The sequence below is a fragment of the Actinoplanes lobatus genome (genome assembly GCF_014205215.1).
Classification (GTDB): domain Bacteria; phylum Actinomycetota; class Actinomycetes; order Mycobacteriales; family Micromonosporaceae; genus Actinoplanes; species Actinoplanes lobatus.
Window position 1 is genome coordinate 8,976,037 of sequence record NZ_JACHNC010000001.1, and the last position, 57,369, is coordinate 9,033,405.

Genomic DNA, 57,369 nt, shown 5'->3' on the forward strand with positions numbered 1-57,369 from the left:
GCGTCACCCTGCGCCGGCTGCCGCTGGCCGCGACCGCCGCGCTGGAGACGATCGCCGCCGACCGCAGCGTCGCCGCCGTGGTGCTCGCCGGCCACGACCGGGACCTGCTCGACCATCTGCCGGCCGGGTTGCGCGGCCGGACGGCGGCCATCGGCGCGGGCGGCGCGGACGTGGACAGCGCGGCCGGGATCGGCGCCCTGCTGCGCCACCTGCACGACACCGGGCGGCGGCGGATCGCCCTGGTCAGCGGTCCGCCGTGGCTGGCCGCGTCCGCGGCGCCGCTGCGCGCCTACACCGAACTGACCCGGGCCGCGGGGCTGCCGTCGCGGGTGGTGGCCGGGGACTTCACCGCCGAACGGGGCCGGGCCGCCGCCGCCACGGTGCTGCGCCGCTGGCCGGACACCGACGCGATCGCCACGGTCAGCGACGCCACCGCCCTCGGGGTGCTGCTGGGGCTGGCCGCGGCCGGGATCCGCGTGCCGCAGGACGTCGCGGTCACCGGGTTCGACGACATTCCGCTCGTTTCCGCGTACCCCGGCTTGTCGACCGCCACCCACCCGGTCGAGCCGATCGCTCAGGCCGCGGCCCGCGCGGCTCTCGGCGCTCCCGCGCCGGAACGTCTCTTCCCCAGCCGCCCGGTCCTGCGGGCCACCGCCTGAGACTTGCGGTGGAAGCGTTTGCACCGGTTAGCGTCGACGGCGTGCCAGAGATCCGCCCCTACCGGCCCGGCGACCGCCGCGCCCTCCACGACATCTGTGTCCGCACCGCCGACGCAGGCCTCGACGCCCGCGGCCACTACTCGACCGACGACCTGATGGGCGACCTGTTCGCCGCGCCCTACGCCCATCTGGAACCGCACCTGGCCTTCGTCGTCGACGACGGCGGGGAGGCGGTCGGCTACGTGGTCGGCACGTCGGACACCGCCCGGTTCGCGGAGCGTTACCGCGACGAGTGGATCCCGCTGACCGGCGACCGCTACCCGGTGCCGCCGCCCCCGCCGCGCAGCCCCGAGCAGGACATGCACTGGCTGCACCACCACCCGGAACGGATGCTGGTGGCCGGCCTCGACGGCTTTCCCGCCCACCTGCACATCGACCTGCTGCCGCCCTATCAAGGGCGCGGGCTCGGCCGCCGTCTGATCACCACCTTCATCGGTACGGTCGACGCGCCCGGTGTCCACGTCGGCATGGTGACCGCGAACGTGAAGGCGCGCGGCTTCTACGACCGGCTCGGATTCACCGTCCTCCCGGTCCCGGATCCCGGCCCGCTCACCTATCTCGGACTGTCCATCCGGCAACACGCGCGATAGCGTGGTCCGACCGTTCCAATGTGATCACTGCGTGTGAGGCTCGATGAGTAGACCCGTGCAGATTCAGTTGCCGACCGGTGAGGTCGTCTGGGCGCGGCTCGACACCGCGGGCTCCGGGCCGTCCGACGTGTCGTCGGTCAACAAGGTGCTCCAGGTCGATGTGGACGAATTCCGCAACACGATCCGCGGTGTCACGCACAGCCTGCGGGCCGCCATCGACGACCTGGTGCCGGACCAGGTGCAGATCGAATTCGGTCTGGAGCTGGCCGTGAAGACCGGCAAGATCACCAGCATGCTGGCCGAGGCGGGCGGCAAGGCCACCGTCAAGGTGGCTCTCACCTGGGCCGGGAAGTCCCCCGCCGAGGCCGTCGTCACTCCCCTGCCCACGGCGGACGGCGAGGACGGCTGAATCGTTGACCGACGCGCGGACCGAGCTGCGGAAACTCGCCGAGCGATGCCTGGTCCACATCACCGGTCCGGCGGTCGCCGGATCCGGGGTGTGGATCGCGCCCGGCGTGCTGCTCACCTGCGCCCACGTGGTCCCGGACGGTACCGGCAGCCCGGTCACGATGACCTGGGACGGGCAGTCGCTGTCCGGCACGGTTACCGAGCACACGCCGAACACGTCGTTCGACGACGTGTGGACCTTCCCCGACCTGGCGATCGTCACGGTCACGGACCCGCCGGCCCATCCGTGCGCCTGGCTCAGCGACGACGAACCGTCCGAAGGCGCCGACGTCGTGGCGCTCGGCCACTCCGACGAGCTGGACGGCGTGCTGCGGCCATCGGTCAAGGACGGGCAGGTCCGCGGCTACCACCAGGTCGAGACCGGACGGCTGTGGCTGTTCAAGGCCAACGAGGTGCGATCCGGCATGTCCGGCGGACCGGTGCTGGACCTGGCCACCGGCGCGATCTGCGCCATCGTGAAATCGACCATGCGAGAGGACGCCGACCGCGGCGGCTATCTGATCCCGTTGCGCGGGCTGCGCGACCTGGACCGGCTGTCCCGGCTGCGCCTGGTCGCCGCCACCGACCGGTTCCACCGGCAGGACCTGCGCTGGGCCGCGGTCCGGTCCCGCCTGACGGCCACCACACCGCACACGCTGTCGCCCCGCGAGACGGCGAAACTGTTCGGGCTGCTCGCCGAGTTCCCGGCCGGTGACGAACCGGAGCTGCGCCGCCTCTACGCCGACTGCGCCAGCACCGGGCGGCCACCGGAACACCCGCCGGGCACCCTGCGCGACGTGGCGCTCGCCCTGCTCGACAGCGGCGGCCCCGGAGCGACCGACGGTGTCGTACCGCTGCTGAAGCTCAGCCACCGCCTCGCCGGAACCGGCGCCGCACCGCACGAGGCCGGACTGCGCGAATGGGCCGACGACTTCGCCACCCGGCACGGCCGGGCCGCCGAGCTCATCGCCATCCGGGAGGCGGCCCCGGCGCACCCGGCGGCCGGGATCGTCACCGTCGAGATCGCGCCCGGGCTCAACGACCCGGACCGGTACCGGCTGCGGATCACCGTGACCGGCGGTGCCGGCGACCGGCGGGTCACCTACGCCGACGACGATCCGGCGCACACCCTCGACGAGATGCGGGCGCTGGTCCCGGTAAAGCTCGGCGTCGCCCTCAGCGGAGTGCCGGACGACAGCGTGATCGAGTTCGCCGTACCGTACGAGCTGTTCGACGAGCCGTTCGAGGACCTGCCGACCGACTCGTTCACCGATCTGGGGTGCACGTACCGGGTGGTGCTGCGCGACCTGGACCGGCAGATCGACCCAGCCGTCCGGGACCGGTGGAACCTGCGCTGGAAACACCTCGACAGCGGCGCTGGGCGGACCCGCTGGGCGGGCTGCGTGGAAGACCTGACCCAGAAACAGTTCGCGGCCGAGCTGCGGCTCGCCCCGGAGATCGCGGCCGTCCTGCTGACCCGGCGGCCCTCCGCCCACCCCACGCTCGCCGGGATGACCGAGGTCGCGCTGCGGCTCGGTGTGCCGGTCCTGGCCTGGACCCGCGACCCGTGCGCCGGCCACGAACGGGGCGACTGTTCCGGCCACCGCTTCCGGGAGGCGTTCAGCGGCCCGGCCGCGACCGCCCTCGCCGACGTGAGCCTGCCCGCCCTCGTACAGCGGCTGCGCCTCACCTCGGAGCTGCGCGACGCCGGGCCGGACGCCGACGCGTGCCGCGGTGTGGTGCTGCTCTGGGACCGGCCGCCCACACCGGCCGCGCCGCTGATGAGCCCCGCGATGACAGGACGGCAGTAGATGATACAGCAGATCTTCCGCGGTGACGGCGGCAGCCACGAGTGGGAGCTGCCCGAGCCCCCGCCGTGGCGACGTTTCGCCGGGGAGCCACTCGACACCGCGCCCTACGACGACGACTGGGCGGTGAGCCACCCGAACGAGGTGGAGCGGGCGCGGGCGTACCGGCCGGGTAGCCGCGAGGTGGAGATCGTCGACCTTGCGATCCTGCTTCGCCGCCCGATCCTGATCACCGGGCGGCCCGGAACCGGCAAGTCGACACTCGCCTACGCCATCGCCCACGAGCTGGGGCTCGGGCCGGTGCTGCGCTGGCCGATCACCAGCCGCACCACGTTGCAGGACGGCCTCTACCGGTACGACGCGATCGGCCGCCTCCAGGACGCCAACCTGCCGCCGGAGGAGCGCCCGGCCGCCGGAATCGGCCAGTACATCCAGCTCGGCCCGCTCGGCACCGCCCTGCTCCCGACCCGGCTGCCCCGGGTGCTGCTGATCGACGAGATCGACAAGAGCGACATCGACCTGCCCAACGACCTGCTCACCATTCTGGAGGAGGGCGAGTTCCCGATCCCCGAGCTCCAGAGGGTCGCCGACCGGGTCGCCTCGGTGCCGGTCGGCGTGGACCGCAGCACCCGCACCGCGCCGGTGCACGGTGGCACAGTCCGGTGCAGCACCTTCCCGATCGTGCTGATGACCAGCAACGGCGAACGCGACTTCCCGCCCGCCTTCCTGCGCCGGTGCCTCCAGCTGGACATCCCGGACCCGGCGCCGGAGCAGCTCGCCGCCATCGTCGAGGCCCACCTCGGCGCGGAGGTGCTGGCCGCCGCCCAGGGTCTCATCGACGACTTCCTGAAGCGCCGCTCGACCGGTGAGATGGCCACCGACCAGCTGCTCAACGCCATCTTCGCGGTGATGAGCAACGGCACGGCCGACCGCGACGAGCTGGCCGCCCTGGTCATGCGACACCTCGGAACGCCGGGCTGATGTCGGTCGCCGGGCTGATCGAGACCCTCCAGCGGGCGGGCCTGTCCCCGACCGGCCGGGAGGTTGCCGAGGCTCTGTGGCTGGCCCGTCATCTCCACGTCGCCCCGACCACCCCGTCGCCCGCGCCTTCGCGGCCCGCCGACGCGCCACCCACCGATCTCGCCGAGCCGTCGCCGGCGCTCTCACCATCTGCCGAGTCGGTGCCGATCGCGGTTCCGAGCCCGGCAGCGGGGGCCGAACCGGTGCCCGCCTTCCCGGTGCGCAGCCCGGCGCCGCCCGGACTGCCCGATCCGCGCGGGCTGCAACGTGCGCTGCGGCCGCTGCGCCGCCGGGTTCCGTCACCGCGACGGCGGGTGCTCGACGAGGCGGCCACGGCCCGGTTCATCGCCGGCAGCGGGGTGTGGGCGCCGATCCTCGCGCCCGCCGCGGAACGCCGGTTCGAGGCGGTCCTGGCGGTCGACACGTCACCGTCGATGGCGGTGTGGCGGCAACTCGAAGCGGATCTGGCCCGGCTGCTGAGCCGCTCGGGGGCGTTCCGGGATGTGCGGCTCTGCCGCCTGGACGGGTCCGCCGAAACCCTCACCGTGCGGACCGGGCGCTCCGGCGTGTTGCGGCCGGCCCAGCTGATCGACGGCGCCCGGCGGCGGATCTTCCTGCTGCTCACCGACGCGGTCGGGGCGCGGTGGCACGACGGGAGCGCGGCCCGGGAGATCGCCGGGTGGGCGCGGACCGGGCCGATGGCGGTGCTCCAGCCGCTGCCGGAGCAACTGTGGTCACGTACCGGGTTGCCCGGACGGGCCGCCCGGGTCACGGTCACCGGAACCGGCGTCGCCAACGAGGCCTGGTCCGTGCGTTATCGGCGGGCGGCTCCGGAGGCCGGGGTTGCGGTGCCGGTGCTCGGCCTGACGGCGGGCGCGTGGCGGTCCTGGATCCGGGTCGTCGCGGGTCGGGCGGACGGCGTCCCCCTCGCGATCGCGACGCTGGCGCCGGCTCAGCCGTCCGTTCCGGCCTGGGAGGACGAACCGTCCGGCGAGCCGGTCGAGGGCTTCCGGGCCTCCGCGTCTCCCGCCGCGTACCAACTGGCCGTCTGCCTGTCGGCGGTCCCGCTGACCCTGGACACGATGCGCCTGGTCCAGCACGCGGTGGTCGGCGCCCCACCGTCCGCCCTGGCCGAGGTCCTCCTCGGTGGCCTGCTGATCCGCACCGGCGACGAGTCCTTCGAGTTCATCGAGGACGCTCGCGAGCGCCTCCTCGACGAACTGCGCCGCTCCGAGGCCACCCGGATCGTCCGGGTGATGTCGTCCTACCTGGCCGAGCACGCCGGAACGGCCGGCCCGTCCTTTCCAGCGCTCCTCCCCGACGTCTCCGGCTACCTCCAAGTCCCAGCAGAGACCTTCGCCTGGCTCCCCACAAGCGTGGTTCAACGCCTCGGCCTGCGACCACGTCAGTCAATCCTCGAGCCGGAAGACGGGTCTTCACCAGGTGATCGGGCGACGTCACCCCACTCGCCTCACCAGGCTCAGGCCCCAGCCTCTCCGTCATTCCCGCGGCCGGGCCAGACGCCCGCAGAGGCGGAGTCGCCCGCATTCCTGCAGAATCTGTCTCTGGAGGCGTTGATCGAGCAGGCCGGGGCGGCGCATCGTGCGTTGTTGCGGGATCTGACCGTGTTCGAGCTGCCAGTGCCGGAGCCGGTGGCCGCCCTGCTGGCCGAACGTGTCGGGGGCTCGGCGACCCGGTTGTGGGGGTTGGGTCTACTCGACGTCTCCCCCGACGCTTACGACCCGCAACAGCCGGCGCTGGCGGTCAACGCGCTGGCCGCCGGGCGTATCGATCCGCTCAATGCCGCCGAGATCGCCGATCTGGCCCGGCTGGTGGCCGAGCCGCTGTATGCCTCCTGGGGCGGCGCCGAGAAAATCAGCCGGGATCCCGGATTGGATCTGCAGTTGACCCGGCTCGCCTTGCACGCCGACACCCCACGGATCGTCGCCGACTGCGCTACCGGTGCCATGGAGGCGCTGTGGTCCGGCCCCGCTGTCGATGCGTTTCGGCTGGGCCAGGAGGCCATCGCCCTGCTCGACCGGCATCAGGTGCCGCTGTCGTTGCTGCTTCTGCGGCGGGTCGCCGGCGCCGCGCAAACCAGTGGGGACGGTGACGCTGCCGGGCAGTTGTACGGTCGGGCGAGTCGGCAGGCGCAAACCGACGACCCCGACCAGATCGACCCCCTCGATCGGGCACATGTCAGCGCCGAGCACGCCACCTATTTGATCGGCCGTGGTGACCTGCCGCAGGCTGAACGACTGCTTCGGCAAGCCCACGACCTGTTCACCTCCGCCGGATCCGACGACGAAGCCGCCGCCTGCCAAGGGATCATCGCCGACATCTTCGTCCTGCGTGGTGACTACGACGAGGCCCTGCGCATACGCCGCGAAGTCGAGTTGCCGGTTTACCAACGGCTCGGCGACACCCGCTCGGCTGCCCTCACCTGGGGCAGCATCGCCGACATCCTCCACCAGCGCGGCGAATACGACGAGGCCCTGCGCATCCACAACGAGCAAACGCTGCCGGTGTACCAACGGCTCGGCGACACCCGCTCGGCTGCCCTCACCTGGGGCAACATCGCCGACATCCTCCACCAGCGCGGCGAATACGACGAGGCCCTGCGCATCCACAACGAGCAAACGCTGCCGGTGTACCAACGGCTCGGCGACACCCGCTCGGCTGCCCTCACCTGGGGCAGGATCGCCGACATCCTCCACCAGCGCGGCGAATACGACGAGGCCCTGCGCATACGCCGCGGAATGCAGCTGCCGGTGTACGAACGACTCGGCGACACCCGGTCAGCTGCGATCACCTGGGACAACATCGCCGACATCCTCTACCGGCGCGGCGAATACGACGAAGCTCTCCAGATACGCCAAGAGAAGGTGCTGCCGGTCAATGAGAGGCACAACGACCTGGACGGCATCGCCAACACCACCTTGGGTATCGCGCAGATACAACTACAACAACAGGACTTCTCCTCAGCGTTGCCCAACCTGCTCAAGGCATTCGAGATCCTCGAACGCCTGCAACGGCCCGATGGAATCGCTGTCGTTGGCGTCACCCTTGGCGAGCTTCTGGCTGCCATTGGGGAACCAGACAGCGCCCGGAAAGTGTGGGAGAAGAGCCTCGCGGCGGCAACCAAGATCGGGTTCACAGATCTCATCGAGCGGATCAGTGCACTGTTACGGAACATCGACTCCGAGCCCCGCCCGGTAGACGGCTGATCGCGGACATCAGACAGGCCACTGCGGCCTTGACCCGGAAGACGGCCGCTGGAACCAGCGGAGGCGGTCGTCGTGTGGTTGAGGGCGGCGTCGCGCGTACCGGAAGGAAAGATCACGGTGGGTGAGCGGCGGCACCCACCGTGACCAGGCGGGTCAGTCGCCGGAGAGGTCTCGGCGGATGGACCAGGCGGCGATCGGCAGGGAGCCGGCCGTCCAGATGGAGACCCAGAGCAGGCCGCGGGTGGAGCCGCTGGCGGCGGCCAGGAAGGCGCTGAAGATCATGTCGCCTTCGAGCTGGTAGAGGATGCCTTCGATGAAGAGCAACCAGCCCAGCCAGCCGGCGATGAGCCACAGCGGTTTGCGGACGACGGTCGCGTTGGCCACGCCGAAGATCGCGAGCAGTGGGGCGACGACGAGGGTGGCGAGGTAACGGTCCACTTTGCCGGTGGCGAGGACGCCGATGCCGCTGATCGCGACCAGCGCCACGCCGAGGAGCACCGCCACCGCGGCCTGTGCGGCGAGCACCTTGAGGCGGTTGGGCTGGCCGAGGAAGAGCAGCATGGCGGTGCGGTGCTGGTAGTGCTGGCAGGTGACCATGATGGCGATGCCGAAGGTGCCGATGCCGGCCATCAGGGCCCAGAACTCGTCGCTCAGGTAGCCGGAGCACGCGGCGATGAAGGCGAAGCCGAGCAGGGCGAGGACGGAGGCGCGGACGGTGGCGGTGCGGTAGAGCTCGCTGCGCAGTACGGCGATCATCGGGCCTCCGCCACGCTCAGGAAGACGTCTTCGAGGTGCTGGGTCTCGGCGACGAGTTCGTAGATCGGGATCCGCTGTTCGAGGGCGATGTCGCCGGCCTGTTCGGGGCTGAGGCCGGCCACGTAGAGGGCCTGGCGTTCGGTGGTGACCGTGGCGCCGGCCTGCTCGTACGCCGTGGCGAGCCGTTCGTGGTCGCCGCCGCGTACGCGCAGCTGGGTGCCGGCGCGCAGTTCGTCGAGGGGGCCGGCGCGCAGCACGCGGCCCTCGCCGATGATGACCACGTCGTCGACGAGGAGTTCCAGTTCGCTGAGCAGGTGGCTGGAGATGAGCACGGTGCCGCCGGCGTACGCGTGGTCGCGCAGCAGCCCGCGCAGCCAGGCCATGCCGGGCGGGTCGAGGCCGTTGGCCGGTTCGTCGAGGATCAGCACGGACGGTTCGCCGAGCAGGGCGGTCGCCACGGAGAGGCGCTGGCGCATGCCGAGTGAGTACTCGCCGGAGCGTTTGCCGCCCGCGTCCTCGAGGCCGACGTACTCGAGCAGGGCCGTCGCCCGTTCCCGGGAGGCGCCGCTGAGTTTGGCCTGGGTCATCATGTGGGCGTAGCCGGTCTGGCCGGGGTGGCTCAGTCCCTGTTCGAGGACGGCGCCGACCTGCCGCAGTGGGTTCTTCAGGTCCCGGTAGCGGCTGCCGTTGATCAGGGCCTGGCCGCGGGTGGGCCTGGTGAGGCCGAGCAGCATCCGCAGCGTGGTGCTCTTGCCGGAGCCGTTGAGCCCGAGCAGGCCGGTCACCCGGCCCGGGGCGGCGGTGAACGTCACGTCGCGGACGGCGTCCACCCGGCCGTAGGTCTTCGTCAACTCACGGGTTTCGATCATCGCGAAGATTATTAAGGACCGTGTCAAGTCACCTAGCGTCACGAATCGGTAACGACTGCTTTCAGGAAGGCGTCGACGATGTCGTCCAGGGTGGGCAGGGCGCTCTGCGTGCCGGGGATCCGCGCGATCGTCGTGGTGTCACGGATGGCGGCCAGCGCGAGCAGCAGCGCCTCCCGGAAGCCGGGGGTGCGAGCGTAGCCGGGCAGGGCCTGCTCCGCGACCCCGACGATCCGGCGGGTGACGGCGGTGAGCGTCGCGGCGGTCATGGCGGCCGTGCCGGGATGCGTCCGGGCGAGCACCAGCAGCTCGGCGACCACGGCCAGCACCGGTGACGAGTAGCTGTCCCACATCCGGCGCAGCAGCAGCTCGGCACGCTGCCGCTCGGTGGCGCCCTCGACCGGCCGGGACGCGTCATCGAGCAGCCGCGTGGCGAGCCGGTTGATGGCCCCGTCGATGAGTGCCGTCTTGGTCGGGAAGTAGTGCTGTTGCAGGCCCTGACTGACCCCGGCGCGCTGGGCGACGCCGCGCGTGGTGGTGGCCGCGAACCCGACCGTGGCCAGGCTCTCCAGGGTGGCGTCGAGGAGCGCCTCGACGGCCTGCTCGCGGCGCTCGGCCCGGGATGCCATACCGGGATCCTAGCTTTTCAAGTCACGTGACTTGGTTTAGCCTCCCGGGCAGACCCGTCGAGGAGGAACCCATGGGCGCCGGACTGTCCCGCCTGAGCACCATCTACCGCCAGGGCGCCCTCGGGCGGCGGCCGGCCGTACCGGCCGACTTCGCCGAACTGGAACGCCGCGCCGAGCGGGCCAGCAGCGCCAAAGCGTGGGCGTACGTGGCGGGCGGCGCCGGTGAGGGCCGGACCATGCGCCGCAACCGGGCCGCCTTCGAGCGCTGGGCCATCGTGCCGCGGATGCTGTCCGGCCATGTCGAGCGGGACCTGTCGGTGGAGCTGCCCGGCGGCCGCCACGACACGCCGGTGCTGCTCGCCCCGGTCGGCGCGGGCGCGCTGATGGGCGCCGACAGCGACCTCGCGATCGCCCGGGCGGCCGCCGCCACCGGCACCGCCTACGTCTTCTCCAACCAGGGCTGCAACCCGATGGAGGACTGCGCCGCCGCGATGGGTGACGCGTCCCGCTGGTTCCAGCTCTACTGGAGCAAGGACGAGCAGCTCGTCGACAGCCTGATCGCGCGGGCCGAGGCGGCCGGGGCGGCGGCGCTGGTCGTCACCCTGGACACCACCGTGCTCGGCTGGCGGCCGCAGGACCTGAACCTGGGCTCGCTGCCGTTCAGCCGCGGTCAGGGCATCGCGCAGTACACCTCGGACCCCCGGTTCCGGGAGATCGTCGCCGGGCGGCCCGCGCAACCGGCCGGCGAGGTGACCCTCGGCGCGATCCGCACCCTGCTCGCGATGACCCGCAACCACCCCGGCAAGTTCTGGGGCAACCTGCGGTCGCCGGCGCCGCGGGCGGCCGTCGAGACGTTCCTCGACATCTACTCCAACCCCGGCCTGAGCTGGGAACACCTGGCCACGCTGCGGGGCCGGACCCGGCTGCCGATCGTGCTCAAGGGCATCCTGCATCCGGACGACGCCCGGCGCGCCTTCGACGCCGGTGTCGACGCGATCGTCGTGTCCAACCACGGCGGCCGGCAGATCGACAACGCGGTCGCCTCGCTGGACGCGCTGGTCACCATCCGGGCGGCGGTCGGCCCGTCGCCGACGCTGCTACTGGACAGCGGCATCCGCACCGGCGCCGACGTCTTCACGGCGCTGGCGCTGGGCGCGAACGCCGTGCTGTTGGGCCGCCCCTACATGTACGGGCTGGCGCTCGCCGGCCAGAGCGGTGTCGAGGACGTGATCCGCAACGTGATCGCCGAACTCGACCTGACGATGGCGCTCGCCGGCGTCCCGGACATCGCGTCGATCAGCCGGGACTGCCTGGTCGAAGCGTGACCCTGGACCGTCGGATCGTCCCGGCGCTGGCCGCCACGAACGCGGCCAGCACCACCGGGATCCACAGCGCGGCGGTCAGGCCGACCACGGTGGCCGCCGCGCCGATGACGATCGGGCCGATCAGGAAACCGACGTAGCCGATGCTCACCACGGTCGACAGGGCGCGCCCGGCCCGCGCCGGATCGATCGCGGCGGCGGCCGAGAAGAACTGCGGCGCCACGCAGGACAGGCCCAGCCCGAGCAGGCCGAACCCGGCCACCCCGGCCACCGTGCTCCCGGCCAGCAGCCCGGCGCCCAGCCCGGCCGCGGCGACCACCCCGCTGGCCCGGACCAGGACGACCGGCCCGAACCGGGCGGCCAGCCGGTCACCGAAGACCCGGCCGACGGTCATCAGGATCGCGAAGGCGGCGTAGCCGTAGGCCGCGAACGCCTCCGAACTGCCCAGCTCGTCACGCAGGTAGACGGCGCTCCAGTCGGCCGCCGCGCCCTCGCCGACCAGGGTGCACAGCACCACCACCCCGAAGAACAGCAGCCACGGGTTGCGGCTTCTCTCCTCCGCCGGGGTCGCGGGCGCCGGGGTGGACGGCAGCACCCGGCGGGCCGACCATGCCGCCGCGGCCAGCACCACCAGGCCGACCGCCAGCAGGGTGGCGCCCACACCGATGCCGAGGTGGGCGAAGAGGCCGCCGAGCAGGGCGCCGGTGAACCCGCCGATGCTGTAGACGGCGTGGAACGACGTCATCACCGGCCGGCCCATGGCGCGCTCGACCTCGGCGGCATTCGCGTTCATCGCGATGTTGAGCGTGCCGTGCCCGGCGCCGAACGCGAACAGCGCGATCGACAGGGTCACCAGGCCGCCGGCGAACCCGGGTGGGATCAGCAGCAGGCCCTCCAGGAGCGCGGCCGGCACGAGCACCCGGGAACTGCCGAACCGGTCGGTGAGCCGGCCGATCAGCGCCATCCCGGCGATGCAGCCCGCCGCGAAGGCCAGCAGCGCGATGCTGAGCCGGCCGTCGGTCAGCCCGAGCTTCTCCTTGACCGCCGGGATCCGCGCGGTCCACACCCCGAGAGCCACCCCGAACAGCAGAAAGACGAGGGAGGTGGCGATCCGGCCACGGCGCACGAGATCCATGGTCAGCACAGTAGACGGACCCTCTGACAGAATCGCTCCATGTCGATCACTCGATCGCTGGCGCCGCTGCTGCTGTTGACCGGATGTGCCGCTCAGGCGCCGGAGCCCGCGCCCGCGTCGGCAGCTCCCTGCCCGGCGGTGGTCGACCACGTGGCCGAGCCGCCCGCGGGTTACCGCGTGGTCGGCGGCGACATCGCGCTGCCCGACGAGGAGACGGTTCACGAGCCCGGCGAGTCCGGGCAGGAGGGGCCGACCCGGTTGTTCGCCAAGTTCGGCCTGCTGGTGCGGGCCGGCACGACCGTCGAGTTGAGCCTTCCGCCGGAGTGGGGCGACCGGGCGCGGATCGCCTGGGGGCAGCGGGAACCCGCCATGTCGCAGACGGTCGCCGGCTGCCCGCCGGGCTGGGGTGACGGCGCGTGGTCGGTCCTCACCGGCGGCGTCTACGTGATCGAGCCGGACTGCGTGCCGATCCGGGTCGGACGGGATGCCACGGCCGAAGTGTCCATCGGGACCCCGTGCAGTCGGCCCGGCGGATAGAGGCCGTCCGTCCCTGACCGCCGGGGATACCGCCGAGAACGCTCGACGGCATGGTTCAGACACTCCTCAGCCTGGTCGGACTGACCCTCATCGGCGCGGCGGTGATCCTGGTCCTCCAGGGCTTCGCGGGCCGTCGCCAGGTGACCCGCGAGCTGGAGCACCAGCGCATCCGCTTTCCTGCCGACGGTCTGCCGGCCGCTCTCGCCGGGTACGCCGGACGGCCCGTGCGCACCGGTGCCGAGGCCCGCGCCTACTCGGAGATGATCGGCGGGCACGTCCTGTCGGCGACCGGCGGCCGCACCTACGCCGAGGTGTCCGCCGAGGCGCAGCGCAACACCGGCGACGAGAAGCTGGGCCGGCTGCGGCAAACGGCGTTCATGGGCGAGACCCTGCGCGGGGCGCTGCTCGGCGCCTATCAGGCCTGGCAGGTCACCCTGCTGGTGATCGGCCTGGGCGTACTGTGCGCCGCCATCGGGACCGGCTTTCTCGCTGTGGCACTGCAATGAGCCCTTCTTGTACGATCGTACTTGTACGTTCGTACAAGAGTGGATCGAGGGCTCACCGTGCACTACGTCCTCCTGGGCGGCGCCATCGCCGCTGAACTGATCGCCACCAGCCTCATGAAGGCGACCGACGGATTCACCCGGCTGTGGCCGACACTCGCCGTCCTCGCCGGGTACGTCATCTCCTTCGTCCTGCTCGCCCAAGCCGTCAAAGGCATCGAAGTGGGCGTCGCCTACGCCATCTGGTCCGCCGTCGGCACGGCCGCCATCGTCGCGATCGGCGCGGTCTTCCTGGGCGAACCGCTCACCACCGTTAAGGTGGCGGGCATCGCCCTCATCATCGCCGGAGTCGTCATGCTCAACCTCAACGCCAGCGGGGCCCATTGACCGCGCCGCGCCGCCCGCAGCGGGCCCGTGACCCCGAGGCCCGCCGGGCCGCCCTCGCCGCCGCCAGCATGGAGGTCATCGCGGAGAACGGCGTCGGCCGCACCACGCACCGGGCCGTCGCGGCCCGCGCCGGGCTCCCGCTCGGCGCGACCACCTACTACTACCCCACCCTGGACGACCTGATCGCGGCCGGGCTACGGCACGCCCTCGACGGCCTGCGCTCCGAACTGCTCGCCTGGGACGAGCGGCTGCGCGACGCGACCGACATCGCGCAGACCCTCACCGACCTGGTCCAGGAGTACCTCGCCGACCGCCGCCAGGTCCGCATCGAGTACGAACTGTGCGTCGCCGCCGCCCGGGACACCGCCCTGCGGCCACTCGCCGAGGCCTGGATGGAGGGCCTCCCGGAGATCGTGGCGGCCACCTTCGGCACGGAGGCGTCCCGCAACATCTGCGCCCTGCTCGACGGTTTCATCCTGGAGGCACTGGTCACCGGCCGCGAACTGGACGCACCCCGGCTCACCTCCGCGATCCGCAGACTGGCCGCTTGACTGTCACATTCCACCGGATCCACATCGTCCTTGCGACATGAGACTCTTCTCGATCGGCGACGGGCCACCGCTGGTTCTGCTGCACGGTCTGGGCTCCACCCGGGCCGCCTGGACACCGGTGCTGGACCGGCTCGCCGCCACCCACACCGTCCACACCGTCGACCTGCCGGGATGCGGCGACACGCCACCGCTGCCGCCCGGCGTCCCGCCGACCCCGCGGCGCCTGGCCGAGGCGGTGGCCCTCCTGCTCGACCGGCACGGCATCGACACACCGCACGTCGCCGGAAACTCACTCGGCGGCTGGGTCGCCCTGGAACTCGCGGCCCTGCGCCCGGTCGCCTCGATCACCCTGCTGTCCCCGGCCGGCCTGTGGCGGCGGCACACCCCGCTCTACTGCACGATCAGCCTGCTGCTCACCTGGGCCGGCTGCCGGTACGCCCGCCGCCCCCTGACCGCCCTGGTGGGATCGGCGTGGGGCCGCCGCCTGCTGCTGTGGCAGTTCCACGCCGACCCCCGGCGGATCAGCCCCGAGGTCGCCCGGCGGGGCATCGCCGACCTCGGCCGCGGCCCCGGCTTCCGGTCCACGCTGCGGGCCACCCGCCGGATCCGCTACCGGGCCACCGAGCCGCTGACCATGCCGGTCACGCTGGCCTTCGGCGCACAGGACCGGCTGCTACTGGCCGGACAGTCCCGGCACACCGGCCAGTTGCCGCCACAGACCCGCCGCGCCGACCTGCCCGGCGCCGGTCACGTGCCGATGGACGACGTTCCCGGCCTGGTCGTCGCGGCCATCCTGGACACCACGGGCGCCCGGCGATGACCGCCGACCCGGCCGCCGCCTGGAGCGCGGCCCGCCCACGGCTGATCCGGGTCGCCTACGCCATCCTGGGTTCGGTCGCCGAGGCCGAGGACGTGGTGTCCGAAGGCTGGCTCAAACTGGCCCGCGCCGGGCCGGTCCACGACGTCGAGGCGTGGGCCGTGGTGACCGTGGCCCGGGCCGCGACCGACGTGCTGCGCTCCGCCCGGATGCGCCGGGAGACCTACCCGGGACCGTGGCTGCCGGAACCCGTGGTGACCGCGGACCCGGCCGACCGGGTCACCCTCGACGAGCAGGTCGGCTACGCGCTGCTGGTGGTGCTGGAGTCGCTGACCCCGCCGGAGCGCACCGCGTGGGTGCTGCACGACCTGTTCGGGCTGACCTTCGGCGAGGTGGCCGCTGTGGTGGGGCGTACCCCGGCGGCGGTCCGTCAGCTCGCGGTCCGGGCGCGGCGGCATGTGCGTGCCCGTACCCCTCGTCATGGCACGGACCCGGAACGGCACCGCCTGGTGGTGGAACGCTTCCTCGCGGCCGCCGCCGGTGGCCGCCTCGGCGACCTGGTCGCCATGCTCGACCCGGACGCCGTGGTGACCAGCGACGGCGGCGGCCGCCCCGGGACGGCACGCCGGCCGGTACACGGCGCCGACCGGGCCGCACGTTTCCTGCTGGCACTGGCCGCGAAGGCCGAACCCCTCACCCCGGTCACCGTGAACGGCCTGCTCGGCATGGCCGCCCACCGCGACGGCCGGCTCGACACGGTCATCGCCTTCACGGTCGCCGGCGACCGGATCCGGCGGATCGACCTGATTCGCGCCCCGGGGAAGCTGGCCGGCCTTCGGGCATGAACCCCTTTCCGGTACGCCGATCTTGAACGCGCCACTCACTCAGGAGGTCTGGGAGCCGTCGAACAGGGTGCACGCACCGGTGGCGGTGCCGACGCGGATGCCGTACAGGTCGAAGACGCCGACCGTGACCTCCTCGGAGTAGCGATACGGGTTGCCGGAGATCGTATGCACGTATCCCGTGTCGCTCCAGGTGCCGTCGGCGGCGCTGACCACCCGATGCTCGATGTCCCACCCGCCGCCGAGGATCTCGTTGCGGTAGGTGGGCACGTTCGGCGTCTGCTGCTTGATCGTCGCGATGTGATAGGAGACCCGTGACGCCGATCCGCCGCCCGACGAATCGCCCACGGTGCCGCTGACGCCGTCGACGACGGCGGTCACCGTACCGGCCACCGGGTCGCAAGTGAGCGTGACGCTGGTCCGCTGGTCGTGGTCGCAGGTGGCCTCGCGGGTGGTCAGGGTGGCACCGGTCGCCGCGTCCTTGAACGTCACGGTCAACTGCTCGCGATAGAAGAGGGCGGTCACCGGATCGAAGGTGCCGGTGTAACCGGCCGCGCTGACGTCACCCGAAGTCGTGGACGTGGTGGTCACCCTGAAGGGCTGCGCCAGCGGTGCCAGGACCGTCCTGGCGGTGGCCGTCACCCGGACGCCGGTGCGGCGCTGGAATTCGACGGTCACCTGCTTGGCCGGGCCCGGCACGAACAGCGAGCCGGAAGCCGAGGTGGTGATCACGCCGGTCGCGGCATCACAGGTGATGGTCGCCCGCAGCGGCGTCGCGGCCGAGGCGGCCGTCGCCGGCACCAGCAGTCCGACGACCACCGCCGACACGGCGAGGCCGGACAACACTCGCATTCTCAACATCGATCCCCCGTAGATCCCCTATGGACGGATTGGGACGCCGACGGTATCAGACATCGATGATGTTCAAACGCGTGCGCGGAGGAGCCTTGCGAAAAACTCTACCTAGGTAGATATTTGGGCCATGGTTCGCGACAGACGTCCCTCACCGCAGACCGCGGCCGTGCTCACCGCGCTCGCCGCGTCCGGCGAGGATTGGAGCCACGGCTACGACCTGTGCCGCGACCTCGGCCTGAAAGCCGGCACCGTCTACCCGATCCTCATTCGCCTCACCGAGCGCGGGCTGGTGGAGACATCCTGGGAGACCGACCCGCCGCGCGGCCGGCCGGCCCGTCATCTCTACCGGCTCAGCACCGCCGGCGCTGAATTCGCCCGAACCGTCGCCGCGACGGCTCGCACCGGGCAGAGCGCACCCGCCCCAGGCGCGGCCCGGCTCGCGCCCAGGACCACCTGACGTTCGGAGGCCCCGGTGCTCGAAACCCTCTTCCTTGTGGTGGTGGCGCTGCCACTGCCGCTGCTTGCGCTCACGGTGCTCGTTGTCGAACTACGCGGCGCCGTGCGCGTGGATGGATTACGCGGGCTCGCCGCCCGCATCGGCGCCGCGCTGCGCGCCGGCATCCGGCGCCCCGTGTGGCGAGGGCTGCTCGCCGTCGTTGCCACGGCCGGCCTGCTGACCGCGGGTCTGGAGCAGTGCTATCTCGCCGCGGTGGCCAACGGATCGCGGTGGGGCTTCGACGTGGCGCTGCTGGCCGTCGTGCTCGGCCTGCTCCTCTCGGTCCTGACCGGAGGGCTCGTCATGCTGACAGCGGCCGCCGTGGGCAGGGCCCGCGGATTCGGGGCGGGCACCGTCGGCGGGCTGCTCACGCTGCTGGGCGTCGCGGTCGGCACCGCGGCCGCGCACCTCCCGCTGCGCGCGGCTTACCTGGCTGATCCGAGCGGGTTCCCCGTGGTGGACAACCTCGGCGCAGGCGACCTGCTGATCCCGGCCAACGCATTCCTCGTCGCGCTGCTCTGGGCTCTGCCCTGGCCCGTCCTCGGGGCCGCGCTCGGCGCCCACCGTGTCGCCACGGAGGCCCCGGCGCCGGTACGCGACGTCTGGCATCACCTGCTGAACCTGGCGACGACCGACCTGCCGGAAAACCGCGCCACGTGGGGTACCGCGCTGCGGGCCGAGCTCGCGTCGATCGACCCGCGGGCCGAGCGCCGCAGGTTCGCCCTCGGGGGTGCGTGGGCCGCGCTGCGCTCCGGCCCGCCGCAGGGCGCCTGGGTGCCGGCCGCCGGGGTAGCGGTGGCCATGGCAGCCGGATCGTTCGCCGCATCGCGCTGGTCACTGGCGCACGAGCGGGGCGGCATCCTCGGCTTCTGGATGTCCGTCCCGACGATCCTGCTGTTCGCTGTCGCGCTCCTCACGGCGTACCGCACCCGCTCCTTCGGCGCGGCGCTGCGCGCTTCGGCGCCGGCCGGAGCGGCCGCCATGGTTGCCGTGATCGCCGTCGGCATCCCCGAGGCCGTGATCTGGGCGAACCGGCGGGCCGGCTACCTCAGCACCGGCGACGCCGTGCCGCCGGACTGGCAGTCCGCGGTCGGTGACGTGCTGCGCCCGGAGTTCCTCGTCGCCATGGCCGTCTTCTGGATCATCGGCGCGACCGGTGGCGCGGCCGTGGGCACGGCGTTCGGACGGCTGCGCACCAGAACGTAGCCGCAGCTCAGAATTGGCGGGTTTCCGGTATCGAGCGATCAATCACCGGTGGCAGCACGCTGGCGGGGTACCGATAGTGGCTACATGGTTGAACCAGGGATGACTGACAAGAACGGCCGGATTCTGGTGTCCGGCGCGAGCGTCGCCGGATTGACCACCGCGTACTGGCTCGACCGCTTCGGCTTCGAGGTCACCGTGGTCGAGCGATCCGCCGGCCTGCGCCCCGGCGGGCAGGCGCTGGACATCCGTGGCCCGGCCCTCGAGGTGGCGCGACGGATGGGCGTGCTGGACGAGTTCCGCAAGCGGACCACCGAGCTGCGCGGCATGTCGATGGTCGACGACTCCGGGGCGGAGATCTACCGCACCACGGAACGCACCCTGACCGGCGGCCGGCTGGACTCCGAAGACCTGGAAGTCCTGCGAGATGACCTGATCGACGTTCTGCACGGGGCGTGCGGAGCAGGGGTCCGGTTCGTCTTCGGCAACCGGATCACCGGCCTGAATCAGGACGACCACGGGATCGACGTGGAGTTCGACAACGCCGTACCGGGGCGGTTCGACGTCGTGATCGGTGCTGACGGCGCGCACTCGGGTACCCGTCGGCTGGTGTTCGGCCCGGAGAAGCCGTTCCTGCGCTACATGGGCGGCTATGTGGCGATCATGACGATCCCCAACTTCCTCGGGCTGGACCGCTGGCAGACGTTCCTGATGGGCGGCGGCGACGCCGGCGCCGGGCTGATCGGCCTGGACGGCAGCGGCACGGCCCGCGCCTACCTCGGCTTCGAGAGCAAGGAACCGGTCGAGTACGACCACCGTGACGAGGACGCCCAGAAGCGGCTGCTGGCCGAGCGGGCCGCCGGGCTGGGCTGGGTGGTCCCGCAGATCCTGGAACACATGCGCGACGACGCGTCGGGCTTCCACTTCGACGCCCGCATCCAGGTGATCATGGAGCACTGGACGAAGGGGCGGGTCGCCCTGGTCGGCGATGCCGGCTACGCGGTCTCGCTCACCACCGGTCAGGGCGCGTCGATGGCGATGGTCGGCGCTTACGTCCTGGCCGGCGAGATCGCCGCCGCGGGTGCCGACCTGGCCGTGGGCATCGCCCGCTATGAGGACGAGGTCCGTGAATACGTGCTGCGCAACCAGGCGGCCGCGCGAGAACTCAACGACCGCGATCATGGCGACGACGACCAGTCCGGGCCCGGCGACTTCACGGACTTCGGGACGCTGGTCGAGGACCTGCCGTTGACGGACTACCGGGCCCGGCTCACCTGATCTCGTTGCGCAGACCTGCCTGATATCGGCCCGGAGTCTGGCCGACGACCTCGGTGAACGCCTCGATGAAGCTGGTCGGGTTCGACCACCCGCAGGCGGTGGCGGTCTCGGTGACCGAGCGGCCGCCGGTGAGATGGATCAGGCCGTGGTGGATACGCAGGATGGTGCGCCAGCGGTGGAAGCTCATGCCGAGTTCGGTGTGGAACAGGCGGCTGAGGGTGCGTTCGCTCGCTCCCACGGCCCGGCCCAGCTCGGCCAGGGTCGCGTTGTGGCCGGGGTCGGCGTGCAGGCGGTCGGTGACGGAGCGCAGCCGGTCGTCACGCGGTTCGGGCAGGTGCAGGGACTGCTCGCGGGCCTCGACGAGTTCGTCGATGGCTACGGCGCGCAGCCGGTCATACGCGCCGGGGCGGGTCTCGGGGCGGTCGGTCAGGGCCAGCAGGACTTCACGTAGCAACGGGCTGACCGCGAACACGCTGGGCTGCTCCGCCAGCTCGCCGCAAAGATCGACCGGGATCACGACGAGGCGGACGTCGGTCTCGCCGTAGAAGCGGTGAGCGTGCTGGAAACCCGGCGGCGTCCAGGTGACCCGGTTGGCGGGCGCTACCCAGGTCCCCCGCTCGGTCGTGGTCGCCAGGGCGCCGGCTGCCGCGTACACCAGCTGTCCCTCGCCGTGCGAGTGCGTGTCCATCCGGAAGCCGTGCGGCAGCCGGCCCGCTCCCCCGGGTGTGTCCTCCAGAGGTGTGGTGGGCGACGAAACGGGTTGGCGGGTTTCCGGCATAAATAGTCACGCTACCGGCCGTCGACCGCAATGAAGCCGTCGCGACCGGATCACAGACCCGCCTCAGCTGAAGGCTGGTTCTCGCCGTGGTCATCCGGCCGTTTTGACCGCCGTTTGAGCCAGCCGGGGAGGGCTTACCCGGACCAGGCCGGTCCGGTAGGCGGCGGCTACCGCCTGGGAGCGGTCGCGCAGGCCGAGCTTGGTGAGGATCCGGCCCAGGTGAGTCTTGACCGTGCACTCCGCGACGAAGAGCAGGGCTGCCACCTCGCTGTTGTCCAGGCCCTGGGCGATCAAGGCCAGTACCTCCTGCTCGCGCGGGGTCAACCGATCCATTTCGGCCAGGCCGGGGGCTGCCGCGGCAGGGCGGGTGACGTATTCGCGCAGCAGGTCGTGGGCCAGCTCCGGGTCCAGCCAGGCGCCGCCGCGGGCGATCGCGTGGACCGCGCTGACCAGCACATCCGGGTCGGACTCCTTGAGCAGGAAGCCGGCCGCCCCGGCCAGTAGCGCGCGGCGGGCCGGCGTCCGGTCCAGGTTCGCGGCGATCACCAGGACGCGAATGGGACCGATTCCGGTGAGCCGCTGGATGACGCCGGGGCAGACGCCGGCCCTGGACCGCGGTGTCGCCGGCTCCCGGGGTATCGGCTCGGGCGGCAGGTCCAGCACCACCAGGTCCGGGCGGTGCCGGTGAGACAGGGTGACGGCGTGGTCCGGGTCGCCGGTCTGGGCCACCACTCGGATGCCGGGCTGCCGGTCGAGCAGGAGCACGATCCCGTTCCGGATCAGTGGCTGCCCGTCCACAACCAGGACCCGAACCTGCGGCTGGCCCTCGATCACCGGACCCGCTCCAACGGTGCCACCAGGTGGTAATTGTCGTGGACGACCCGCAGCGCCCAGCGCATCCGATAGGCGGCGATCTCCGGTGCCTCCCCGTAACGCGTGGCCAGTTCTGCCGCGCATCCCGGGATCCCGCCGCGAGCACGGATCTCCTCGGTGATCAACCGGTCGGTCTCGGCGCGGGTCAGGTCGGCGCCGGTGGCCGCCGGTGAGGCGAACAGCGCTTCGGCACGGACGGTCTCGAATGAGATCATGGTGGCCCCCGTGGGCTCTTCCGGGGGCGGCCGGTCCGCCCCACGATCCCCAAAATCCTCAGCGTCCTTGCGGCTTCCTTGCAGACAGCTGTCAGCGCCAGACCCAGCGTGGCGACGCGCGAGGGCTAGAGGCGGGTGGCGAGGCGGCGGGCCAGGGTCAGGCCGGTCAGGACCGGACCCACCGAGCCGACCGTCGGGAAGATCGAACCGTCGCACGCGTAAGCATTGCGCAAGTGGTGGAAACGGCCGACAGAATCGGTCACCGAGGTAGCCGGATCCTCGCCCATCCACATCAGACCGGCCTCGTGATGGGTGTACCCGAGCCAGTTCCGCCACTCCAGCAGGCCACCCGCCCCCACCGGGAACGGCGTCCGCCGCCACCGACCGTCATACCAGTACCTGATCTTCTCCGGGTCCGGGACCAGCGCCCGCAGCAACCCCACCGCCGCCGTGTCCATCGCGTCCCACGTGCGCAGGTCCTCCGGGCGCAACCGCAGATTGACATACGCCGTCGGCACCCCGAACTCGTCCGGCCACGCCGGATCCACCGTGATCCAGTTTCCGCCGGGCGAACCGGCTGGGGCTTCCCGGTCACCATGGGTCTCGCCGACCGTGCGTACCACCACCGTCACCCAGTCGGGATCCACCTGCTCGCGAATCCGCTCCAGCTGATCCAGATCGGGCACCATCTGGAACAGCGGTTCGTCGATCCGGGAGCCGCTCCCGGTCGACGCGGTGATCTGCAGGTGGAACCGGCCGCTGTCAGCTCGCCCGCGCGCCAGGATCGTCGCCACGTCGATGTGCGGCTCGGCCAGTCCCGGCAGCGCCGAGCGGTGCACCCGGGTGATCAGGTCGCTGCGCACGTGGATCATCAGATTCCGGCCCATCAGCGGCGTCGGGAACGAGTTCAGCGCGAGCCGGGTGCTCTCCACCGCCCCGAGCGCGAGCACCACCCGGCAGCTCGGCGGGATGTGGAGCCGCTCGCGACGGCTGGGCAGCGCCACGTCGATCGCGCGCACCACGCCGCCGCCGTGCCACAACCTCAGCACGGTGGCGCGCGGAACAAAATTCAAGAGCATTTTCCCGTACGCACGGACCGCCGCGGCGAGCACCGGAACGGTCGAGAACTTGTCGAAGCTGAGCAGGCCGGACTCCGGTGGCGCGGCCTGGACGGCCAGCGGCGCGGTCTGCACGGTGTGCGCATCCAGGTTCGGCGTCTGCCCGGCCGCGGTCCGCACCATGGCCAGCAGCGTTTTGTGCAGTCGCCCGTCGACCAGGTCCCAGGCCGGTTCCACCCCGGTCGCCCGCTCCAACAGTGGGTACCCGGCCTCCAGGTCCGCGGCCACCTCCTTGGGCCACTCGCTCAGATCCTCCGCGGTGAGCCGGGCCAGCCAGCCCCCGAAGAAGATCGACCGGCCACCCGCGCAGTACGCCAGACCAGGAGACTTCTCGTTGCCACGCCAGGGGACCCGCCAGACGCCGCTCGGTTCCCGGTCCGGGCGCGGGATGTGCAGATCCAGGTCACCGATGTTCTGGATGTGTTCCGGCAGCACCACCGGCCCGGCGTCCAGCAGCAGCACCCGCCGGCCGGCCTTGACCAGCTCCGCCGCGCAGTACGCGCCGTAGGTGCCGGCGCCGAGCACGACCACGTCGAAGGGGTCGCCGCCGCCGATCGCCTCGTTCCAGGTGCGGCAGAGGAAGCGCCCGAAGACGTCGGTGCTGAATGCGGTCTCGTCGACCGGCCGGGTCATGACCGTCCCCTCACTCCGTACAGACGAATATCCGGGCCCAGTTACCCGGGACGGTGAAGGTCGCCCGCTGCCCGAGGACCTTGAGATCCGCGTCGTCCAGCAGCTCCTCCCAGGTGCCCTGGTGCGGGAAGGCCACCGTGGTCTCCCGGTCGGTTCCGGCGAAGTTGAGCGCTACGATCGCGTGCCGGTCGCCGGTCAGCGCGTACACCACCAGGCCGCGGGCGGTGTGCACGCCGAGTCCCTCCGGGTCGGGGACCTCGCTCCGGACGTACGGGAAGGGTTTGAATCTGCCGGTGCGAAGCACCGGATTCTCGCGCCGGATCTGGGCGAGCCGCCGGTGCAGGCCGATCAACCGGTGGCCGATCTCGTCGTCGGCGAGGGACCAGTCGACCGGCCGGGGCAGTTGGCGGTCGGGGTGGTCGAAGCCCGGGACGGCGAACTGCTGGCCGAACTCCTCGCCGTTGCGCAGCAGCACCGCCCCCGGCACGGTGAAGAGCGCCACCAGCGCGGGTTGCATCCGCCACCACTGTGCACGGCCGCCGGCGCCCGGCCAGTCCAGGAACGTGCGGTAGTCGTGGTTGGAGAGGTAGCCGACGTTGCGGCCACCCGCGGTGAACCCTTCGCCGGCGGCCAGGGCCGTGAGCAGATCCGGGGACGGCCGCCCGGTCAGGTTGGCGTTGCGCAGCTCGAACATCAGGCTCTCGAACCACATGCCGTCGGCCTGGAAGCGGTTGACGGTGGCGATCGCGGCGCTGCGATCCTCCGGCAGGTGCTCGATGACCAGCGGGACCCGCTCGCGGCCGGTCCAATCCAGGTGGTCGCGCAGGTCACGGATGAGCCGGCCGGCGCCGGTGGTGACGTCGTCCTCGCGCAGGTAGCCGCGGGCGTAGTCGAGCCGCAGGCCGTCACACTTGAAGCGGTCCAGCCAGTAGCGGCAGACGTCGGTGGCGAACTGCTGCGCGCAGCCGTGGCCGTACTGGATGTCGTTGAGGAACAGCCCGCCCTCGTACCGTCCCAGGTAGGGCGAGTCGGCCGGGTTGCGGTAGAGCCAGCGGTAGCCGAAGCCGGTGCCCGGGTCGCTACCCGCGTCCACGTGGTTGAGCACCGCGTCGACGAAGACCGCGAGGTCGCGCTCGTGGCAGGCGTCGATGAACCGGCCCAGCTCGTGCAGCCGGCTGGCCGGCCGGGCCGGGTCGGCGACCAACTGCTCCTCGACCGCGAAGAAGTGCCGGATGGTGTAGCCCCAGCCGCCGCCCCACCAACCGGTGAACGGCATCAGCTGGATCGCGTTGACACCCAGCGACCTTATGTGGTCGAGCCGGTCGATCAACGCACGAAAAGGCGATCGTGCGCCGCGATAGGAAGCCGAGGCATCCAGCGGATGGAGCTCGTAAAAGATCGCGCCCGACAATGGTCGCCGGACGGCCAGGTCGCGGATCTCGACGGGCGGCCCGCCGATCACGAATCCGGAATTCTCGTCATTGCGGGCGAGGTATTTGGTGCACGGGTCGGTGACCCATCGCTGGTGACCGTCCTGGAAGGTGACGAAGTATTTGTACTCGTACCACCCGTCGTCCAGGCCGGACACCGCACACTCGTAGAGGTCGCCGGATGGATGATCGCGTCGGTGCAGCTCCGGGGCGGTGGCGACGTCCCACGCCCAGCCGCCGGCCCGCTGGAACGTCCCGGCGACCCGGATCGTCCGGATGCCCGGAAAGGCGTCGCCGTTGTACTGGGACGGGTCTTTTCGCGCATCCGGCAGAAAGACCCGGAACGTGACGGTGGCGCCCTCCACGGTGGCACCGAAATTCTGATACATGCCGCACCGCCTCACTGGTCCGCCCGCCAGTCTGCGACACGCCTTTCATGATTTCCATATCCTATCGGCAATAATCACTTCGCCCCGTGGCAGGCCGCGGGCGACAATCGCCGGGTGGGTGGCGGCACACATCTGCACGTCCTCGGCCCGCTGGAGTTCCGGCGGGACGGCCAGTGGATCGCGCCCGCCCGCGGCCATCAGCAGCGGCTGTTCGCGGTCCTGGCCGCCGCGCCGGGCCGGGCCGTCTCGGTCGACGCGCTGGCCGGTGCGGTCTGGGGCGACCGGCTGCCCCGCGACCCGGCGACCGCGCTGCAACCGGAGGTCTCCCGGCTGCGGCGGGCGCTGGCCCCGGCCGGCGCGGTGATCCGTTTCGCGGCCGGCTGCTACACCCTGAACGTGCCGCCGGACCGGATCGACCTGTGCCGGTTCGAAGAGCTCGCCACCCGGGGCGGCGCGGCGCTGCGATCCGGGGATCACCCGCTCGCCGATGACCTGCTCAGCGAGGCGCTGGCGCTGTGGCGCGGACCGGCCTTCGCCGACCTGGCCGGCGAGCCGTTCGACAGCGCCCGCCGGCGGCTGCACGAGCAGCGGCTGGCCGCCCGGGTGCTGCGGGCCGAGGCCCGGCTGGCCACCGGGCACCACCGGGAGCTGGTCGCCGAGCTCACCGAGCTGGCCGACCGGCAGCCGCTGCACGAGGGGGTGGCCGGGCTCCTGGTGCTCGCGCTGCACCGGTCCGGGCGGCCGGGTGCGGCGATGGCCGCCTACCACCGGGCCCGGCGCTGCCTCGCCGAGGAGCTGGGCCAGTCCCCCGGTCCCGCGCTGACCTCGCTCTACGAGCGGATCCTCGGCCAGGACCCGGCGCTCGACTGGCCCGGCGCCCGGCAGCGTCCGGTGTGGAATCTGCCGCCGGTCAACCCGAAGTTCTCCGGGCGGGCCGCGCCGCTCAAGCAGCTGCGCGACCTGCTGGAGCCGAGCGGCGCGGTGGTGCTGCACGGGCTGCCGGGGATCGGGAAGACCCAGCTGGCCCTGCGCTACGCGCACGACCAGGACCTGCGGATCGTGTGGTGGTGCCCGGCCGAGACGCCTGATCTGCTGGACGCGTCACTGGTCGCGCTGGCCGGGGAGCTGGGCGTGACGGTGGCCGGGGACGTGGACCGGACCCGCATCGCGCTGCGACGGGCGCTGGCCGACCGTACGAAATGGTTGTTGATCTTTGATAACGCCGCCGACCTGAACCATCTGCGCAGCTGGTTGCCGGACACCCGGACCGGCCGGATCGTGATCACGTCGCGGAACGCGGACTGGGAGGGGTACGCGACCCCGTTCCGGGTCCCGGTCTTCGACGACGACGAGGCGCTGCGGTTCCTGTTGTCGCAGGTCGGCGGAGACGGGACGAACGCGGCCCGGCTCGCCGAGCGGCTCGGCAACCTGCCGCTCGCCCTGGAGCAGGCGGCCGCCTTCTGCCGGCGCACCGGCGACACCCTCGGCACCTACCTGGACCTGTTGGCCAGCCACGGCGAGGATCTGCTGTCGCGGGGCGGGACCGGTGACTACGACGGCACCGTCGCGACCACCCTGCGGCTGGCGTTCGCCCGGGTGGCACGGGACGATCCGCACGCGGTGGAGTTGCTGCGGACCTGCGCCTTCCTGGCCGCCGACGACATTCCGACCGACGTGCTGCGAGTCGTGGTGGACGGTCTCGGCGACGCTCTCGCGCTAGGTGAGGCGGTCGGCACGCTGCGGCGGTACTCGCTGGTGGAACGGCATGGCGGCGGCGTCTCGATGCACCGGCTGGTGCAACGGCTGGTGCGCTCCGAGACCACCGCCGCCCAGCGGCGCGCGCTGCTGGGCCGGTTGCTCGATGCGCCGTCGTCCTGGGAGGAACACACTCCGCACCTGGCCGTTCTGCTGGATCACCTCGACGCCGAGGGCCTGTGGCCGGAGTCCGCCGCCGCGGTGGTCTGCCGGGCCGCCCGGCACCTCGACGAGCACGGCGTGTACGCGTCCGCCGGCCGGCTCACCAACCACGCGCTGCGGATCCAGGAACGGGTGGCCGGGCCGCGCGGCGCGGCCGGGCGCGCCGACCTGCTCAGCGAGATGGGCCGGATCCTCGACCGCGCCGGCTGCGACCTGCACAGCGCCCGGCCGCTGCTGCGCGAGGCACTGGACATCCTGGAGTCGATGCCCGGCGACACCACCGTGGCGATGGGCCGCACGCTGAGCCGGCTGGCACACGCGCTGCACTGCGCGGACCTGACCCGGGAGGCGCACGAGGCGCACGAGCGGGCGTTGCGGCTGCTGCGGGCCGCGCCGGACCGGGTCGAGCTCGGGCACGCGCTCGCCGCGGCCGGGACCACACTGTGGTGGAGCGGGGACCTGCCGGGGGCCGAGCGGGCGTTCACCGAGTCGATCGAGATCCTGATCGCCGAGCGGGGCGCGGACTCGCCGGACGTGGCGGTGGCCCGCTCCGGACTCGGGACCGTCCTGCAGGACCTCGGCGACCTGGCCGGGGCGCGGGTCCAGCTGGAACGGTCGGTGGCGGCGCTGCGGGCCGCGCACCCGCGGGCCGGGGACACCCATCCGGAGATCGCGCAGATCCTCGACAAGCTGGGGTATCTGCTGCGACTCGCCGGGGACGTGCCGGGCGCGCTGGACTGTCACGAACGGGCCGTGCGAGCCCTCGAGGAGCTGTTCGGCGCGGACGATCCGCGGGTGGCGATGGCGCTGACCAATCGCGGACTCGACGAGTCGGCCGCCGGGGACCACGAACAGGCGCTGCGGACTCAGGCGCGGGCAGCGGCGATCTTCGTCGAGGCGTACGGGCCGCAGCACTCCAGCACGCTGATCGCCCGGTCGCGGCACGCCGAGGCGCTGCGGGCCGTACACCCTGAGTCGTACGACGCGATGTCCGACTGAGACCGGACGACCCCGGCGCCCTCCCGCCGACAGCATGGAGTCTCACCACGAACACCCTGGGAGGGGACATGCCTGGAAGTTGGGACGCCGAGATCGAGCTGCTGCGCCTGGCGGAGACCGGCACCCGGTTCACCGCCGCGGTGATCGGGAACGGCAAACCGTTCGACGTGCTGGCCAACGTCGAGATCGGCCGGGACCTGATGGGGGTCGTCTCCAAGCACGAGCTGTTCCTGACGCTGCTGAACCTCAGCGACGACTCGAAGCTCGTGCTGCCGGTGAAGTTCAGCGACCCGCTCACCCCGGCGCGCAACAACACGCCGCTGAACACCGAGATCCGGCTGACGATCAACAACTGGAAGGCGAACGAGGGCGACATCCTCAAGGCGATCGCCACCTACAAGGTCACCGCGGGGGTACACACCAACGTGTCCACCGCGGAGAGCTCGCACGCGGTCGTCACGGACTGATCCATCGCCGGTGCCGCCCTCTTCCCGGGGCGGCACCTTTTTCGAGAGGAGAGATTCATGAGCATCGTACTCGTCGGGGGCGTCGCACTGGCCGTGCTGATCGGCCTGCAACTACTGGCGATGTGGCTCGGCGGAGACGACGGACCGGCCTGGGGACCGGTGGCGAGCATCGTCCTCGGGCTGATCGTGACGTTCCTGTTCATGGGGTTGGTAGCAATTGTCACGGGAGGTGCTGGGGGTGCTTAGGCCGTACCGGATAGCGGTTTTGATCTTGATGGTGCCGACTCTGGCGGCGGCCCGCGCGCCGGCCTCGATCTGCGCCGGCCTCACCCCCACGATCGTCGGGACCGCGGCCGCCGACAAACTGCAGGGCACCACCGGGGACGACATCATCGCCGGGCTGGGCGGCAACGACATCATCGAAGGGCTCGACGGATCGGACACGATCTGCGGGGATGACGGCAACGACCGGCTGTCCGGCGGGCCCGGCGACGACTTCGTGGAGGGTGCCGCCGGAGACGACGCGGTCGACGGCGGGGACGGTTCGGACCAACTGACCGGCGGACCGGACCAGGACACCATCACCGGCGGCGCGGACATCGACGTGGCCATCTATCGGGACGCTCCGAACGGGATCCTGGTCGACCTCGGCGCCGGCCGCGCGCAGGGTGATGGGAACGACACCCTCGCCGAGGTGGAAAGCATCGTCGCGTCGGCGTTCGACGACATCCTGCGCGGCGGGCCGGGCGACGACACCTTCATAGCCGGCGACGGCAACGACGACCTCACCGGCGGGGCCGGCATCGACCTGCTGATCGGTGGCAGCGGAGGCGACCGGGCCGACGGCGGCCACGGGGACGACTACCTCAGCGGGGAGGCCGGCCAGGATCGGCTGATCGGAGCCGGCGGAAACGACTCGATCTTCGGCGGATCGGGCACCGACGAGATCAGCGGCGGCGACGGGGACGACCCGGTGCTGACCGGGCAGGCCGACGACGACCTGGTCGACGGCGGTCCCGGCAACGACGGGCTGATGCTCGGCGAGACCGGAGACGACGTGCTCACCGGCGGGGACGGCGACGACCATGTGGACGGCGGCCTCGGAACCGACTGGATCGACGGTGGGAACGGCGACGACCAGCTGCGCGGCGGGGCAGTCAGCGGGGACGGCGGCGACGTGATGACCGGTGGGGACGGTGCCGACGGCATCGACGGGCAGAGCGGCGACGACAGCATCGACGGGGGTCCGGGTGATGACAGGCTGCTCGGCGACACCGGCCGCGACACGCTGACCGGCGGTGACGGGGCGGACTGGCTGCTCGGCGCGGAGGACGACGACCAGCTGTACGGTTCGGCCGGCGCTGATGAGCTGAACGGCGGGCCGGGCAACGACAGCCTGCTCGGGGGTGACAGTGCGGACACCCTGAACGGCGCGGCCGGGAACGACCGGAGCGACGGCGGACCCGGGAACGACACGCTGGTTGGGAACGAGGGCGCTGACCTGCTGCTGGGGCGGGGTGGTGGAGACATCCTGCTGGGCAGCGCCGGAGCGGACCGGATCTTCGGGCACGAGGGCGACGACTCTCTCGACGGTGGCGCGGACTTCGACCGCCTGGACGGCGGCCCCGATACCGACACCTGCACGACCGGCGAGATCATCGACGGCTGCCCGTGAGCGGCCGGCTCCCACCAGGGTCTCCATCAACGTTGTATCAATCACCCAGAGCACGTTCGTGCAGTGGGCGCAGTACGGTGGCCGACATGATCACCACGTGGTGGGCACTCGCCGCCCGGCGGCGCCGGACGGTCATGACGCTGACGGCACTGTGCCTGACGGCGGCCGTCGCCACGGGCACGTTCTGGCCCACCGAACCGCTCGGGCTCCTTCTCGGCCTCTTCGCAGCGACATTCGGCTTGTTTCTGGCACTCGCCATCGCTGTACGGATCGTGCAGCGCCATGAGCCGACAGGACTACAGGCTGACGGCGCCGTGTTCCGTTCGCCGCGGCCGTCCTACCTGCTGGCACTGGCGTTGCCCCACTTCTTCGCCATCGGCGGTATCGCACTGGCCGGATCGTGGACGGCCCGGCATGAGCACTCCCTGGATCCCGGCTGGCTGCTGGCCGTCGTCCTGTTCACCGCGCCACTGGCGCTGTACCTGCCTGGTGCGTGGCGCGGCATCGGGGTGGACATGAGCCGGCAGGGAATCCGCTCGCAGCAGTATCTGGGCACTCTGCACGTTCCCTGGGAAGCCCTCGCGGCGTCCCAGCCCGACCAGCCCGCCGAAGCCCGCGGCGAGATTCGTCTGGCATACACGGATCCGAGCCTCGTCCGGCACACCGGCGTGGCAGTGCGCCGCGACCGCCTCTACGTCGAGGGCGAAGACCGGGACCTGATCGCCGACGCTGTCGCCTACTACGCCGCCGATCCCGCAGCGCGGGCGGCAATCGGCAGCACGGAGGAATACGAAAACCTGCGCCTCATGTCGCGCACGGTCTCCGCGCACCGCCGCCACGCGCCCGAGAAGATACCGTCCGTCATCAAAATCATCGGATGGTACGCCGGAGCCGGCGGCGCACTCCTGATCACCGTGTGGCCGCCACCAGGGTTCACCGATCACCAGGTGTCGACCGGATTCACGGCCGCCTGCCTGCTGCTGGCCGCATGCGCGGACTGGCACACCCGCGCTGTCGCCAAGAGGCAACGGCAGCCGGCGCACTCACAGCACTCCGGCCGCTGATCCCTCCATCCGGATCTACCGATGTGATCGCGTTGGCCATATCCAGGGGCACACTGACGGGCATGACGGTATCCCTGCACCACATCGTGATCGACGCGCACGATCTCCCGGCTCAGGCCCGGTTCTGGGCCCAGGTGCTGAACTGGAGAATCCTGTCGGAGCGTGAGCGCGAGGTCGTCATCGGCGCCGATGAGAACGCTCCGGTAGGGATCTGCTTCATGCCGGTGACAGACAGCAAGAAGGTGAAGAACCGGCTGCACCTCGACCTCACCCCCGGTCCTGACGGCCGCGACCCGGAGGTTGACCGAATTCTCGCGCTCGGCGCGCGCCGGGTCGACATCGGGCAGATCGGAACGGAGTCATGGATCGTGCTCGCCGACCCTGAGGGCAACGAATTCTGCATCCTGCGGCCGAAGAAGACACTCATCGCCTGATCGGCGATCCGCCACGCGAGTGGGCCCCGGCGGTCATGGATGGCGGCCACCGGTGGCGGCGACGGCCAGGGGCTCGGCGGTCATCAGGGCGGCGCACTCGTCCGCCGGCAGGGGTCTGGCCATGAGATAGCCCTGACCGTAGCGGTAGCCCATGTCCCGTAGCCGTTCCAGCTGGTCCTGGCTCTCGATGCCCTCGGCGACCGCCTTGAGCTCGAGGTGTTCGGCCAGCTGGGCGACCGCGGCGGCGACCGCGAGCCGGCCCCGGTCGGCGCCGTCGGCGATGCCGTCGACGAACGACTTGTCCAGTTTCAGCACATCCACCGGGAAGGCGCGCAGCAGGCTGAGCGACGACTGGCCGGTGCCGAAGTCGTCGAGGGCCAGCCGCACCCCCATCTCGTGCAGGTCGCGCAGCGTCTCGGCGACCTGCGGCCCGTCGGCCACCGACGACTCGGTGACCTCGAGGACCAGGTTGCGCGGGGTGAGCCCGGTGTCGCTGAGCACAGCGGCGACCTCGTCGACGAAGCCGGCCTCGCGCAGCTGGCGGACCGCCACGTTGACGTTGATCGCCTCGACCGCACCCTCCTTCAAGGAGTCCCGCCAGCGGGCCAGCTGCGTGCAGGCCTCCCGCAGCACCCAGCCGCCGAGCGGCACGATCAGGCCGGAGCGTTCGGCGACCGGGATGAAGTCGACGGGTGAGACGAAGCCGCGTTCCGGGTGCTGCCAGCGGACCAGTGCCTCGGCGCCGTGCATCCGGCCGGTGACCAGGTCGTACACCGGCTGGTAGAGAAGCCGCAGCTGGCCGCCCTGGATGGCGTCGTGCAGCTCGCCGGCGAGCCGGGCGTGGCCGGTCATGTCCTTGCGCATCCGGGGTTCGAACCGCACCCAGGACGCCTTGCCCGCCGACTTGGCCGCGTACATCGCGATGTCGGCGTTGCGCAGCACCTCGTCGGCGGTGTCGCCCGGTTCGGCGACCATCACGCCGATGCTGGCGTGCAGCAGGAACCGCTGTTCCCCGACCGGCAGCGGCCGTCCGACGGCGTGCTGGAAGCGGGCGGCGGCGGCCTCGATCCCGGCCGGGTCACCGGACGGCATCAGCACCGCGAACTCGTCGCCGCCGAGCCGGGCCACGCTCTCGCGGTCGCCGTGGGCGCATCGCCGGAGCCGTTCGGCGAGCCGGGCCAGCAGCTGGTCGGCGGCGGACGGCCCGAGCGTGTCGTTGACCATCTTGAAGTCGTCGATGTCGATCAGCAGGACGGTGGCGGGCCGCCCGCGGTCCAGGCGGTCGGTCAGGGCCAGGGTGAATCCGGTGCGGTTCGGCAGGCCGGTCAGGTAGTCACTGAGCGCCAGGCGTTCCAGTTCGGTCTGCTGGTGGCGGACGCCACGCAGCGCGAGCCTGTTCTCCCGCAGGCTGAGCAACTGGCGGGCGACCATGATGGCGGCGATCAGCACCGCCCCGACGACCACGGCGCGGCCGCGCCCGTCCAGCTCCCGGGCGGAGACGATGATGACCAGCACGGCGGTGCCGGTGACCGCGATGAACTGGAGCGGGCCGCCGATCGACCAGCGCGGCCGTTTCGGCGGCTGAACGTGCAGGACCCGGCTCTGCCGGTAGGCGGCCGCGCAGATACCCATCCCGACCAGCGGATAGCCGAGCACCAACAGCAGCAGCATGCCGGTCTCGGTGCCGCCCAGGACGAGCATCACGGCGACCAGGCCGGCCAGGGGCCCGATGGTCAGGATGGCCAGTGCCACCGGGTCGACGCTGCCCTCCGGGCTGACCGCCGCCTTGCCGAACACCACCAGCGCCAGCAGGCAGCCGACGCCGACCGCGGCAGCCGCGATCAGGGTGCCGGCCGAGGTGCCCTCGGGAACGGCGTTCAGCAGCACGTAGGTGAAGAACACCGTGCCGGCGACGGCCACCGCGATGCCGTCGAGCAGCATCCGGGCCCCGTCGGCCCGGGTTCGCGGGGCCAGCGGGACGTGCCGGAACGCCAGCATCGCCAGGCCGAGCGCGAGCAGCGTGGGGATCGCCTCGTAGAGCGGTATGCCGGGGGCGCCGTGGAGCATGTTGGCGATCGTGCTGAGCACCAGGCAGGCGGCGGTGAGCGCCCAGAGCAGCCAGAATCCGCGTACCGGGGGTGTCGGGGCGGCACGGCTCACCCGCCAGCAGGCGAACGCGGCCGCGGAGAGCGCCACGGTGCCGGCCAGGTTCGCCCCGACGCGATCATCGGCGTCACGCACGCCGAGCCAGGCGAGCACGGCCACGATCGTGGTCAGACCCACGATCAGGGGTACGCGCAATGCCCGGTCCGATCCGTTCATCTCGGTTCTCGTTTCGGCATCCGGGCCGATCTCCTGAGCCGTCCGGCCCCGGGCTTGCGCCGGTTCGACATGATCGTCACCGTGGCCCTGATGTCGATCATGCTCGTCCCGATTCTGCTGCTCTGGCTGCCGATGTCCCGCTCCGCGGGCTCCCGGTGGAGGACGCACCGACCAGGAGCGGGTGGTCATCAGTCTCACCGGCCACCGCGGCTCGCTCTGACTTCCACAAAAAACACGAAATAACAGTTGATCTTCGTACACTTGATCGACTAACTTGCCTATGTGATTGCTGTGCGAATTGCCACCGCCGTACTTGCCGGCGTTTCGATGATGGGCCTGGCCGCTTGCGGCGACGACAAGGCCGCCACCACCACCGCCGAGCCGGCCAAGCCGGCCGCCACCTCGGCCCTGCCCGAGGCCGAGGCCACCGCGCCCGCCGCGGCCGCGCCCGCCGACAAGGTGATCTGCGAGGACGCCAACAAGGCGGCCGAGTCGTTCAAGAAGGCGCTGCTGACCATCATGAGCACCACCGGCGGCGACGTCCCGAAGAAGGACGCCGCGCTGATGCTGGGCGACTTCGCCGCCAACCTGGAGAAGGCGGCCGAGGGTTCGGACACCGCGGTGGCCACCGCCCTCAAGACCAACGCCGCCGAGGCCGCGAAGGCCGCCAAGGCCGACGACCCGGTCAACGCCGCCGACACCCCGGAGTCCGCCAAGGCCGCCAAGGAGTTCAACGCCGCCTGCAAGGCCGTCGGCGTCAAGACCAACCTCTGACACACCCGCTGACGATGTCCCGGCGTGCCGCGCACGCCGGGACATCGGTGTCTCAGGGGTTCGCGAACAGCGGCGTGCTCAGGTAACGCTCACCGGTGTCCGGCAGCACGACCACGATGGTCTTGCCCACGTTCTCCGCCCGCCAGGCGAGCTCGCGCGCCGCGTACAGGGCCGCGCCGCTGGAGACACCGGCCAGGATGCCCTCGGTCCGGGCCAGCTGACGCCCCGCCTCCCGGGCCTGTTCCACATCGACCTTGACCACCTCGTCGTAGATGGTCGGGTCCAGCACCTCCGGCACGAACCCGGCGCCGATGCCCTGGATGCCGTGCGGACCCGACCGGCCACCGGACAGCACCGGCGACTCCGTCGGCTCGACCGCGTACACACGCAGCTCCGGCCGCTTCTCCTTGAGCACCTGGCCGACGCCGGTGAGGGTGCCGCCGGTGCCGACACCCCCGACGAACAGATCCACCTGACCGTCGGTGTCGTTCCAGATCTCCAGAGCCGTGGTACGCCGGTGCATGTCCGGGTTCGCCGGGTTGTCGAACTGCATCGGCAGCCACGCCCGCTGCTCCTCGGCGATCTCCAGCGCCCTCGCCACCGCGCCCTTCATGCCCTCGGCCGCCGGGGTGAGAACCAGCTTCGCACCGTACGCCGCCAGCAGCGCCCGCCGTTCCGCGCTCATGCTGTCCGGCATCGTGAGAGTGAGCCGGTAGCCGCGGGCCGCCGCCACCAGGGCCAGCCCGATACCGGTGTTGCCGCTGGTCGCCTCCACGATGGCGGAGCCGGGGCGCAGTTCCTCGGTGGCCTCGGCGGCCTCGACCATGGCGAGGGCGATCCGGTCCTTGACGCTGCCGCCGGGGTTGGCGGACTCGAGCTTGGCGATCAGCTTCGCCGGCAGTCCTGGCTCGAAACGGGTCAACCGCACCATCGGGGTCCGGCCGATCAACTCGGTGACGTCGTTGTAGATCATTTCCTCGCTCCTGCGTTCTGTGGAAAAGAGTCGGGGACGATTTCTGCGGCCGGGGCCCGCATCCGGGCGCCGGCGGGAACGTCGGAGACGACCAGGGACATGGCGCCGATCTCGGCGTCCTCCCCGATCCGGACGGGGCCGAGCACCGTGGCGCCCACCCCCAGAGTGACCCGGTCACCCACCTCCGGATGGCGACGGCTGCCCTTGGCGTCCCGCCGCCAGCCGCGCCCACCGAGGGTGACCTGGTGGTACATGGTGACGTCGTCACCGATCCGGGCGGTCTCGCCGACCACGACACCGGCGCCGTGGTCGATGAACAACCGCCGCCCGATGACCGCACCCGGATGGATCTCGATGCCGGTGACGAACCGCATCACCTGCGAGAGCAGGCGCGGCAGGAACGGGAAACGGGCGCGGTGCAGCAGATGCGCCACACGGTGACCCCAGAGCGCCCACAGACCGGGGTAGAGGAACACCTCGGCGACGCGGACACCGTACAGGGCGGGATCGCGCCGGCAGTAGGCGCGGATGTCTTCCAGCAAGGGGGGATCCTCGGTCGGAGCGTGAGGCGGGGGTGCGGCGTCAGCGGCCGGGACAGCGCTCGTCGAAGACCCGGCGCACGTGCGGGCCCGCCATCGGCACGGCGAACCGGTATCCGGCCATCCGCCTCTGGGCCTCCCGCTCACTCATGGCGGCAAGGCTAACCGATGGCCCAGGGCACCCGGCAGAGCCGAAGGTAGTGGCGAGGGTGACCTTCGACCCTGGGCGAAGAGCCGTCCGGCGCCTAGCGTCGGTGCCGTGAGCAGCACGACGGCACGCCCGGCCCGCCGCACGATCCGCCAGTTCGTCCCTCCCCAGCACGGCGCGTGGGCGATGCTGCTGCTGCCCTACCTGGCCGGGCTGCTCGTCGCCGGGTTCCGCTGGCCGGACGTGCCGCTGCTGATCGCCTGGCTGGCCGGCTACCTGCTGTCGTACTACGTGTTCCTGGCGGTCAAGTCGCGCCGCCCCGGCCGCTACCTGCCCCAGTTCCGGCTGTACGGGCTGGTCGCCGTCCCGGCCGGGGTGATCGTGCTGGCCGCCGAGCCGCGGCTGCTGTGGTTCGCGCCCGTCTACGCCGTCCTGCTGGCGGCCAACGCCTGGCACGCCTGGCGCCGCCGGGAACGGGCCCTGCTCAACGATCTCGCCTCGGTCGTGCAGAGCTGCCTCGTCATCGGGGTCGTCACGGTGATCGCCGGTGGCCGGCCCGCGGACACGTGGGCGGCGTTCGTGCTCGTGCTTCTCTACCTCACCGGCACGGTCCTCCACGTGAAGACGATGATCCGCGAGCGCGGCAGTGACACGTACCGGACGGCCTCCGCCGGATATCACCTGGCCGCGCTCGCCGCGGCGACCGTGATCGGCATCCCGGCCGCGCTGGTCTTCGCGCTCCTGACGGTCCGCGCGTGGGTGCTGCCCGGCCGGTCGCTGACACCGAAGCAGGTCGGGTTCGTGGAGATCGGCGCGAGCGTGCTGGTGCTGGCGGCCGCGGCGCTCGTGATCTGAGCCGATCACGGTCTCAGCGCCGCTGAAAGCCGGACGATAGGAAGAGGAGGACTGTCGAGCGGGGGCCGACGATGACAACCGGTTACGGGCTCTCCCTGACCCGGAGCATGTTGTTCGCCCTCGTCTACGCCGGTGCGTGCTACGCGGGCCGCATGTTCTGGCTGGGCGACCAGGTGAACCTGGTCTGGCCGGCTGCCGGTGTCGCCGTGGTCTGGTTCTGCGCACACCGCCGGGCGCCCACCCGCCATCTCGACATGCTGCTCCTCACCCTGATTCTCGGCGCGGTCGACTGGCTGACCGGAGCTCCCGCGGTGGGCAGTGTCGTCTCCGCGTTCGTCGGCCTGATCCAGATCACCGTCTTCCTCTGGCTGCTGCGCCGGTGGGGACCGCACCTCTGGGGCGCGGGCGGTGACGCCGCGCTGCGCTGCCCGCGGGACCTGTGGATCCTGCTCGGCGCCGGCCTCGCCTCGACCGTCATCGCCAAAACCGTCAATGTGCTGGGCCAGGGGCTGGTCACCACCGGCGGGTTCCCGGTCCTCGTCTCGGCCATGTCGGTGGCCCGGCACATGGCCGGCATCCTGATCATCGGATCCGCCGGGATCTACGCCGGCGCCGCGATCAGCCGGCTCCGGACCGGGAAAGGCCGGTGGCGCCACCGCCGCCCCGCCTCGCTCTGGCGGATCGCCGAGATCGCCGGGATCGCCGGGATCGGCATCGCCGCCTACCTGACCGTGTTCACGTCCGGCAGCCACCTGCCGCTGGCGTTCGCCCTGCTCGGCTACACCGTTCTGGTCGGCACCCGCCTCAGCACCTCCTGGGTACTGGCGTACAGCGCGACGGTCTATGTCGTCGTGTCGTGGTGCACCCTGGCCGGTTTGGGCCCGTTCCCCCTGATCAGCATCCCGGTCCTGCGCTCGGCCGTCATGCAGCTCCTCGTCGCCCTGGTGGCCCTCGTCGGGCTGGCCCTGGCGCTGGGCCGCGACGAACGGCGCACGCTGTTGAACGCCCTGGCCCAGGAGAAGGCCGAACTCGCCGCCCGGCAGACCCAACTGGCCGCACAGAAGGCGGAGATCACGCACCACGCCGACCTTCTCGCCGCGATCATCGACTCCATGGGCGACGGCCTCGCGGTGATCGGCCCGGACCACCGGGTGACACTCCGCAACCCGGCCGTCCTCAAGCTGCTCGGTGAACACGCCGGCTGGTCCGGCCTGCACCACGTCGACGGCACCCGGCACCCCGAGGGCGAGCCGGCCTACCTGCAGGCACTCGCCGGCGAGAACACCCCCAAGGTGGACATGCTGCTCAACAACCAGGAGGCATCAGACACCCGGGTGGTCCAGGTGACCGCCACCGGCCTGCCACACCCCGACGGCACCCGCAGCACGGTGGTGCTCTTCCACGACGTGACCGCCGAACGACGGCACCGCGACGAACTGACCAACTTCGCCGGCGTGGTGGCCCACGACCTGCTCAACCCGCTCGCCGGCGTGGACGGGTGGGCGATGGCGGTGCGGTACTCGCTGGACGGCGTACCCGATCATCCCGATCTCGACGAGGCACGCGGTGGCCTGGACCGCCTGACCCAGGCCTCCGCGCGCATGCGCGGCCTGATCGACGGCCTGCTGTCCTACGCGACGGCACGGGAAGCGACGGTCGTCCCCGACCGGGTGGACCTGGATGAGGTGGTCGCCGACATCGCCCAGGCCCGCACGGACGCGGCGGCCGTATCCGGCAGACCGGAGCCGCGCTTCACCATCGGCGTACTGCCCCCGGTCCAGGCGGACCCGGTGCTGGTCCGGCAGCTGATCGACAACCTGGTCGGGAACGCCATCAAATACACGGCGCCGGAGGTGGTCCCCGCTCTGCGGATCACCGCGGTGCAGGACGACACGATGGTCACCGTACGCATCGTGGACAACGGCATCGGCATCCCCGAGGGCCAGCACGAAGCGATCTTCGGCAACTTCCACCGGGCACACGTCAGTCACGGCTACCAGGGCACCGGGCTGGGGCTCGCGATCTGCCGGCGCATCGTCGAACGGCACGGCGGCACCATCACCGCCACCGACGATCCCGCGGGCGGCACCTGCTTCACCTTCACCCTGCCGAACAGCCTCGCCCCCGCCCCCACGGCGGCTGCCGTACTAGGACAGTAGTGTCCGCACGCCGGACACATAGGTGCGCCGGTCGGTGCCGCCGAGCAGCACTTTCTGCAGGATGTAGCCCTGGACCAGCCCGAAGAACGCCGCACCGGCCCCCGTCACATCGGCGTCCGGCGGCAACTGCCCGCCCGTCCGGGCCCGCTCGGCGATCAGCACGGCCCGCTCCCGGACCCGCCCGTAGATCTCGGTGACCAGCGCGCCGACCTCCGGATCGTGCACCGCCTCACCCCACACCTGCACGGCGATCCGCACCGTGCCGTCGTCGTCGGCCGCGGCGTCGACCAGCTCCAGCAGGCGTTCCAGGATCTCCGGCAGCGGCGGCACCGGGTCGATCGCGAGCAGCTCGTCGAGCAGCCCGGTGGCCTGCGAGATCTTCTCCCCCGCGATGGCCGTGATCAGCTCGTTCTTGCTCTTGAAGTAGCGGTAGAAGGCCCCGACCGAGAGATCGGCCTCCTTGATCACATCCTGCATGGACGTCTGGTGGAACCCGTTGCGCACGAAACACCGGGCCGCGGCGTCGAGAATCTGCTGACGGCGGGCGGCGAGGTGGGCTTCGGAGACACGGGGCACCCCAAAACCTTATAAAACCTTTGTGGTCGAGGTCCGCGTTCCGCCTGCGGCTCCTATTTCCGGTACGTGTGTCCTCGCCCCCGTCTCATCAGGACCGTTCCGTCCGGTCGGCGCGCGCTCGCTGCCCACTGCGGCCTTTGCCGCGCCCGCCGGGCGGGTGGTCCCGGTGGCGCTCGCGCCAGGCAGGACACGTCACCTGGATCGATCTTGGACGATTAGCCACCCGAGTCGGTGGCCGATCGTTCAAGATCGCATAACGTCGGCACGCAAAGCGGGTGAAACGGGCGCCCGATTCCCGCGAAAGCCTCATTTTCCCCTAGCGCGGCGGACGGCGGCTGCCGTCCGGACGGCCGCGATCGCACAAGATCGCGCCAATCAGCGACGATTGCTCACGGGTTCCTCGCACATGCGGAGTTCCGGCCGGCCGGGCTCTCGGAGGTGAGCGCACACGAAACCGCCACGTGAGCGGCCATCGCGGCGATAGGCCACGTAGACGACCACGACACCCCCACCGTGCGCGCCCACCCTCGGGTGAGCGCGACCACCCAACCCGGGCGACCGGCGCAACGGCCGCAAGCAGGCAACCCCGGTGCCTGGGAAGCACCACCGCGACCACCCGCTCAGGGTGACCCGCGCTACGGCCGGAAGCGGGGGCGGCCGTGACCGGCGGCACGTACGGAAGTGGTGGTCGGCCCGGTCCGCCCGGGCACCGATCTGCGCCCGGCGGGCGCCGCACAGGCCGGAGCGGGCAGCGAGATCGCGCCGACCGGACGGGACGGCCCTGAAAAGGCGGGACGAGGACACGCGTACAAGAGAAAAGAGCCGAAAGCGAAACGCGGACCTCGACCATGAAAGATCTCTACAGGGCCGACATCTGCCGGACCGGTTCCGGGCGGTCCGTGTGGGCGCGGCGGGTGAGCAGGCCCAGGGTGAGGGTGCTGCCGACCATGACCGCGCCGGCCAGCAGGAACGGCACGCCCAGGCCCAGCGAGTGGGCGATCGCGCCGCCGCCGATCGCGCCCAGCGGCAGTGAGCCGAAGCCGATCAGCCGGTAGATGCTGGTGACCCGGCCCATCAGGGCGTCCGGGGTGATGCTCTGCCGCAGCGAGCGGCCGACGATCGAGAAGGACACCCCGCAGAATCCGGCGAGGAACTGGAGGACGCCGATCAGCCACACCGAGCCGGTGAGCGCGATGCCGGCCGTCGCCAGTCCGGCCACCAGGCTGGCGGCGATCATCGTGGGGACCCGGCCCAGCAGCCGGACGGTGTGCGCGACCGCGGCCGCGCCGGCCAGGCCGCCGACGCCCGCGCAGGTCAGCAGCAGGCCGTAGGTGCCGCCGCTGAGGTGCAGCTTCTCGACCACGTAGAGGACCAGGGTGGCGTTGGCGGCGGCCACGCCGAGGTTCATGGCGGCCGCCCACACCGCCTGGGTGCGCAGGGTCGGCTCCCGCAGCAGGTAGGTGAGCCCTTCCCTCGCCTCGGCGGTCAGCGACTGCCGGACCGCGGGCTCGGCGACCCGGCCGGGCACCCGCAGCCGGGTCAGGAAACCCCAGCTGGCGGCGAGCGTGCCGGCGACCGCCACGAACGGGGCGATCGGGTTCCAGGCGAACAGCACGCCGCCGGCGGCGGGGCCGGCGAAGTCCTCGCCGACCGACTGGGAGGCGGTCAGCCCGGCGTTGAGTTTCTCCAGCCCGGCGTCCTGGACCACGACCGGGGTGAGCGCCTGCACCGCGGTGTCGGCCGCGAGTTCGGCGGTGCCCAGCAGGAACGCCGCGACCAGCAGCAGCGGCAGGGTGGCCCGGTCGACGGCGACCGCGGCGACCAGGACGAGCATGAGCGCCAGCCGGATGAGCTGGGTCCGGCGCAGCAGCCGCACCCGGTCGAACCGGTCCACCACGGCGCCGACGTGGAAGCCGAACAGCAGGTGCGCCGCGGAGAGGGCTGCCGCGACGGCGGCGACACTCACCGGGTTCCTCGTCACGTGCACGGCCAGAAGGGGCATGGCCGCGTAGCGGATGCCGTCGCCGAGGCTGGACGCCGCCCCGGAGGCGAACAGGTAGGTGGACGGCTGCCACCTCACGATGCGACCCAGACCGGCGAGGGAGCGTACCCGGAGAAGGGGTTGATGTTGATCGTGCCGGTGTTGTTGACGGCGTAGCGGCGCAGCACCGCCACCGCCGTGTTCTCCACGATGAACACGCCGTTGACCGACGGGGTGACGGTGCTGGTGACGTTGGCGCGCTCGTCGGTGAAGGCGACCGGCAGCGGATCCGGTTCGAAGAGCTCCTGCACGATGTACGGGTGATCGCCCGCCCCACCGCGCACACCGGTGGCGAGGACCTCGGCCCACACCTCGGCGGACACCTCCCGGCCGACGGTGACGCCCTTGCCGGCGTGGCCGCGGACCGGTTTCACGATGAGCCGGTCCTTCTCCCGCTCGGCCCACGGCAGCAGGTCGACCTCCCGGCCGGCGTAGATGGTCCGGCGGGATTCGATGATCCGCGTCCACGGCACGTGTTCGGCCAGCCGGGCCCGCAGCGACGGCGCGATCCCGGTCGCGCCGGAGAGCACCGCGAGGGCCGCCTTGGACGCCAGCACCTCGGCCCGGTAGCCGGTGAACAGGCCGACCTTGCCGCTCTCGGCGATCCGGAACAGGGTGTCGAGGACGGCGAACTCGTCGTCGGCGCCCGGTTCCGGTGACTCGAAGTAGCGGTAGATGACGCTGACCTCGCGGCCCTCGTGCCGTACGCCGTCGTCGGAGAGTTCCAGGTCCTCCAGCGCGCAGTGCACCGACGCGATGCCGTGGCGGCGCAGTTCGCGGGCGAACAGCTCGTACTGCCAGTCGACCGGCCCGGCGGCCTGCTCGTGCCGCCAGTAGCAGATGGCCACCATGCCGCCGAACTCGCCGAAGCTCTTGGTGAGCCCGGAGAGCAGGCCGTGCATGGCCACGGCGGGCCGGGCCAGGTTCGCCTCCGGCGGCAGGAAGGCGGTCTGCGCGCGGGTGATGATGTCGTGCAGGCCGAACAGGCCGGCCGGCGAGTCGCCGTTGATCTCGATGACGACGGTCCGGCCGCCGGAGGAGATGACGTCCGGGCGGGCCACGGTGGACCAGTTCTGGTACGGCTGGCGGGTGAGGAACCGCAGCTCGGGCGGGGTGGCGCGGCACAGTTTGGCCATCCGGAGCACGTCGCCGTCGCAGATGTCGCGCAGCACCGCGTCGAGCCCTTCGAAGACGGTCTGGCAGGCCCGTTCGAGCCGGCGCACCTGCTCGGCGCTCTCGATCGGCGGTTGGAAGATCAACCGCTCCTTCGCGTACGGGGCGGACAGTTCCCGCAGCTCGGCGGTGGCGTCCCGGAACCGTTCGACGGTCGGCGCGACGAAGCCGGTCATGACCCCTCCGTGAATTTGCGGATCAGCGCGTGGGTGGCGTCGGGCGCGTCCCAGATGGCCTGGTGGCTGGCGCCCGGCACGACGTGCAGTTCGCCGGTCCCGGCGGGCAGGCTGTCGACGGTCTCGGCGGCCACCTCGTACGGGATCAGCGGGTCGTACTCGCCGACCAGCACCATCACCGGGCGGCGGGCGGCGGCCAGGTCGGGCCGCAGGTCCAGGCCGGACAGCTGGGAGATGAACCCGGCGTTGATCTCCGGCGTGCTGATCCGGTTGCGGACCGCCCGCTGGTAGTCCTCGTCGGGCGCGCGGCGGATGGCGAGCGGCCCGCACACCTCGGCCCATTCGCGTTCCGCCTCCGGCGAGTGGTCGGTGAGCGAGCGGCGCATCACGTCGGCCGCCCGGTCGCCGCCGAGCACCCGGTGCCGTTCGACGATCTCGTCGTGGCTGGCCTGGCGGGCGCCGGTGCCGATCAGGATGGCGCCGGCGAGGGTCTCCGGGTGGCGGGACAGGAACCGCTGCACCACGAATCCGCCGAACGAGGTGCCGAGCAGGTACGGGCTGGGCAGCCCGAGGGTGTCGATGAGCGCGGCGAGGTCGTCGGCCCACACGTCGAGGTTCCAGTCGGCCGGCTCGCCGCGGTCGCTGCGGCCGTGCCCGCGCAGATCCGGGACGATCACGTGGGCGTAGCCGACGGCCGGCCGCATGGTCAGGCGCAGCATGCCGCCGTCGATGCCGGGGCCACCGTGCACGGCGATGATGTCGGGCCGCCGCTGCCCGTCGGAGTATTCGTCGCCCAGCGTCGTCACGTGCAGGCGTACGTCTCCGGCCCGAACTCGCATGTGCTTGTCCTTCCTCAGTCGGTGCGGGCGACGCTCAGCGCCAGGCCGCGCGGGTACATCGTGGAGTCGGTGTCGGCGGTGACCACACCGGACACATCCTCCATCCGGAACCGCCGGAACACCTCCACCGCGGTGGTGAGCTGCGCCTTCGCCAGGTGGGTGCCGACGCACCAGCGGGGTCCGCCACCGAACGGCAGGTACGCGCCGGCCGGCAGCCGGGCGCCCGCCCAGCGGTCGGGGCGGAACGTCTCCGGGTCGGGGAAGTGGCGTTCGTCGCGGTGGATGGCGTACGGGCTGATCATGAGGGCGGCGCCGGCCGGGAACCGCCACGGGCCGCTGACCTCCTCGGCGTGGGTGGCGCGGTGCATGAGCCAGGTCGGCGGGCGCAGCCGCAGCACCTCGTCGACGATGTGCGACGGGTCGCCGGTGGGCGCGTGGACGGCCAGGGCGTGCAGCAGCCAGGCGTTGGCGGCGGCCGGGACCAGGCGGGAGGCGATGGTGGCCGACACCAGGATGCGCACCAGCGGGTCGGTGGGCACGCCGGCGTCACGCAGGATCGCGATCAGGCCGCCGTCCGGTGGCCGGTTCACCAGCGCCCGCAGGGCCGCGTCCAATCGGTGCTGGGCCCGGTCGGCGCGCCGGCGGCGGGCGGTGAACCGGTCGAGGAACCAGGGCAGCTCGAACGACGAGCGGACGATCGGGTTGAGGGCGCCGAGCAGGTCCGCGACCAGGGCGGAGAGGCCGTCGCGGGTGTGCCGGGCGGTGCCGGGGCCGACGCACAGGCGCAGGAACGCGTCGGTGCTCAGGTGCACGAGCGGCGGCATCGGATCGCCGGTACGCCCGGCGGTCGCCCAGGTGTCCATGAGGGTGGTGAGCTCGCCGTCGTACCAGCGAAGGTGTTCTTCGACGAGGCCGCCGGAGAGGGCCGACAGCATGGTGCGGCGGGCGTGCATCCAGCTGTCGAGGGCGTCCTCGCCGCGGCGGCTGTCGGTGGGGCGCCAGGCGCGGTCGCGGTCCATCAGGAAGTCGCGGTTGGTGCGGCGCAGCACGTCGTGGGCGATCTCGCCGTCGCTGATCAGCACGGTTCCGGGGCTGAGCTCCACCACCGGCCCGTAGCGGCGGGCGGCGCGCAGCACGAAACCGGCGCGGTCCCGGTCGTAGTCCTCCAGCAGGTCGGCGCGGGACAGCCCGGCCTGCACCGGCGGTGCGACGCTCACCGGCCGCCCTCCCATCGGGGTGTTACGAGGGGGCCGGAACCGCTCGGGTGGTTCCGGCCCCCTTCATCGATCAGTGCCAGGGGTACGCGCCCGCGAGGGCCTTACGCGCGAAGCGCGCCTTGATTCGCTGGATCATGCAGAACACCTCCACTCTTCGTCGACAGTGATTTCCGTGGCGGTACGGACCACCAGGTCTGTGGGGACGTCGCGCAGGCTGTCCACACCGAGCTGCCTCGCCACGTCCAGGAGTTCCTGCCGGAGCACGTCGATCACGTGGAACACGCCGTCCTCGCCGTCGGCCGCCAGGCCCCAGACGTACGGGCGGCCGATGCACACGGCCGTGGCGCCCAGCGCGAGCGCCTTGATCACGTCGGCGCCGCTGCGGATGCCGCCGTCCATCAGTACGGGTATCCGCCCGGCCGTGGCGGCGACGACGCCGGGGAGTGCGTCGATCGCCGCGACCGTGTCGTCGAGTTGCCGGCCGCCGTGGTTGGACACGATCAGCGCGGACACCCCGCGGGCGGCGAGTTCGCCCGCGTCGGCCGGGTGCAGCACCCCTTTGACGACCACCGGCAGCGCGGTCCGCTCGCGGATGAAGTCGAGCTGCTCCCAGGTGAGCGGCCAGCGTGGCAGCCGGGTGTCGGGTGGCACCCAGCCGTCGGAGAAGCCGCTCTCCCGGTGGATGCCGAACCGCACCTCCGGCGGGGTGGCGAACCCGGCCCGCAGCATGGCGAGCCGCCGCGACGGATGGCTGTTGTCGACGGTGACGACCAGGGCGCGGGCGTCCAGGGACTCGGCGAGCCGGATCGTACGGGTCACGTCGTCCCGGCTGCCGTAGCAGTACAGCTGGAACCAGAACGGCCCCTGCCCGGCGATGTCGGTGAGGCTGTGGTGGCTGTCGTTGCTGACGATCGGCAGCACCCCGGCCCGGCGTGCCGCCCGGGAGACCGGCAGTTCGGCCTCCGGGTGGAACAGCCGCAGCGGGCTGGTCGGCGCCAGCAGCACCGGCAGGGTGGACTCGAATCCCAGCACGTCGGCGCCGGTGCCCGGGTCGGCCACCCCGTTGAGCGGGCGCGGCCGCAGTTTCCAGCGGCGCAGCGCGGCCTCGTTGTGGCGGACGCCGTCGTCGCGGCCCGCGCCGCCGGCCAGGTAGGCCCAGCGGGCGTCGTCGAGGGCGGTCCGGGCGGCGCGCTCGAAGTCGTCGAGGTTCAGCAGGCGGTCGGTGATCATGAGGCCACCGCCTCGGCGAGTGTGCGGATGCCGGCGCTGTCGGGTTCGAGCCCGTAGCGGGACATCAGCCGGGTCACGTCACGCAGCACGTAGGTACGCAGCAGCCAGCGGTCGCGGGCGTCGTAGCGGGCCGCGAACGAGTCACGGCCGTGCAGGCAGCGGCTGTTGGAGAAGGCCACCAGGCTGCCGGGACCGAGCCGCACATGATGCGCGACGCTTTCCGCGGACTTCAGGAAATCGGTGACCGCGGCCCGGCGGTGCGGATTCTCGGCAACGATGGAACTGTGCCAGCGAATCGTCGGCCAATCGATTGATCCACCGATCGGGACGACGTCGTCGATGACGCTGGCTTGCGAGAAACTTTCCGGGGCGGCGATCCGGAAACGCTGCCCGCGCAATTCTCGAACAGTCTCCGGACGGCATCGGAGAATGGCGTCGGCGATCCGGACCAGCCGGGTCGCGGGTCGCGGCTCCGGACTGCGGACCCCGTAGAGGACCACGAAATCCGGGCGGATGTCGTGGAAGGCCACCTCGGTGTGCAGCGACAGGTCCACCGCCGAGGACGCGTTCGACTGGGTCGCCGCGCCCTCCGGACGGGGCCGGACGTCGTGGACGAGGTCGCCGTCCTTCTCCGCCCGGTACCCGTACTCGTGGCCGAGCCGCCGGGTCACCATGCCCAGCCAGGTCCAGCCCAGCACGGGTGCGGCGGGCTCGTCGGCCGGCAGGCCGTGGACGACGACCGCGTCGGCGGCGCCGTCCCGCAGCCGGTCCAGCGCGTCACGGACCCGCTCCGGCAAAAGCGTGTCGTTCAGCGCGGCGAGCCGGAAATGCTCGTCGGTGTCCCGGCGGTCGGGATGCCCGGAAACGCGGCCGACGACCTGTTCCCGTGCCCGCCGCGCCATTTCCGCGGCCTCGGAAACGGAGATCGATTCCGTCAGCACACCGCTCGGTGATGCGGTCACGCCCTCCACCTCCCTCGCATTTCCGTTTTCCCGTTGCCGAGAACGTTACGGATTCGAGGAATAGCGGGGCAATACCGAACGGCACGGATAGGGGTTCTTGATCGAGAACCCCTATCCGCCGATTGTCAGGGGCGCATCTCGTAGGCGCCGACCAGGGCGAGGACCTGATCCCAGACGGCCGCGTCGCGCTTCTCGTCGGTCACCGGGCGGCGGACGTGGGCCAGCGCCCAGGCCGCCTGCGCCTCGGTGGTGGCGGCCTTGCCGTGCAGCTCGGTGGCGTAGGCCGAGAAGTCCCGGACCAGGATCGCGAAGATCTCGTCCAGCAGGTCGTCGTCCACTCCGGCCGGTCCGGCCTGCTCCAGGATCAGCTGTCCGTAGACGATCAGCGCGAACAGGTGGCCGATCGCGAGCAGGAAGTCCAGGTCCTTCTGCTGCTCCTCGCTCGGGGCGTGCTCCCGCAGCAGCGCGCAGAACCCGTCGGCCTGCTCCCGGAACCGGGCGACGTTCGGGATCGCGGCGGCGGCGTCGTACGCGGTCCGCCAGTCGTGGAAGCGGATGGCGCCGAGCCCGCGCGCCGGGCCCTGCCGGAACAGGAACTCGTCGTCGGCCGGGTCGTGCCGCGTCGCGACGGGCTCGTAGGTGGCCGGGTTGAACAGGTAGTTCGGCATGAACTTGAGGATCAGCGCCAGGTTGACGTGCACCGTGCCCTCAAGTTTCGGCAGGCCACGGATGTCCATGGCGGCCTTGTCGAAGTAGGTGTCCGCCTCGAAGCCCTTGGCCGCGATGACGTCCCACATCAGGTCGACGACCTTCTCGCCCTCGGTGGTGACCTTCATCTTCGTCATCGGGTTGAACAGCAGATAACGGCGGTCGTCGGGGCCGGCGCTGCGGAAGTAGTCGACGGCGCGGTCGCTGAACAGCTTCATGGCGACGAGCCGGGCGTACGCGTCGGTCAGCTCCCGCCGCACGTGCGGGAACGCGGTGACCGGCTTGCCGTACAGAATGCGCTGGTGGGCGTGGGTGACGGCCTCGTACATGGCGTGCTCGCAGATGCCGATCGCGGCCGTACACAGGTTGAACTTGCCCACGTTGACTGTATTGAGTGCAGCATCGAATGCACTCTTGCCGGTGTGCAGTACATCTACTGCATTGACTGGATAGTCAATCAACTCGAACGTGCTGACGTACATCTGCTTGTTCACGACGTTCTTGATCAGGTGGTAGTTCTCGTGCCGGCTGTCGGCGGAGAAGAACACGTACCCGTCCGGGCCCTCGACGTCGGAGCGGCGGCCGAACACCGACACCAGCCCGGCCACGTTGCCGTTGCCGATGTAGTACTTGGTGCCGCTCGCGGTGAACCCGCCGTCGCCGGTCGGCGTGAGGATCATGTCGGTGGCGTAGATGTCGGCGCCGTGGCCGCGCTCGGACAGCGCGAACGCCATCACGTGACCCTCGTCGAGCAGCTCGGCGGCCCGCTTGCGCTGGACCTCGTTGGCGCTCTGCCACACCGGGCCGAGACCGAGAACGGTCACCTGCCACGTGTACCAGTAGTCGAGCCCGTAGAAGCCGAGGATCTCGCTGAGCGCGGCGTTGCGGGCGGTGTCCCAGCGCTTGTCCGGGTTGCCAGCCGCGTCGGCGGCCGGGGTCAGGAACGTCGCGAACAGGCCCTCACGTGCCGAGAACTCCAGGAAGTCGTCGTACCAGCTCCGGTCGATGTAGCTCTTGACCAGCGCGTTCTTGCCGCGTTCCTCGAAGAAGGCGACCAGCGCGCGCAGCAGCCGGCGGCTCTCGTCGTCGAGGTGCGCGGGGTCGTAGGTGTTGGGGTTGAGGAGCACAGGGGTTCCTTTCAGAGTGCTCGGAGCGTGTGGAGGACGTCGTCGAGCCAGTCGAGCAGCATCCGCTCGTAGGCGATGCCGCCGCGCAGGACCACGTGCTGGAGCCGCTGCCCGACATCCAACGCGCCCGGATCCGGAAAATCCCGCTTTTCGCCATTCAGGTAGGTCGCGAGCAGCGCCTCGTGCTCGGCCCGGTACCGCGTCACCTCGGCGAGCAGGTCGGCCCGCCCGGCCCCGTCGGTGAACGCCGCGCCCCGGATCTTCACGGCCAGCTCGTGCCGCACCGCCTCCGGCTGCACCGGCGCCCGCAGCCACTCGGCGAGCGTCCGCCGGCCGAGGCCGGTGACCGAGAAGCTGCGCTTGTCGGGCCGGCCGTCCTGGCCGATCTCCTCGGCCACCACCCAGCCGTCCGACTCCATCCGCCGCAGCACGCGGTAGATCTGCTGGTGCGTCGCGGTCCAGAACCGGCCGATCGAGCGCTCGAACCGCCCGGCCAGCTCATATCCGGACCCGGGCTGCTCGAGCAGGGAGACCAGGATCGCGTGTTCCAGCGCCATGCCCGCATCTTGCTATGCAACTCGTTTCATAGCAAGCGGCCCCTTCGGGCCGATAAGATCCCCTTCGATGTACGGACGTCCGCCGCGCATTCGTGGCCTCGCACTGGCCGCCGGGCTGATCCTGCTCCTCGGCTCCGCCGGGCTGTTCCTGACCCGCTACCGCGTCTACGCCGTACCCAGCGCCTCGATGAGCCCCGGGATCGAACCCGGCGACCGCATCGTCGTGGACACCTGGTCCCAGGATGCCGCCCGCGGCGACGTGGTGCTGGTCGACGGCGAAACCCGCCTGGTCAAACGCGTCGCGGCGATCGGCGGCGACGTCGTGGCCTGCTGCACGGCCGACGCCCGGGTGACCGTCGGCGGAACCCCCGCGGCACAGCCCCCGGCGGCCGGCAACGAGCCGTTCTCGGTGGCGGTCGCCCCGGGCCGGCTCTTCCTGCTCGGCGACAACCCGGGCGTCTCGGCCGACTCCCGGGCCGCGGCCGTCACCACCGACGAGTCCGACGGCGACGGCACCGTGGCGGCCACCACGGTCGGCGGGCGGGTCGTGGCGGTGCTCGCCCCCGGTGAGCGCGGGGGCCTGCTGCCGGATCGTGCGGGGGCGGCGCTTCGCCGTACCTCTTGGGGTGCTCTCGCCGGAATCGCCCTGCTGGCCGCCGCCGGCCTCCTCGCCCTTCTCCCCCGCCGGGCTTCTTGAGATCTTTCGTGGCTTCCTGATTTCGTGCCGTGCCGCGACGCCGGGTATGAGCCCGATCAACCTCAGCGGCTCACAACAACGCCTCGATGATCTTGATCGCTCGTTCCTCGTGGTCGGCGTAGGCGTCCGGCTCTGCCGATCGTTGTACGGCCTGCGCCGCGTCGCCGGGGCTCTTGGACTCCCAGCCGGACACCTTGACCAGCCGCTCGTAGAAGGCACCAGCGGCGTAGCGCGGATTCATCAGCTGCGCAACGCTGCCCCAGCCCTGACTCGGACGCTGCTGGAAGACACCGAGCGAGTCGAAGTTGTCGCCGCTTCCCTCGTTCGGCCGGTCGAGTGAAGCCGGGACCGAGGGGTTGGCCAGGTTGCGCAGGCTGGACTCCTGCAACCCGGTCATCATGGCCACCAGCATCGCGCGGCGGGGAAGACCACGCTCCTGAGCGACCCGCACGATCACCGCGGCGTTGTTCATCTGCGTCTGGTTGAGGCCCGTCACCGGCCGCGGTGGCCGAGAGGGGGTCGACGAGCGGCTGGGAACCGCTCCGGACCCGGAAGGGACCGGCGTCGAGGGGACGCGATCTCCACCTCGCGTGGCAGCGCTCGTCTTCCGCGGAAGCGCGGCGTCGATCGCGACCGGCTCCGTGGTCGGCTGTTCGGCGCCGCTGACCACGATGATCGCGCCCACGGCGGCCGCGACGAGGCTCATCGCCGTCAGGAAAGCCATCGTGCGGCCCGATCGCCGGCTTCGGCGCCGGCCTTTCCGGTGACGCCGTGCCGACCAGTCCGTCCCGTACATGTCCGGCCGGGATCCGGACCGCCGGTGCGCTACGTCGCCCGGCCTGCCGGCCGTCGACCACGCTTCGCCGTCACCGGGCTGGATGTACGCGACGCGTTGACGCGGAACCGAAGGCCGGGCCGGCGGAACCCCGCCCGGTCGTCGATACCGTGCGGGTTCGGCCGAATGCTCTGCGTCAGGCGCGCGATCACCACGGGCTGTTCGATCGGATACTGCCGGATGATCCGAGAACGCCGGCGCCACGAACGCGACCACCCTTCCGCAAACAACTGGTCTCTGCCTGGCATTACGGAGGTCCGATGGTCGGCGGATCAAAGCCGCGACGATCAGAAGCCGACGCCGGCGGCGCGGGGCGAAGCACCCTGGTGATCCAGCGGGGGTCACCCGGATGGGTTCTGGACACGCGAGGTAGTCGAATTGAATGATTTGCGCGGTCAGATGCACCGGATCTGGGCGTGACAGCTGAACCGCTCCGCGACGACGTGGATGGCTGGGGGTCCCGTGGCCGGAGGGATGGTCCGAGATGGGGACGTGGTCGGACGACGGCGCGAGCGGGTTGCTGGAGGCCGCCCCGGACGCGATCGTCGGGGTGTCGGCCGATGGCCGGATCGTGCTGGTCAACGCTCAGGCGGAGCGCCTGTTCGGCTACGACCGCAGTGAGCTACTCGGCCAGATGCTGGAGTTGCTCGTGCCGGAGAAGGCCCGCTCCCTGCATCCTCATTGCCGGGAGCGGTACCTGGACGATCCGCAGCACCGGCCGATGGGCGCGGGTGTGCGGCTGGCTGCCCGGCGTAAGAACGGCAGCGAATTCCCGGCCGAGATCTCGCTGTCGGCGTTCGGCACAGGCGACAGCCGTCTCGTCGTCGCGGTGGTACGCGACGTCATCGACCGCGCCGGGGCGGAGGCGAAGTTCCGTGGCTTGCTGGAGACCGCACCCGACGCGATCGTCGGGGTGGACGAGAGCGGGCGGATCGCCTTGATCAATGCGCAAGCAGAGCGCATGTTCGGATACGACCGGCGAGAACTGCTCGGTCGGCCCATGGAGATCCTGGTCCCGGCCGCCGCCCGCGAGCGCCACCCGCACCACCGGTCCCGCTATCTGTCCGATCCGGTGCCCCGGCCGATGGGCGCCGGCATGGAACTGGCCGCCCGGCGCCGGGACGGCAGCGAGTTCCCCGCGGAGATATCGCTGTCGGCGATCGACACCGAGGACGGCACGTTGGTATCGGCGGCCATTCGTGATGTCAGTGAACGCCGCCGCGCCGCCGAGGCGCGCAACCGGCTGGCCGCGATCGTTCAGTCCTCTCACGACGCGATCATGGGCAAGACCCCGCAAGGTGTGATCACCAGCTGGAATCCGGGCGCCGAGCGGCTGTACGGGTACACCGCCGAGGAGATCATCGGCCGGGACGTCACGCTGTTGTTCCCGGCTGGGCAGGAGGCCGTCGAGAGCAGGCTGCTGGACCAGATCCTGAGCGGCGAGCGGGTGGAGCAGTATCAGACCGAACGCCTGCGCAAGGACGGCAGCGTCATCACCGTTCTGCTGAGCATGTCGCCGATCGCCGACACGGCCGGCAACATCGTCGGTGTCTCCTCGGTCTCCCGCGACATCAGCGAACGGCAACGGGCCGAGGCGAAGTTCCGGGGCCTGTTGGAGGCCGCCCCGGACGCCATTGTCGGGGTGACGGCCGACGGCGCGATCGCCCTGGTCAATGCGCAGGCCGAGCGGCTCTTCGGATATGGGCGCGACGAGCTGGTCGGTCAGCCGATCGAGATCCTCGTTCCCGAGGGTGTCCGCGCGGCCCATCCTGGCCACCGCCGGCAGTACTTCGCTCATCCTCGGCCGAGGCCGATGGGCGCCGGCATGCCGCTGGCCGCCAGGCGTAAGGACGGCACCGAGTTCCCTGCGGAGATCAGCCTCTCCGCGCTGGAGACCGAGGACGGGACGCTCGTCTCGGCGTCGATCCGCGACGTCACCGACCGCCTGGAGTTGCAGGCCGAGCGGGAGCGCCTGACCGCCGCCGCCGAGCGGGAACGTCTCGAGGCCCAACTGCATCAGTCCCAGCGCCTGGAGAGTCTCGGCCAGCTCGCCGGCGGCGTGGCCCACGATTTCAACAACCTGATGGCGGTGATCCTCAACTACACCGCCTTCATCGAGGAGGAGATCGTCAAGGCCGCGCAGGCGGGTGACCCCCGCTGGAAGGCGGCTGCCCAGGACATCGCCCAGGTCCTGCGTGCCGGGAAACGCGCTACGGCGCTCACCCACCAACTGCTCGCGTTCGGCCGCCGCGAGGTTGTCCGCCCGCGGGTCCTCAACCTCAACGACGTGGTCACGGAGGTCGAGCAATTGCTGTGCCGGACGCTGGGCGAGCACATCCAGTTGACCACTGTTCTCGGCGACGGCCAGTGGCACGTCCTCGTCGACCCTGGGCAGATCGAGCAGGTCCTGGTCAACCTCGCCGTCAACGCCCGCGACGCGATGCCTGACGGCGGTGTGCTGCGCATCAGCACCACCAACGAGGCCGTGACGGAGCAGAACGCCAGGCCGGGACTGCGACTGGGCCGCTACACGAAGCTTCAGGTCACCGACACCGGCACCGGCATGCCCGCCGAGGTCGCCGAGCGAGTCTTCGAACCGTTCTTCACGACCAAGCCCAAGGGCGAGGGATCCGGGCTCGGGCTGGCCACCGTCTACGGCATCATCGCTCAGGCAGGCGGGCACGCTGAAATCCGCTCCAGCCCTGGGACGGGCACCGAGTTCACCGCGCTCTTGCCGGCCACCGACCAGACTCCCGGCCCGGCCGACCAGCCCGCTGCCCCGGGCTACATGCGGCATGGCGGCGAGTGCGTCCTGCTCGTCGAGGACGAGGAGGCGTTGCGCGAGGTCACCCGCCGCATCCTGGACCGCAACGGCTACGAAGTGCTCACCGCTGCCGACGGCCCCGAAGCGATCAGACTCGCCGAGAACACCGACAAACGAATCGACGTACTGCTCACCGATGTGATCATGCCCCATATGCTCGGCAAGGAACTCGCCACCACCATGCAGGATCTACGCCCCGGTATCCACGTGCTGTACATGTCGGGCTACGCGCAGCCGGTGCTCGCCTCCCAGGGCACGCTGGATCCGGGCGTCACCCTGGTCGAGAAGCCGTTCTCCGAGTCCGACCTGCTCCAGAAGATCCGCCAGGTGCTCGACAGCACCCCGGCAACCAGACCGGAGCGCTGGTAGCCGGTCGGCATGAGAAAGGTGCCGTTGCGAATTCCACGGGGGAAGAACTCGCAACGGCACGGTGCGATCAATTTAGACTCTTCCGGTAAGACCTGTCTATCTCGCTGTTTGATCCGGCTCGCCCCCGGCCGTCTCGCTCGCCACCTGGTCGAGGATGTCGAGCATCTGCAGCACCTGTCGGCGCACCGCCGGAGTCAGGTCCCCGGCCCGCATCGCGATCATGCGGACCTGCCGGTCAGCGAGCTTGTCGCGTAGCTCCCGTTCCTCCCGGTCCTCCTCGATCGGGTCGCCCTCCCCGAGCAGGAAGCCTGCTGTGATCGGCGGCGTTCCGGCGGGCCGGCGCTCGTCGAAGAACTTGGCTATCGCCTTCAGCACCGACACGGTCGGGTTGGCGTTGGCGCCCGAGCGCAGTGTGGCCAGGTAGACACGGGACACCGTGGTCGAGTGCGAAGGGTCGTCGGTGATCGCGGCGGCGACCTGGGGCGTCGAGTACTCCCGTGCCCGGCCCCGGTCGTCGACCCAGGTGACGGTGGCGAACAGCTGGTTCAGCCGGGCTGCGACCGTGGTTTCCGGGTGGTCGGACATAGGACGAGGCTCCTAACAGTCATCTCTGGTTAACCGTTCGACGTCGGGGCGACTTGCCCGAGCGGTATCTGTTAACTATAGTTTCGCCTCGATGGAAGTAGGGACCTAGGTGGCGCGGGCCCGATCTGACCGATCACGGGGCGGCTCAGACCGGATCCGCGCCACCTCCCGGGCGATGTCGGCGAGCAGGCGCGCGTCGCTCTCCAGGTCGTCGCCGCCGGGCACGAGGACGGGTTCGGCTTCGACGACCGGGCTCTCCGTGCGCTTGGCGCGCAACGCGCCGTGGATCAGCAGGGCCCAGACTGCCGGCTCGGACCCGGCCGGGACCCGGCCGGTCCGGGACCTGTCGTAATAGGGGGCGAGCTGCACGAGCCCGTCGCGGATCTCGATCACCCGGCGGTAGAAGCGGTAGTGGACGCCGCCCGAGCCGAGCCGTCCGGACCACGAAGTGGCCGGCACCCGGCCGAGCGTCAGGTGCGGGAACTCCTCGTTCATCAGCGACCAGAGCGGCTCCAGCTCGCGATAGCGAAGCCGATGGGCGCGCCGCAGCGGCCACGCCGCGAGCATGCCGCTGAAGGCGGCGTGGCTGACACCGACCACGAAGGCGAGCGCGCCGATGCCGACCCCGGCCAGGTAGACGATGTTGAAGACGTCGGCCAGGACGGCCGGCGGCCCGGTCACGAACTGGAGCACGGACAGCAGCGACTTGGTGGCGTCGGCGACCAGGAACGCGCCGACCGCCAGACTGATCACCAGCAGGCTGCGGCGCAGCCGGGCGGTAGCGGCCACCCGGACGTACGCGATCGACCAGCGCAACGACTGCGAGTGGGCGTACGCCATGTAGCCCAGCACCGCGACCACGAACACGGTGGCGTGCGGGTCCGTACCGTTGGTGGCGCCGGCCGGATCGGCGCGCACCACGGCCGGCGCGAGCGCCCAGGCGCCGACGGCGACAAGGATCCCGGCGGTCAGCGGCACGGCCTGCCACCGTACGGCGTGACGAGCGGCCGGACCGCGAACCGAGTACGTGAAGAACGCCAGCAGGAAGTAGGCCGCGGCCATCGTCCCGACGTTGATCACCACCTTGCGTACGCCATCACCGGCGTTGTCGAGCAGCGGCCCGAGCGGCGGCAGGTTGACCGTGAAGGTCAGCGTCGCGCTCACCACGCAGGCGCCCAGCGCGCGCAGCGGAAGATCCTCCGGCGCCCGCCAGAGCTGGAGCATCTTGTTGAACACGGCGATCCAGAGCGCGGCGGCGATGCCGGCGAGCAGTACCGGGGCCATCGCTACAGCCATCCCTGGTGATGCGACAGTGACGAGTCGATCCGCTCGACGGGCGGGTCCGCGGGCGGGCCGACGGGCCGGCGCAGCGGGTCGAGCACGCTGGCCCACTCCAGGATGATGGTGGCGATCAGTTCCGCCTCCCGTTCGTAGTCGGAGTCGTAGCAGGTGCGGCGCAGCGACCCGGTGGCGCCGGAGGGCGCCGGCGTGCCGCCGTCCCGATGGTCGCGGTCGTCGCTGGGATGCTCGGCGATGATGTGACCGATCTCGTGCAGAATGATGTGATCCTGGTGCGGACGGGTCGTCTCGCTCTGATAGAAGATGACGTCCATGGATTCCGTCATGAACCACAACCCGAACGGTCCCGGCACCGTGATCGGGTGGGCCACCAGACGGATCGGCCGACCTCGGCGTTCGGCCAG

General features: G+C 71.3%; 53 protein-coding genes (1 of these 53 only partly in view). 27 read left to right on the forward strand and 26 right to left on the reverse strand.

The features are described 5' to 3' along the window. The 6 genes in view from BJ964_RS40955 to BJ964_RS40980 are tightly spaced (at most 55 nt apart) and all read left to right on the forward strand, a layout consistent with a single transcriptional unit that may run on beyond the window. Positions 1-659, forward strand: the 3' portion of a protein-coding gene (locus BJ964_RS40955; protein ID WP_407650822.1) for a LacI family DNA-binding transcriptional regulator. It extends 301 nt beyond the left edge of the window; the window shows 659 of its 960 coding nt (coding positions 302-960); its start codon lies beyond the left edge, outside the window; the stop codon is at positions 657-659. Between the two features lie 41 nt (positions 660-700). Further along, entirely contained in the window at positions 701-1,309 is a 609-nt protein-coding gene (locus BJ964_RS40960; RefSeq protein WP_188125685.1) for a GNAT family N-acetyltransferase, read from the forward strand. Between the two features lie 55 nt (positions 1,310-1,364). Beyond that, positions 1,365-1,718, forward strand: a complete 354-nt coding sequence (locus BJ964_RS40965; protein WP_188125686.1) for a CU044_2847 family protein — start codon at positions 1,365-1,367, stop codon at positions 1,716-1,718. Positions 1,719-1,722: 4 nt separating this feature from the next. Beyond that, on the forward strand, positions 1,723-3,567 hold the full coding sequence (locus BJ964_RS40970; protein ID WP_188125687.1) for a VMAP-C domain-containing protein: 1,845 nt from the start codon (positions 1,723-1,725) through the stop codon (positions 3,565-3,567). Then, entirely contained in the window at positions 3,568-4,545 is a 978-nt protein-coding gene (locus tag BJ964_RS40975; protein ID WP_188125688.1) for an AAA family ATPase, read from the forward strand. Then, entirely contained in the window at positions 4,545-7,811 is a 3,267-nt protein-coding gene (locus BJ964_RS40980) for an SAV_2336 N-terminal domain-related protein (protein WP_262479422.1), read from the forward strand. The genes BJ964_RS40975 and BJ964_RS40980 overlap by 1 nt, the downstream gene beginning before the upstream one ends. 153 nt (positions 7,812-7,964) lie before the next feature. Here the strand turns inward: BJ964_RS40980 and BJ964_RS40985 are convergent, their stop codons facing one another. Genes BJ964_RS40985 through BJ964_RS40995 form a run of 3 tightly spaced genes read right to left on the reverse strand, consistent with a single transcriptional unit; the run spans position 7,965 to position 10,062 of the window. Beyond that, positions 7,965-8,567 (reverse strand): hypothetical protein, encoded by a 603-nt coding sequence (locus BJ964_RS40985; protein ID WP_188125689.1) that lies wholly within the window; start codon positions 8,565-8,567, stop codon positions 7,965-7,967. Next, positions 8,564-9,436 carry an ABC transporter ATP-binding protein gene (locus tag BJ964_RS40990; protein ID WP_188125690.1) on the reverse strand — a complete coding sequence of 291 codons (873 nt, stop codon included), beginning with the start codon at positions 9,434-9,436 and terminating at the stop codon, positions 8,564-8,566. Before BJ964_RS40990 ends, BJ964_RS40985 begins: the two co-directional genes overlap by 4 nt. 38 nt (positions 9,437-9,474) lie before the next feature. Further along, the gene (locus BJ964_RS40995) at positions 9,475-10,062 is read right to left on the reverse strand and encodes a TetR/AcrR family transcriptional regulator (protein WP_188125691.1); all 588 of its coding nucleotides are present in this window, start codon (positions 10,060-10,062) and stop codon (positions 9,475-9,477) included. A 71-nt stretch (positions 10,063-10,133) separates the two neighbouring features. Between BJ964_RS40995 and BJ964_RS41000 the strand changes: the two genes are divergently transcribed. Continuing rightward, complete coding sequence (locus BJ964_RS41000; RefSeq protein ID WP_188125692.1) at positions 10,134-11,387, forward strand: alpha-hydroxy-acid oxidizing protein; 1,254 nt, start codon at positions 10,134-10,136, stop codon at positions 11,385-11,387. Here the strand turns inward: BJ964_RS41000 and BJ964_RS41005 are convergent. After that, the gene (locus BJ964_RS41005; protein ID WP_188125693.1) at positions 11,359-12,519 is read right to left on the reverse strand and encodes an MFS transporter; all 1,161 of its coding nucleotides are present in this window, start codon (positions 12,517-12,519) and stop codon (positions 11,359-11,361) included. The two genes, BJ964_RS41000 and BJ964_RS41005, sit on opposite strands and share 29 nt — an antisense overlap. A gap of 39 nt (positions 12,520-12,558) precedes the next feature. On the opposite strand from BJ964_RS41005, the gene BJ964_RS41010 reads away from it, so the two are divergent. From BJ964_RS41010 to sigJ, 6 genes are read left to right on the forward strand one after another with little or no spacing between them, the layout of a single operon-like run. Further along, positions 12,559-13,056 carry a hypothetical protein gene (locus BJ964_RS41010; RefSeq protein WP_188125694.1) on the forward strand — a complete coding sequence of 166 codons (498 nt, stop codon included), beginning with the start codon at positions 12,559-12,561 and terminating at the stop codon, positions 13,054-13,056. Positions 13,057-13,106: 50 nt separating this feature from the next. Further along, a complete protein-coding gene (locus BJ964_RS41015) occupies positions 13,107-13,562 on the forward strand; it encodes a hypothetical protein (protein WP_188125695.1) in 456 nt (151 codons plus the stop codon). Between the two features lie 39 nt (positions 13,563-13,601). Further along, positions 13,602-13,946 carry a DMT family transporter gene (locus BJ964_RS41020; RefSeq protein WP_275407710.1) on the forward strand — a complete coding sequence of 115 codons (345 nt, stop codon included), beginning with the start codon at positions 13,602-13,604 and terminating at the stop codon, positions 13,944-13,946. Continuing rightward, positions 13,943-14,497, forward strand: coding sequence for a TetR/AcrR family transcriptional regulator (locus tag BJ964_RS41025; protein ID WP_229807035.1), 555 nt, complete (start codon positions 13,943-13,945; stop codon positions 14,495-14,497). The genes BJ964_RS41020 and BJ964_RS41025 overlap by 4 nt, the downstream gene beginning before the upstream one ends. A gap of 37 nt (positions 14,498-14,534) precedes the next feature. Continuing rightward, positions 14,535-15,317: an alpha/beta fold hydrolase gene (locus tag BJ964_RS41030; RefSeq protein ID WP_188125696.1), complete on the forward strand. Its 783-nt coding sequence runs from the start codon at positions 14,535-14,537 to the stop codon at positions 15,315-15,317. Continuing rightward, positions 15,314-16,159 (forward strand): RNA polymerase sigma factor SigJ, encoded by an 846-nt coding sequence (gene sigJ, locus BJ964_RS41035; protein WP_188125697.1) that lies wholly within the window; start codon positions 15,314-15,316, stop codon positions 16,157-16,159. The genes BJ964_RS41030 and sigJ overlap by 4 nt, the downstream gene beginning before the upstream one ends. A 39-nt stretch (positions 16,160-16,198) precedes the next feature. On the opposite strand, the gene BJ964_RS41040 is transcribed toward sigJ, so the two are convergent. Continuing rightward, a complete protein-coding gene (locus BJ964_RS41040; protein WP_188125698.1) occupies positions 16,199-17,017 on the reverse strand; it encodes a hypothetical protein in 819 nt (272 codons plus the stop codon). Between the two features lie 121 nt (positions 17,018-17,138). Here BJ964_RS41040 and BJ964_RS41045 point away from each other — a divergent pair, with 121 nt between their 5' ends. The 3 genes from BJ964_RS41045 to BJ964_RS41055 all read left to right on the forward strand — a co-directional run bounded on the left by BJ964_RS41045 (position 17,139) and on the right by BJ964_RS41055 (position 19,988). Next, positions 17,139-17,468: a PadR family transcriptional regulator gene (locus tag BJ964_RS41045; RefSeq protein ID WP_188125699.1), complete on the forward strand. Its 330-nt coding sequence runs from the start codon at positions 17,139-17,141 to the stop codon at positions 17,466-17,468. A 15-nt stretch (positions 17,469-17,483) separates the two neighbouring features. Further along, on the forward strand, positions 17,484-18,713 hold the full coding sequence (locus tag BJ964_RS41050; RefSeq protein WP_188125700.1) for a hypothetical protein: 1,230 nt from the start codon (positions 17,484-17,486) through the stop codon (positions 18,711-18,713). Positions 18,714-18,812: 99 nt separating this feature from the next. Beyond that, positions 18,813-19,988 (forward strand): FAD-dependent monooxygenase, encoded by a 1,176-nt coding sequence (locus tag BJ964_RS41055; RefSeq protein ID WP_188125701.1) that lies wholly within the window; start codon positions 18,813-18,815, stop codon positions 19,986-19,988. Here the strand turns inward: BJ964_RS41055 and BJ964_RS41060 are convergent. The 5 genes from BJ964_RS41060 to BJ964_RS41075 all read right to left on the reverse strand — a co-directional run bounded on the left by BJ964_RS41060 (position 19,981) and on the right by BJ964_RS41075 (position 25,424). Then, positions 19,981-20,766 (reverse strand): AraC family transcriptional regulator, encoded by a 786-nt coding sequence (locus BJ964_RS41060; RefSeq protein ID WP_188125702.1) that lies wholly within the window; start codon positions 20,764-20,766, stop codon positions 19,981-19,983. The genes BJ964_RS41055 and BJ964_RS41060 overlap by 8 nt on opposite strands. Before the next feature lie 90 nt (positions 20,767-20,856). Further along, positions 20,857-21,600 carry a response regulator transcription factor gene (locus BJ964_RS41065; protein ID WP_229807036.1) on the reverse strand — a complete coding sequence of 248 codons (744 nt, stop codon included), beginning with the start codon at positions 21,598-21,600 and terminating at the stop codon, positions 20,857-20,859. Beyond that, positions 21,597-21,854 (reverse strand): hypothetical protein, encoded by a 258-nt coding sequence (locus tag BJ964_RS48740; RefSeq protein ID WP_229807037.1) that lies wholly within the window; start codon positions 21,852-21,854, stop codon positions 21,597-21,599. Before BJ964_RS48740 ends, BJ964_RS41065 begins: the two co-directional genes overlap by 4 nt. Before the next feature lie 125 nt (positions 21,855-21,979). Beyond that, complete coding sequence (locus tag BJ964_RS41070; protein ID WP_188125704.1) at positions 21,980-23,605, reverse strand: GMC oxidoreductase; 1,626 nt, start codon at positions 23,603-23,605, stop codon at positions 21,980-21,982. Between the two features lie 10 nt (positions 23,606-23,615). Continuing rightward, a complete protein-coding gene (locus tag BJ964_RS41075; protein WP_188125705.1) occupies positions 23,616-25,424 on the reverse strand; it encodes an alpha-amylase family glycosyl hydrolase in 1,809 nt (602 codons plus the stop codon). A 114-nt stretch (positions 25,425-25,538) separates the two neighbouring features. On the opposite strand from BJ964_RS41075, the gene fxsT reads away from it, so the two are divergent. The 6 genes from fxsT to BJ964_RS41105 all read left to right on the forward strand — a co-directional run bounded on the left by fxsT (position 25,539) and on the right by BJ964_RS41105 (position 31,980). Further along, on the forward strand, positions 25,539-28,340 hold the full coding sequence (gene fxsT / locus BJ964_RS41080) for an FxSxx-COOH system tetratricopeptide repeat protein (RefSeq protein ID WP_188125706.1): 2,802 nt from the start codon (positions 25,539-25,541) through the stop codon (positions 28,338-28,340). 68 nt (positions 28,341-28,408) lie between these two features. Further along, a complete protein-coding gene (locus BJ964_RS41085; protein ID WP_188125707.1) occupies positions 28,409-28,807 on the forward strand; it encodes a hypothetical protein in 399 nt (132 codons plus the stop codon). A gap of 57 nt (positions 28,808-28,864) precedes the next feature. Beyond that, complete coding sequence (locus BJ964_RS41090; RefSeq protein ID WP_188125708.1) at positions 28,865-29,053, forward strand: hypothetical protein; 189 nt, start codon at positions 28,865-28,867, stop codon at positions 29,051-29,053. A 31-nt stretch (positions 29,054-29,084) separates the two neighbouring features. After that, positions 29,085-30,482: a calcium-binding protein gene (locus BJ964_RS41095; RefSeq protein WP_188125709.1), complete on the forward strand. Its 1,398-nt coding sequence runs from the start codon at positions 29,085-29,087 to the stop codon at positions 30,480-30,482. A 77-nt stretch (positions 30,483-30,559) separates the two neighbouring features. Then, positions 30,560-31,546, forward strand: coding sequence for a hypothetical protein (locus BJ964_RS41100; protein ID WP_188125710.1), 987 nt, complete (start codon positions 30,560-30,562; stop codon positions 31,544-31,546). 62 nt (positions 31,547-31,608) lie between these two features. Next, positions 31,609-31,980 carry a VOC family protein gene (locus tag BJ964_RS41105; protein WP_188125711.1) on the forward strand — a complete coding sequence of 124 codons (372 nt, stop codon included), beginning with the start codon at positions 31,609-31,611 and terminating at the stop codon, positions 31,978-31,980. Between the two features lie 33 nt (positions 31,981-32,013). Here the strand turns inward: BJ964_RS41105 and BJ964_RS41110 are convergent, their stop codons facing one another. Continuing rightward, entirely contained in the window at positions 32,014-34,302 is a 2,289-nt protein-coding gene (locus tag BJ964_RS41110; RefSeq protein WP_188125712.1) for a putative bifunctional diguanylate cyclase/phosphodiesterase, read from the reverse strand. Between the two features lie 291 nt (positions 34,303-34,593). Here BJ964_RS41110 and BJ964_RS41115 point away from each other — a divergent pair, with 291 nt between their 5' ends. Further along, a complete protein-coding gene (locus BJ964_RS41115; RefSeq protein WP_188125713.1) occupies positions 34,594-35,076 on the forward strand; it encodes a hypothetical protein in 483 nt (160 codons plus the stop codon). Positions 35,077-35,128: 52 nt separating this feature from the next. Here BJ964_RS41115 and cysK read toward each other — a convergent pair whose 3' ends face one another. Both cysK and epsC read right to left on the reverse strand, forming a co-directional pair. Next, positions 35,129-36,049, reverse strand: a complete 921-nt coding sequence (cysK, locus tag BJ964_RS41120; protein ID WP_188125714.1) for a cysteine synthase A — start codon at positions 36,047-36,049, stop codon at positions 35,129-35,131. Then, positions 36,046-36,591 carry a serine O-acetyltransferase EpsC gene (epsC, locus tag BJ964_RS41125; RefSeq protein WP_188125715.1) on the reverse strand — a complete coding sequence of 182 codons (546 nt, stop codon included), beginning with the start codon at positions 36,589-36,591 and terminating at the stop codon, positions 36,046-36,048. Before epsC ends, cysK begins: the two co-directional genes overlap by 4 nt. Before the next feature lie 256 nt (positions 36,592-36,847). Here epsC and BJ964_RS41130 point away from each other — a divergent pair, with 256 nt between their 5' ends. Then, positions 36,848-37,591, forward strand: a complete 744-nt coding sequence (locus BJ964_RS41130) for a YwiC-like family protein (RefSeq protein ID WP_229807038.1) — start codon at positions 36,848-36,850, stop codon at positions 37,589-37,591. Between the two features lie 71 nt (positions 37,592-37,662). After that, positions 37,663-39,750: a sensor histidine kinase gene (locus BJ964_RS41135; protein ID WP_188125716.1), complete on the forward strand. Its 2,088-nt coding sequence runs from the start codon at positions 37,663-37,665 to the stop codon at positions 39,748-39,750. On the opposite strand, the gene BJ964_RS41140 is transcribed toward BJ964_RS41135, so the two are convergent. The 9 genes from BJ964_RS41140 to BJ964_RS41180 all read right to left on the reverse strand — a co-directional run bounded on the left by BJ964_RS41140 (position 39,739) and on the right by BJ964_RS41180 (position 50,356). Continuing rightward, on the reverse strand, positions 39,739-40,326 hold the full coding sequence (locus tag BJ964_RS41140; protein WP_188125717.1) for a TetR/AcrR family transcriptional regulator: 588 nt from the start codon (positions 40,324-40,326) through the stop codon (positions 39,739-39,741). The two genes, BJ964_RS41135 and BJ964_RS41140, sit on opposite strands and share 12 nt — an antisense overlap. 859 nt (positions 40,327-41,185) lie before the next feature. Then, the gene (locus tag BJ964_RS41145; protein ID WP_188125718.1) at positions 41,186-42,406 is read right to left on the reverse strand and encodes an MFS transporter; all 1,221 of its coding nucleotides are present in this window, start codon (positions 42,404-42,406) and stop codon (positions 41,186-41,188) included. Beyond that, positions 42,403-43,716: an ATP-grasp domain-containing protein gene (locus BJ964_RS41150; RefSeq protein WP_188125719.1), complete on the reverse strand. Its 1,314-nt coding sequence runs from the start codon at positions 43,714-43,716 to the stop codon at positions 42,403-42,405. Before BJ964_RS41150 ends, BJ964_RS41145 begins: the two co-directional genes overlap by 4 nt. After that, positions 43,713-44,555 carry an alpha/beta fold hydrolase gene (locus BJ964_RS41155; RefSeq protein ID WP_188125720.1) on the reverse strand — a complete coding sequence of 281 codons (843 nt, stop codon included), beginning with the start codon at positions 44,553-44,555 and terminating at the stop codon, positions 43,713-43,715. Before BJ964_RS41155 ends, BJ964_RS41150 begins: the two co-directional genes overlap by 4 nt. A 14-nt stretch (positions 44,556-44,569) precedes the next feature. Beyond that, complete coding sequence (locus BJ964_RS41160) at positions 44,570-45,772, reverse strand: cytochrome P450 (protein WP_188125721.1); 1,203 nt, start codon at positions 45,770-45,772, stop codon at positions 44,570-44,572. 132 nt (positions 45,773-45,904) lie between these two features. Beyond that, positions 45,905-47,002 (reverse strand): alpha-hydroxy acid oxidase, encoded by a 1,098-nt coding sequence (locus BJ964_RS41165; protein ID WP_203832567.1) that lies wholly within the window; start codon positions 47,000-47,002, stop codon positions 45,905-45,907. Beyond that, on the reverse strand, positions 46,999-47,964 hold the full coding sequence (locus BJ964_RS41170; protein WP_188125722.1) for a Fe(II)-2OG oxygenase family protein: 966 nt from the start codon (positions 47,962-47,964) through the stop codon (positions 46,999-47,001). The genes BJ964_RS41165 and BJ964_RS41170 overlap by 4 nt, the downstream gene beginning before the upstream one ends. A 125-nt stretch (positions 47,965-48,089) precedes the next feature. Further along, entirely contained in the window at positions 48,090-49,799 is a 1,710-nt protein-coding gene (locus tag BJ964_RS41175) for an acyl-CoA dehydrogenase family protein (RefSeq protein WP_188125723.1), read from the reverse strand. Between the two features lie 11 nt (positions 49,800-49,810). Continuing rightward, positions 49,811-50,356 (reverse strand): PadR family transcriptional regulator, encoded by a 546-nt coding sequence (locus BJ964_RS41180; protein ID WP_188125724.1) that lies wholly within the window; start codon positions 50,354-50,356, stop codon positions 49,811-49,813. A gap of 67 nt (positions 50,357-50,423) precedes the next feature. Between BJ964_RS41180 and lepB the strand changes: the two genes are divergently transcribed. Continuing rightward, positions 50,424-51,053, forward strand: a complete 630-nt coding sequence (gene lepB, locus BJ964_RS41185; protein WP_188125725.1) for a signal peptidase I — start codon at positions 50,424-50,426, stop codon at positions 51,051-51,053. A gap of 70 nt (positions 51,054-51,123) precedes the next feature. On the opposite strand, the gene BJ964_RS41190 is transcribed toward lepB, so the two are convergent. Then, entirely contained in the window at positions 51,124-51,759 is a 636-nt protein-coding gene (locus BJ964_RS41190) for a hypothetical protein (RefSeq protein ID WP_188125726.1), read from the reverse strand. Between the two features lie 613 nt (positions 51,760-52,372). Here BJ964_RS41190 and BJ964_RS41195 point away from each other — a divergent pair. Beyond that, the gene (locus BJ964_RS41195; protein WP_188125727.1) at positions 52,373-55,081 is read left to right on the forward strand and encodes a PAS domain S-box protein; all 2,709 of its coding nucleotides are present in this window, start codon (positions 52,373-52,375) and stop codon (positions 55,079-55,081) included. Between the two features lie 96 nt (positions 55,082-55,177). Here the strand turns inward: BJ964_RS41195 and BJ964_RS41200 are convergent, their stop codons facing one another. From BJ964_RS41200 to BJ964_RS41210, 3 genes are all read right to left on the reverse strand, one after another. Beyond that, positions 55,178-55,666: a hypothetical protein gene (locus BJ964_RS41200; RefSeq protein WP_188125728.1), complete on the reverse strand. Its 489-nt coding sequence runs from the start codon at positions 55,664-55,666 to the stop codon at positions 55,178-55,180. 105 nt (positions 55,667-55,771) lie between these two features. Then, complete coding sequence (locus tag BJ964_RS41205) at positions 55,772-56,962, reverse strand: MAB_1171c family putative transporter (RefSeq protein WP_188125729.1); 1,191 nt, start codon at positions 56,960-56,962, stop codon at positions 55,772-55,774. Next, a complete protein-coding gene (locus tag BJ964_RS41210) occupies positions 56,953-57,291 on the reverse strand; it encodes a hypothetical protein (RefSeq protein WP_223149700.1) in 339 nt (112 codons plus the stop codon). Before BJ964_RS41210 ends, BJ964_RS41205 begins: the two co-directional genes overlap by 10 nt. Positions 57,292-57,369 lie beyond the last annotated feature (78 nt).

Coding starts and splice junctions, on each gene's coding strand:
- BJ964_RS40975 (WP_188125688.1), top strand. CDS start 3,568: ATGATACAGCAGATCTTCCGCGGTGACGGCGGCAGCCACGAGTGGGAG.
- BJ964_RS40980 (WP_262479422.1), top strand. CDS start 4,545: ATGTCGGTCGCCGGGCTGATCGAGACCCTCCAGCGGGCGGGCCTGTCC.
- BJ964_RS40985 (WP_188125689.1), bottom strand. CDS start 8,567: ATGATCGCCGTACTGCGCAGCGAGCTCTACCGCACCGCCACCGTCCGC.
- BJ964_RS40990 (WP_188125690.1), bottom strand. CDS start 9,436: ATGATCGAAACCCGTGAGTTGACGAAGACCTACGGCCGGGTGGACGCC.
- BJ964_RS40995 (WP_188125691.1), bottom strand. CDS start 10,062: ATGGCATCCCGGGCCGAGCGCCGCGAGCAGGCCGTCGAGGCGCTCCTC.
- BJ964_RS41000 (WP_188125692.1), top strand. CDS start 10,134: ATGGGCGCCGGACTGTCCCGCCTGAGCACCATCTACCGCCAGGGCGCC.
- BJ964_RS41005 (WP_188125693.1), bottom strand. CDS start 12,519: ATGGATCTCGTGCGCCGTGGCCGGATCGCCACCTCCCTCGTCTTTCTG.
- BJ964_RS41010 (WP_188125694.1), top strand. CDS start 12,559: ATGTCGATCACTCGATCGCTGGCGCCGCTGCTGCTGTTGACCGGATGT.
- BJ964_RS41015 (WP_188125695.1), top strand. CDS start 13,107: ATGGTTCAGACACTCCTCAGCCTGGTCGGACTGACCCTCATCGGCGCG.
- BJ964_RS41030 (WP_188125696.1), top strand. CDS start 14,535: ATGAGACTCTTCTCGATCGGCGACGGGCCACCGCTGGTTCTGCTGCAC.
- sigJ (WP_188125697.1), top strand. CDS start 15,314: ATGACCGCCGACCCGGCCGCCGCCTGGAGCGCGGCCCGCCCACGGCTG.
- BJ964_RS41040 (WP_188125698.1), bottom strand. CDS start 17,017: ATGTTGAGAATGCGAGTGTTGTCCGGCCTCGCCGTGTCGGCGGTGGTC.
- BJ964_RS41045 (WP_188125699.1), top strand. CDS start 17,139: ATGGTTCGCGACAGACGTCCCTCACCGCAGACCGCGGCCGTGCTCACC.
- BJ964_RS41055 (WP_188125701.1), top strand. CDS start 18,813: ATGACTGACAAGAACGGCCGGATTCTGGTGTCCGGCGCGAGCGTCGCC.
- BJ964_RS41060 (WP_188125702.1), bottom strand. CDS start 20,766: ATGCCGGAAACCCGCCAACCCGTTTCGTCGCCCACCACACCTCTGGAG.
- BJ964_RS48740 (WP_229807037.1), bottom strand. CDS start 21,854: ATGATCTCATTCGAGACCGTCCGTGCCGAAGCGCTGTTCGCCTCACCG.
- BJ964_RS41070 (WP_188125704.1), bottom strand. CDS start 23,605: ATGACCCGGCCGGTCGACGAGACCGCATTCAGCACCGACGTCTTCGGG.
- BJ964_RS41075 (WP_188125705.1), bottom strand. CDS start 25,424: ATGTATCAGAATTTCGGTGCCACCGTGGAGGGCGCCACCGTCACGTTC.
- BJ964_RS41085 (WP_188125707.1), top strand. CDS start 28,409: ATGCCTGGAAGTTGGGACGCCGAGATCGAGCTGCTGCGCCTGGCGGAG.
- BJ964_RS41090 (WP_188125708.1), top strand. CDS start 28,865: ATGAGCATCGTACTCGTCGGGGGCGTCGCACTGGCCGTGCTGATCGGC.
- BJ964_RS41105 (WP_188125711.1), top strand. CDS start 31,609: ATGACGGTATCCCTGCACCACATCGTGATCGACGCGCACGATCTCCCG.
- BJ964_RS41110 (WP_188125712.1), bottom strand. CDS start 34,302: ATGAACGGATCGGACCGGGCATTGCGCGTACCCCTGATCGTGGGTCTG.
- cysK (WP_188125714.1), bottom strand. CDS start 36,049: ATGATCTACAACGACGTCACCGAGTTGATCGGCCGGACCCCGATGGTG.
- BJ964_RS41135 (WP_188125716.1), top strand. CDS start 37,663: ATGACAACCGGTTACGGGCTCTCCCTGACCCGGAGCATGTTGTTCGCC.
- BJ964_RS41150 (WP_188125719.1), bottom strand. CDS start 43,716: ATGACCGGCTTCGTCGCGCCGACCGTCGAACGGTTCCGGGACGCCACC.
- BJ964_RS41155 (WP_188125720.1), bottom strand. CDS start 44,555: ATGCGAGTTCGGGCCGGAGACGTACGCCTGCACGTGACGACGCTGGGC.
- BJ964_RS41165 (WP_203832567.1), bottom strand. CDS start 47,002: ATGATCACCGACCGCCTGCTGAACCTCGACGACTTCGAGCGCGCCGCC.
- BJ964_RS41180 (WP_188125724.1), bottom strand. CDS start 50,356: ATGGCGCTGGAACACGCGATCCTGGTCTCCCTGCTCGAGCAGCCCGGG.
- lepB (WP_188125725.1), top strand. CDS start 50,424: ATGTACGGACGTCCGCCGCGCATTCGTGGCCTCGCACTGGCCGCCGGG.
- BJ964_RS41190 (WP_188125726.1), bottom strand. CDS start 51,759: ATGAGCCTCGTCGCGGCCGCCGTGGGCGCGATCATCGTGGTCAGCGGC.
- BJ964_RS41195 (WP_188125727.1), top strand. CDS start 52,373: ATGGGGACGTGGTCGGACGACGGCGCGAGCGGGTTGCTGGAGGCCGCC.
- BJ964_RS41200 (WP_188125728.1), bottom strand. CDS start 55,666: ATGTCCGACCACCCGGAAACCACGGTCGCAGCCCGGCTGAACCAGCTG.
- BJ964_RS41205 (WP_188125729.1), bottom strand. CDS start 56,962: ATGGCTGTAGCGATGGCCCCGGTACTGCTCGCCGGCATCGCCGCCGCG.
- BJ964_RS41210 (WP_223149700.1), bottom strand. CDS start 57,291: ATGACGGAATCCATGGACGTCATCTTCTATCAGAGCGAGACGACCCGT.